This is a genomic window from Lutibacter sp., from assembly GCF_013041805.1.
In the GTDB taxonomy this organism is placed as follows: Bacteria; Bacteroidota; Bacteroidia; order Flavobacteriales; family Flavobacteriaceae; genus Lutibacter.
Genome location: NZ_JABDRI010000069.1, coordinates 1 through 57,671 on the forward strand (window position 1 = coordinate 1; position 57,671 = coordinate 57,671).

Annotated in this window: 56 protein-coding genes (1 of these 56 running past the window's edge); 36 read left to right on the forward strand and 20 right to left on the reverse strand. The window is 28.8% G+C overall.

Going from position 1 to position 57,671, the window contains the following annotated elements; translation table 11 throughout:
• A partial coding sequence (locus HKP59_RS08595) for an RNB domain-containing ribonuclease (RefSeq protein ID WP_291805732.1) occupies positions 1-1,357 on the reverse strand: 1,357 nt, incomplete at its 3' end.
• A gap of 111 nt (positions 1,358-1,468) precedes the next feature.
• Between HKP59_RS08595 and HKP59_RS08600 the strand changes: the two genes are divergently transcribed.
• From HKP59_RS08600 to HKP59_RS08670, 15 genes are all read left to right on the forward strand, one after another.
• Positions 1,469-2,383, forward strand: coding sequence for a diacylglycerol kinase family protein (locus HKP59_RS08600; protein ID WP_291805734.1), 915 nt, complete (start codon positions 1,469-1,471; stop codon positions 2,381-2,383).
• A gap of 401 nt (positions 2,384-2,784) precedes the next feature.
• Positions 2,785-2,943 (forward strand): hypothetical protein, encoded by a 159-nt coding sequence (locus HKP59_RS08605; RefSeq protein WP_291805736.1) that lies wholly within the window; start codon positions 2,785-2,787, stop codon positions 2,941-2,943.
• A gap of 553 nt (positions 2,944-3,496) precedes the next feature.
• Positions 3,497-3,934 (forward strand): ribose 5-phosphate isomerase B, encoded by a 438-nt coding sequence (gene rpiB, locus HKP59_RS08610; RefSeq protein WP_291805737.1) that lies wholly within the window; start codon positions 3,497-3,499, stop codon positions 3,932-3,934.
• A gap of 23 nt (positions 3,935-3,957) precedes the next feature.
• The gene (locus tag HKP59_RS08615) at positions 3,958-4,866 is read left to right on the forward strand and encodes a cation diffusion facilitator family transporter (RefSeq protein ID WP_291805739.1); all 909 of its coding nucleotides are present in this window, start codon (positions 3,958-3,960) and stop codon (positions 4,864-4,866) included.
• A gap of 2 nt (positions 4,867-4,868) precedes the next feature.
• Positions 4,869-5,312 (forward strand): GNAT family N-acetyltransferase, encoded by a 444-nt coding sequence (locus HKP59_RS08620; protein ID WP_291805742.1) that lies wholly within the window; start codon positions 4,869-4,871, stop codon positions 5,310-5,312.
• A gap of 3 nt (positions 5,313-5,315) precedes the next feature.
• The gene (locus HKP59_RS08625) at positions 5,316-5,897 is read left to right on the forward strand and encodes an NUDIX domain-containing protein (protein ID WP_291805743.1); all 582 of its coding nucleotides are present in this window, start codon (positions 5,316-5,318) and stop codon (positions 5,895-5,897) included.
• A 133-nt stretch (positions 5,898-6,030) separates the two neighbouring features.
• Positions 6,031-6,591, forward strand: coding sequence for a TetR/AcrR family transcriptional regulator (locus HKP59_RS08630; RefSeq protein ID WP_291805745.1), 561 nt, complete (start codon positions 6,031-6,033; stop codon positions 6,589-6,591).
• A gap of 67 nt (positions 6,592-6,658) precedes the next feature.
• Positions 6,659-7,093 carry a hypothetical protein gene (locus HKP59_RS08635; protein WP_291805747.1) on the forward strand — a complete coding sequence of 145 codons (435 nt, stop codon included), beginning with the start codon at positions 6,659-6,661 and terminating at the stop codon, positions 7,091-7,093.
• Positions 7,094-7,104: 11 nt separating this feature from the next.
• Positions 7,105-7,668, forward strand: coding sequence for a carboxymuconolactone decarboxylase family protein (locus HKP59_RS08640; RefSeq protein ID WP_291805750.1), 564 nt, complete (start codon positions 7,105-7,107; stop codon positions 7,666-7,668).
• Between the two features lie 8 nt (positions 7,669-7,676).
• Positions 7,677-8,531, forward strand: a complete 855-nt coding sequence (locus HKP59_RS08645) for a haloacid dehalogenase type II (protein ID WP_291805752.1) — start codon at positions 7,677-7,679, stop codon at positions 8,529-8,531.
• A 61-nt stretch (positions 8,532-8,592) separates the two neighbouring features.
• Positions 8,593-9,261 (forward strand): DsbA family oxidoreductase, encoded by a 669-nt coding sequence (locus tag HKP59_RS08650; RefSeq protein WP_291805757.1) that lies wholly within the window; start codon positions 8,593-8,595, stop codon positions 9,259-9,261.
• On the forward strand, positions 9,261-9,929 hold the full coding sequence (locus HKP59_RS08655; protein ID WP_291805760.1) for a haloacid dehalogenase type II: 669 nt from the start codon (positions 9,261-9,263) through the stop codon (positions 9,927-9,929). Before HKP59_RS08650 ends, HKP59_RS08655 begins: the two co-directional genes overlap by 1 nt.
• 6 nt (positions 9,930-9,935) lie before the next feature.
• Positions 9,936-10,703: a peroxiredoxin-like family protein gene (locus HKP59_RS08660; protein ID WP_363289067.1), complete on the forward strand. Its 768-nt coding sequence runs from the start codon at positions 9,936-9,938 to the stop codon at positions 10,701-10,703.
• A 158-nt stretch (positions 10,704-10,861) separates the two neighbouring features.
• Positions 10,862-11,728, forward strand: a complete 867-nt coding sequence (locus tag HKP59_RS08665; protein ID WP_291805763.1) for an NAD(P)-dependent oxidoreductase — start codon at positions 10,862-10,864, stop codon at positions 11,726-11,728.
• Positions 11,729-11,886: 158 nt separating this feature from the next.
• Entirely contained in the window at positions 11,887-12,603 is a 717-nt protein-coding gene (locus HKP59_RS08670; RefSeq protein WP_291805890.1) for a 3-ketoacyl-ACP reductase, read from the forward strand.
• 91 nt (positions 12,604-12,694) lie between these two features.
• Here the strand turns inward: HKP59_RS08670 and HKP59_RS08675 are convergent, their stop codons facing one another.
• Genes HKP59_RS08675 through HKP59_RS08685 form a run of 3 tightly spaced genes read right to left on the reverse strand, consistent with a single transcriptional unit; the run spans position 12,695 to position 13,960 of the window.
• Positions 12,695-13,090: an ACT domain-containing protein gene (locus HKP59_RS08675; protein ID WP_291805766.1), complete on the reverse strand. Its 396-nt coding sequence runs from the start codon at positions 13,088-13,090 to the stop codon at positions 12,695-12,697.
• A 2-nt stretch (positions 13,091-13,092) separates the two neighbouring features.
• On the reverse strand, positions 13,093-13,434 hold the full coding sequence (locus tag HKP59_RS08680; protein WP_291805768.1) for a cupin: 342 nt from the start codon (positions 13,432-13,434) through the stop codon (positions 13,093-13,095).
• Between the two features lie 10 nt (positions 13,435-13,444).
• Entirely contained in the window at positions 13,445-13,960 is a 516-nt protein-coding gene (locus tag HKP59_RS08685) for a DinB family protein (RefSeq protein ID WP_291805770.1), read from the reverse strand.
• Positions 13,961-14,057: 97 nt separating this feature from the next.
• Between HKP59_RS08685 and recA the strand changes: the two genes are divergently transcribed.
• From recA to HKP59_RS08710, 5 genes are all read left to right on the forward strand, one after another.
• Positions 14,058-15,065 carry a recombinase RecA gene (gene recA / locus HKP59_RS08690; protein ID WP_291805773.1) on the forward strand — a complete coding sequence of 336 codons (1,008 nt, stop codon included), beginning with the start codon at positions 14,058-14,060 and terminating at the stop codon, positions 15,063-15,065.
• Positions 15,066-15,443: 378 nt separating this feature from the next.
• Positions 15,444-15,845, forward strand: a complete 402-nt coding sequence (locus HKP59_RS08695; RefSeq protein WP_363289084.1) for a RimK/LysX family protein — start codon at positions 15,444-15,446, stop codon at positions 15,843-15,845.
• A gap of 3 nt (positions 15,846-15,848) precedes the next feature.
• On the forward strand, positions 15,849-16,724 hold the full coding sequence (gene rimK, locus HKP59_RS08700) for a 30S ribosomal protein S6--L-glutamate ligase (RefSeq protein ID WP_291805776.1): 876 nt from the start codon (positions 15,849-15,851) through the stop codon (positions 16,722-16,724).
• Positions 16,725-16,741: 17 nt separating this feature from the next.
• Positions 16,742-17,683 (forward strand): succinylglutamate desuccinylase/aspartoacylase family protein, encoded by a 942-nt coding sequence (locus HKP59_RS08705; RefSeq protein WP_291805778.1) that lies wholly within the window; start codon positions 16,742-16,744, stop codon positions 17,681-17,683.
• A gap of 5 nt (positions 17,684-17,688) precedes the next feature.
• Positions 17,689-18,648: an ABC transporter ATP-binding protein gene (locus HKP59_RS08710; RefSeq protein WP_291805781.1), complete on the forward strand. Its 960-nt coding sequence runs from the start codon at positions 17,689-17,691 to the stop codon at positions 18,646-18,648.
• Here HKP59_RS08710 and dut read toward each other — a convergent pair.
• Genes dut through HKP59_RS08725 form a run of 3 tightly spaced genes read right to left on the reverse strand, consistent with a single transcriptional unit; the run spans position 18,635 to position 21,378 of the window.
• Positions 18,635-19,066: a dUTP diphosphatase gene (gene dut, locus HKP59_RS08715; protein ID WP_291805783.1), complete on the reverse strand. Its 432-nt coding sequence runs from the start codon at positions 19,064-19,066 to the stop codon at positions 18,635-18,637. The genes HKP59_RS08710 and dut overlap by 14 nt on opposite strands.
• Positions 19,067-19,073: 7 nt before the next feature.
• The gene (locus HKP59_RS08720) at positions 19,074-19,919 is read right to left on the reverse strand and encodes an alpha/beta hydrolase-fold protein (protein ID WP_291805786.1); all 846 of its coding nucleotides are present in this window, start codon (positions 19,917-19,919) and stop codon (positions 19,074-19,076) included.
• A 4-nt stretch (positions 19,920-19,923) separates the two neighbouring features.
• Positions 19,924-21,378, reverse strand: coding sequence for a polysaccharide biosynthesis C-terminal domain-containing protein (locus HKP59_RS08725; protein WP_291805789.1), 1,455 nt, complete (start codon positions 21,376-21,378; stop codon positions 19,924-19,926).
• Positions 21,379-21,476: 98 nt separating this feature from the next.
• Here HKP59_RS08725 and HKP59_RS08730 point away from each other — a divergent pair, with 98 nt between their 5' ends.
• The 7 genes from HKP59_RS08730 (at position 21,477) to HKP59_RS08760 (ending at position 33,111) form a co-directional block, all read left to right on the forward strand.
• Positions 21,477-22,346, forward strand: a complete 870-nt coding sequence (locus HKP59_RS08730; protein ID WP_291805792.1) for a fructosamine kinase family protein — start codon at positions 21,477-21,479, stop codon at positions 22,344-22,346.
• Positions 22,347-22,395: 49 nt separating this feature from the next.
• Positions 22,396-23,391: an NAD(P)H-dependent glycerol-3-phosphate dehydrogenase gene (locus HKP59_RS08735; protein WP_291805795.1), complete on the forward strand. Its 996-nt coding sequence runs from the start codon at positions 22,396-22,398 to the stop codon at positions 23,389-23,391.
• Positions 23,392-23,492: 101 nt separating this feature from the next.
• Positions 23,493-23,684: a cold shock domain-containing protein gene (locus HKP59_RS08740; RefSeq protein WP_291805798.1), complete on the forward strand. Its 192-nt coding sequence runs from the start codon at positions 23,493-23,495 to the stop codon at positions 23,682-23,684.
• A 195-nt stretch (positions 23,685-23,879) separates the two neighbouring features.
• Positions 23,880-24,407, forward strand: a complete 528-nt coding sequence (hemG, locus tag HKP59_RS08745; protein WP_291805802.1) for a menaquinone-dependent protoporphyrinogen IX dehydrogenase — start codon at positions 23,880-23,882, stop codon at positions 24,405-24,407.
• A gap of 184 nt (positions 24,408-24,591) precedes the next feature.
• The gene (locus HKP59_RS08750) at positions 24,592-28,059 is read left to right on the forward strand and encodes a PAS domain S-box protein (RefSeq protein WP_291805805.1); all 3,468 of its coding nucleotides are present in this window, start codon (positions 24,592-24,594) and stop codon (positions 28,057-28,059) included.
• The gene (locus HKP59_RS08755) at positions 28,056-32,126 is read left to right on the forward strand and encodes a PAS domain S-box protein (RefSeq protein ID WP_291805807.1); all 4,071 of its coding nucleotides are present in this window, start codon (positions 28,056-28,058) and stop codon (positions 32,124-32,126) included. Before HKP59_RS08750 ends, HKP59_RS08755 begins: the two co-directional genes overlap by 4 nt.
• A 79-nt stretch (positions 32,127-32,205) precedes the next feature.
• On the forward strand, positions 32,206-33,111 hold the full coding sequence (locus HKP59_RS08760) for a hypothetical protein (protein ID WP_291805810.1): 906 nt from the start codon (positions 32,206-32,208) through the stop codon (positions 33,109-33,111).
• On the opposite strand, the gene HKP59_RS08765 is transcribed toward HKP59_RS08760, so the two are convergent.
• The 3 genes from HKP59_RS08765 to pheS all read right to left on the reverse strand — a co-directional run bounded on the left by HKP59_RS08765 (position 33,103) and on the right by pheS (position 35,673).
• Positions 33,103-34,167 (reverse strand): lactonase family protein, encoded by a 1,065-nt coding sequence (locus HKP59_RS08765; protein ID WP_291805812.1) that lies wholly within the window; start codon positions 34,165-34,167, stop codon positions 33,103-33,105. The genes HKP59_RS08760 and HKP59_RS08765 overlap by 9 nt on opposite strands.
• A 17-nt stretch (positions 34,168-34,184) precedes the next feature.
• Positions 34,185-34,586 carry a hypothetical protein gene (locus tag HKP59_RS08770; protein ID WP_291805814.1) on the reverse strand — a complete coding sequence of 134 codons (402 nt, stop codon included), beginning with the start codon at positions 34,584-34,586 and terminating at the stop codon, positions 34,185-34,187.
• A 67-nt stretch (positions 34,587-34,653) separates the two neighbouring features.
• Positions 34,654-35,673 carry a phenylalanine--tRNA ligase subunit alpha gene (pheS, locus tag HKP59_RS08775; protein ID WP_291805817.1) on the reverse strand — a complete coding sequence of 340 codons (1,020 nt, stop codon included), beginning with the start codon at positions 35,671-35,673 and terminating at the stop codon, positions 34,654-34,656.
• Between the two features lie 251 nt (positions 35,674-35,924).
• Between pheS and gdhA (HKP59_RS08780) the strand changes: the two genes are divergently transcribed.
• The 3 genes from gdhA (HKP59_RS08780) (at position 35,925) to gdhA (HKP59_RS08790) (ending at position 41,995) form a co-directional block, all read left to right on the forward strand.
• The gene (gene gdhA, locus HKP59_RS08780; protein WP_291805820.1) at positions 35,925-37,298 is read left to right on the forward strand and encodes an NADP-specific glutamate dehydrogenase; all 1,374 of its coding nucleotides are present in this window, start codon (positions 35,925-35,927) and stop codon (positions 37,296-37,298) included.
• A 121-nt stretch (positions 37,299-37,419) separates the two neighbouring features.
• Positions 37,420-40,452 (forward strand): PEP/pyruvate-binding domain-containing protein, encoded by a 3,033-nt coding sequence (locus tag HKP59_RS08785; RefSeq protein ID WP_291805823.1) that lies wholly within the window; start codon positions 37,420-37,422, stop codon positions 40,450-40,452.
• Between the two features lie 205 nt (positions 40,453-40,657).
• Positions 40,658-41,995, forward strand: a complete 1,338-nt coding sequence (gdhA, locus tag HKP59_RS08790) for an NADP-specific glutamate dehydrogenase (RefSeq protein WP_291805826.1) — start codon at positions 40,658-40,660, stop codon at positions 41,993-41,995.
• Between the two features lie 109 nt (positions 41,996-42,104).
• Here gdhA (HKP59_RS08790) and HKP59_RS08795 read toward each other — a convergent pair whose 3' ends face one another.
• Complete coding sequence (locus HKP59_RS08795; protein ID WP_291805830.1) at positions 42,105-43,409, reverse strand: M18 family aminopeptidase; 1,305 nt, start codon at positions 43,407-43,409, stop codon at positions 42,105-42,107.
• A gap of 76 nt (positions 43,410-43,485) precedes the next feature.
• Between HKP59_RS08795 and dinB the strand changes: the two genes are divergently transcribed.
• Positions 43,486-44,580 carry a DNA polymerase IV gene (dinB, locus tag HKP59_RS08800; protein WP_291805832.1) on the forward strand — a complete coding sequence of 365 codons (1,095 nt, stop codon included), beginning with the start codon at positions 43,486-43,488 and terminating at the stop codon, positions 44,578-44,580.
• Here the strand turns inward: dinB and HKP59_RS08805 are convergent.
• The 5 genes from HKP59_RS08805 to HKP59_RS08825 all read right to left on the reverse strand — a co-directional run bounded on the left by HKP59_RS08805 (position 44,577) and on the right by HKP59_RS08825 (position 50,430).
• Positions 44,577-45,710, reverse strand: a complete 1,134-nt coding sequence (locus HKP59_RS08805; protein WP_291805835.1) for a saccharopine dehydrogenase C-terminal domain-containing protein — start codon at positions 45,708-45,710, stop codon at positions 44,577-44,579. The genes dinB and HKP59_RS08805 overlap by 4 nt on opposite strands.
• Positions 45,711-45,773: 63 nt before the next feature.
• Positions 45,774-46,352 carry a cytochrome b/b6 domain-containing protein gene (locus tag HKP59_RS08810; RefSeq protein ID WP_291805838.1) on the reverse strand — a complete coding sequence of 193 codons (579 nt, stop codon included), beginning with the start codon at positions 46,350-46,352 and terminating at the stop codon, positions 45,774-45,776.
• A gap of 126 nt (positions 46,353-46,478) precedes the next feature.
• The gene (locus HKP59_RS08815; RefSeq protein ID WP_291805841.1) at positions 46,479-48,989 is read right to left on the reverse strand and encodes a carboxypeptidase-like regulatory domain-containing protein; all 2,511 of its coding nucleotides are present in this window, start codon (positions 48,987-48,989) and stop codon (positions 46,479-46,481) included.
• Positions 48,967-49,878, reverse strand: coding sequence for a FecR family protein (locus HKP59_RS08820; RefSeq protein ID WP_291805844.1), 912 nt, complete (start codon positions 49,876-49,878; stop codon positions 48,967-48,969). Before HKP59_RS08820 ends, HKP59_RS08815 begins: the two co-directional genes overlap by 23 nt.
• 39 nt (positions 49,879-49,917) lie before the next feature.
• Complete coding sequence (locus HKP59_RS08825) at positions 49,918-50,430, reverse strand: sigma-70 family RNA polymerase sigma factor (RefSeq protein WP_291805847.1); 513 nt, start codon at positions 50,428-50,430, stop codon at positions 49,918-49,920.
• A 199-nt stretch (positions 50,431-50,629) separates the two neighbouring features.
• Here HKP59_RS08825 and HKP59_RS08830 point away from each other — a divergent pair, with 199 nt between their 5' ends.
• From HKP59_RS08830 to HKP59_RS08845, 4 genes are all read left to right on the forward strand, one after another.
• The gene (locus tag HKP59_RS08830; protein WP_291805850.1) at positions 50,630-51,571 is read left to right on the forward strand and encodes a DUF4382 domain-containing protein; all 942 of its coding nucleotides are present in this window, start codon (positions 50,630-50,632) and stop codon (positions 51,569-51,571) included.
• 84 nt (positions 51,572-51,655) lie between these two features.
• Complete coding sequence (locus HKP59_RS08835; RefSeq protein WP_291805853.1) at positions 51,656-52,240, forward strand: porin family protein; 585 nt, start codon at positions 51,656-51,658, stop codon at positions 52,238-52,240.
• Between the two features lie 150 nt (positions 52,241-52,390).
• Complete coding sequence (locus HKP59_RS08840) at positions 52,391-53,071, forward strand: hypothetical protein (protein WP_291805855.1); 681 nt, start codon at positions 52,391-52,393, stop codon at positions 53,069-53,071.
• 80 nt (positions 53,072-53,151) lie between these two features.
• The gene (locus HKP59_RS08845) at positions 53,152-53,919 is read left to right on the forward strand and encodes a membrane metalloprotease (RefSeq protein WP_291805858.1); all 768 of its coding nucleotides are present in this window, start codon (positions 53,152-53,154) and stop codon (positions 53,917-53,919) included.
• A gap of 170 nt (positions 53,920-54,089) precedes the next feature.
• Here HKP59_RS08845 and HKP59_RS08850 read toward each other — a convergent pair whose 3' ends face one another.
• Positions 54,090-54,818, reverse strand: a complete 729-nt coding sequence (locus tag HKP59_RS08850) for a sulfite exporter TauE/SafE family protein (protein WP_363289079.1) — start codon at positions 54,816-54,818, stop codon at positions 54,090-54,092.
• A gap of 61 nt (positions 54,819-54,879) precedes the next feature.
• Positions 54,880-55,821, reverse strand: coding sequence for a TIGR01212 family radical SAM protein (locus HKP59_RS08855; RefSeq protein WP_291805861.1), 942 nt, complete (start codon positions 55,819-55,821; stop codon positions 54,880-54,882).
• 63 nt (positions 55,822-55,884) lie between these two features.
• Between HKP59_RS08855 and HKP59_RS08860 the strand changes: the two genes are divergently transcribed.
• Complete coding sequence (locus HKP59_RS08860) at positions 55,885-56,340, forward strand: 3-oxoacyl-ACP synthase (RefSeq protein ID WP_291805865.1); 456 nt, start codon at positions 55,885-55,887, stop codon at positions 56,338-56,340.
• Between the two features lie 10 nt (positions 56,341-56,350).
• Here the strand turns inward: HKP59_RS08860 and HKP59_RS08865 are convergent, their stop codons facing one another.
• Positions 56,351-57,130 carry an NAD(P)-binding domain-containing protein gene (locus HKP59_RS08865; protein WP_291805867.1) on the reverse strand — a complete coding sequence of 260 codons (780 nt, stop codon included), beginning with the start codon at positions 57,128-57,130 and terminating at the stop codon, positions 56,351-56,353.
• A gap of 21 nt (positions 57,131-57,151) precedes the next feature.
• Positions 57,152-57,671: the 3' portion of a prolyl oligopeptidase family serine peptidase gene (locus HKP59_RS08870; protein ID WP_291805870.1), read on the reverse strand. It continues 1,625 nt past the right edge of the window; the window shows 520 of its 2,145 coding nt (coding positions 1,626-2,145); its start codon lies beyond the right edge, outside the window; the stop codon is at positions 57,152-57,154.

Sequence of the window (57,671 nt, forward strand, 5' to 3'; positions counted from 1 at the left end):
GTTCTGACTTTTCATTTAAGTTAAACTTCACTTCTACCCTATCAAAAGTAATAGCACCTTGTTGTAAACGCTTTTTTCGAAGTTTTTTAGCAAGTACATCCATTTTTAAAATAGCTGAAACTATTTCAGGCTCAACTGTGTAAGCTTCACCAGTAATTGATATTTCAGAAGAAACAGTATTTTCTTTTGTTTCAATAATTTCTTGAGCTTCTTCATATGCAAATCGTTTATCAGAATACGTAATTGTTCTACCAAACCATTCCTTCGTAATTTGCGCTTTATCATTCATTTCAAAAACAGCTGAAAAAGTTAATTTTTCTTCATTTGGACGCAAAGAACACACTCCATTTGATAAAACTTCAGGAAGCATAGGTACAACTCTATCTACTAAATAAACCGATGTTGCTCTATTATAAGCTTCATCTTCTAAAATAGTATTTTCTTGTACATAATGCGATACATCTGCAATATGAATACCTATTTCATAATTTCCATTTTCTAAAACTTTAAATGACAATGCATCATCAAAATCCTTCGCATCTTTTGGATCAATAGTAAAAGTTAAATCTTTACGCATATCGCGTCTTTTAGCAATTTCGTTTGCTGTAATTTCTAATGGAATTTTACTAGCTTCAGCTTCTACATTTTCTGGAAATTTATAAGGTAAACCATATTCTAAAAGTATGGAATGGATTTCAGTATCGTGATCACCTGGCATTCCTAATACTTCTTTTATTTTTCCAAATGGATTTTTAGAATTAGCTGGCCAATCGGTAATTTCAACTAACACTTTTACACCATCTTCAGCACCTTGTAATTTTTTTTGTGGAATAAAAATATCAGCATACATTTTAGCATCATCTGGTACCACAAAACCAAAATTTCTATTTAATTGTAAAACCCCAACAAATTCAGTTTTAAAACGTTTAATCACTTCAACAACATCACCTTCTTGTTTTTTACTATTTCTACGATTGTATAAATAAATTTTAACCGTATCCTTATCAAGTGCTTTATTTAAATTCCGAGCAGGAATATAAATATCATGTTCTAAATCATCACAAATAAAATAACCATTACCATTTGTGGTTGCATCAATAGTTCCTATGTAATATTTATCCATTGGAAGAATTTTAAATTTTCCACGTTCTACTTCTTCAACTTTTTGTTGTGATTTTAAAGCTTCTAATTTTTGGATAATTTGATTTCGTGCGTTAGCATCTGTTAAATCTAATTTTGCAGCAATTTGTTTATAATTGAAATTTTGTGTGGGAGATTGATTTAATAGTTGTAAAATTTTTCTAGTTAAATCTTTAATAATATTTCCTTTTTTTTTATATATTTTTTTCTTTGACATTTAATTTTATTTAATTCTCGGCAAAATTACAAATAATTACACTTGTTCTTAGTTAAGGATACGTTATATAAATTACTATTTGTACTTTGTAGTTCTTTAAAATATTAATTTATGCATAAAAATTGGTTTGTGATTGTGAATCCAGCTTCTGGAAATGGTGCAGCTAAAAAAAAGTGGCCAAAAATTTATAATGAATTAATTCTGCAGAAATTTCAATTTGATTTTCAATTTACTAAATACGAAAAACATTCAATTCCAATCATTCAAAATGCTATAAAAGAAGGTTTTACAAAATTTATTTGTATTGGTGGAGATGGCACCTTACATAATATTGTGAATGGGATCTTAACTTCTAATTCTACAAATACCTCTAAAATAAAACTAGGTATCATTCCTATTGGAACCGGAAATGATTGGGTGAAAACATATAGTATTCCTAAAAATTATAAAAAAGCTATTGAAGTATTAAAAAATGAACATACCGTTCAACAAGATATTGGTAAACTAACCATTTTATCAACTCAAAAAATAATTTACTTTAATAATTTAGCAGGAATTGGATTTGATGGATATGTAGTTAATAACGTACATAAATATAAAAAATTAGGTGCGTTATCTTATTTAATTGGCGCATTAGTGAGTTTAATAAGTTTTAAAAAACCTGAATTAGAAATTATATTTAATCAGCAAAAAATAAAAGGAAAATTTTTAATGTTACTTATTGGTGTATGTAAATTTTCTGGTGGTGGAATGCAATTAACAGCAAACGTAAATACTACAGATGGACTTTTTGATATTTCATACATTCAAAAAATAAATGTATTTACTATTTTAATTAACGTATTTAGATTGTTTAATGGTAAGATAACCAATCATAAATTAGTTCACACAGAAAAAACTAATAGTTTAGAAATTAACGATTTAAGTAAAAATAAAAGCTATATTCAAGCTGATGGAGAACTAATTGGTACTGGTAGTTTTAGTGTTTCTTTAATACCAAAATCATTAAACTTTATAGTTGTATAAAAAATAAAAGTTAAAATTTTCTTAAAAAAATTGTAACAAATGTTAATATTGTTCGTCTTTAATAAAAGAACAACTTAACAATGAAACGGTTATATAAAATTATCTTCTTATTCTTTGTTATATTTTTTATAGGAATTTACTTCACTGTAAAAAGTATTAACAATTCATTTTCTTCAGAAGAAAGTATAGAAACTGTTACTGCTACTCCACCTTTATTAAAACTTTCAATTAAAATATAATAAGGTTATCATGACTTATATTTTAATATTAATTGAATACAGTTAGAATAAAATTAACATCAATAAAATTTATAGTGTTATAAGTTATATAAGTTAAAATTTTCTTAATGAAGTCTTATAAATGTTAATTTTGTATAATATTAATAAGAAAAAGTTGTACAAATGAAACGTTTATTTAAAATTACTTTTTTATTCTTAGGAATTTTTTTTATGGGAATTTATTTCACTGTAAAAAGTATTAATAATTCATTTTCTTCAGAAGAAAGTATAGAAACTGTTAGTATAAATCCCCCTCTTTTAGCTCTTTCTATCCAAATATAACTTAAATTTTATGTTTAGAATAAATTTTAAAGTTTATCAACAACTATATATATTATAAAAAGTTTTATTTAAAAATTAAAAAAAAAATGGTTGTTATGATAGTGTGTTCATATGTACAATAAATAACTACATATTAATTTTGATATATCACTTATGAATAGATATAAACAACTTGTTATTTTTTAACAGCTTAAAAATCAATAATAATGTAAAGGTTATAAACAATCTATTAAAGTTGTTAATGAACAGCTTTTTTGAATAAGTTTATTTTTTATAAATGTTTATAAACTATATAAAACTAGTTAACAACTTCTTTTAAAAAATCAATAAATAAATTTGGTGATTACATAGTGATTCTTGTATTAGGAAATATAGTTTACACTACAAAAATTAGTTTTCTTTTTTAAGTCTTTTTTTATTCACAATACTTAATTAAGTTAAACTTATTGTAAATCAACTTTTTAAAAATTACTATTAACAATTAGATTTTTTACTGTTAATAACTGTGAATTTGTACTTTTGTACTATTATATAATTAATTAAACTTCTATTTATGACAATTGCAATTGGTAACGATCATGCTGGAACAGCATATAAATTCGAGATCTGTAAATTATTAGAAAACAAAGGTATTAAAATTTTAAATTTTGGAACTGATACAAATGATAGTATGGATTATCCAGATGCTATTCATCCAGTTGCAAATGCTGTTGAAAATAAAGAAGCTAATTTCGGAATTATTATTTGTGGAAGTGGAAATGGCGCGCAAATAACAGCTAATAAACATCAAGGTATTAGAGCTGCATTATGTTGGAATAATGAATTAGTTGAACTAGCACGTTTACATAATAATGCAAATATTTTAAGTATTCCTGCTCGATTTGTTTCACTTCAGCAAGCCTTAGGTTTTGTAGAAATTTTCTTAAATACCGATTTTGAAGGTGGTCGACATCAAACTAGAGTCGAAAAAATACCAACTAACTGCTGTTAAAATACTAACTACCAATTTTAACTATGGGACATCATCATGGTCACGACCATCCAACATTATCAGGTAAAAATTTATTAATTTCAATAATTCTAAATTCTGTTATTACTTTAGCACAACTTATTGGTGGTTTAATTTCAGGAAGTTTAGCATTGATATCTGATGCTGTACATAATTTTTCAGATGTAGTTTCTTTAATTATAAGTTATTTAGCGAATCTTTTAGTACGAAAAAAGAAACAAACACCTCAACATACATTCGGCTATAAAAGAGCTGAAATTATAGCAGCGTTTATCAATGCATCTACTTTAGTTATTATAGCAATTGTTTTAGGTTACGAAGCAGTAAAACGTTTTACCAATCCACAAACTATTAATAGCGATTTGGTTATTTGGTTAGCAATTTTAGGTATAGCTGTAAATGGTTTTAGTGTTTTATTATTAAAAAAAGACGCTAAAAGTAATCTTAATATGAAAACAGCGTATTTACATTTATTAACTGATATGTTAACATCTGTAGCTGTTTTAGTTGGAGGATTATTAATGAAATATTATCAGATTTATTGGATTGATGCCTTGTTAACTTTACTAATTTCTTTTTATTTAATTTATATAAGTTGGAATATTTTAATTACTTCATTAAAAATTTTAATGCTATTTGCTCCTGAAGATATTAAAATAAACGATGTTGAAAATGAAATATTAAAAATTGAAGAAGTAAAAAATATCCATCACGTACATATTTGGCAATTAAATGATCACGATTCTCATTTTGAGGCACATATAGAATTTAAAAAAGATGTAAAATTATCTAGTTTTGACGTTGTATGTGAAAAAGTTGAAGAAATATTGGCTGAAAAATTTCATATTTTTCATTCTACCCTCCAACCAGAATATAAAAGAGACGACAGTAAAGAAATTATTAAACAAGATTAAAAATGTTAGAAGTTTTTACAAAATCATTTTCTGAATTAACAATTACAGAACTATATGAAATATTAAGACTTAGATCAGAAGTTTTTGTGGTAGAACAAGATTGTGTATATCAAGATATTGATATGAAAGATCAAAAAGCATTGCATGTAATTGGTTTTAAAAATAATAAAGTAGTTGCCTATACACGCATTTTTAAACCAGGCGATTATTTTAAGTATGCAAGTATTGGACGAGTGGTAGTTGATATAAATGAGCGTAAATTTGGTTATGGACATGTTATAATGAACCATTCAATAATTGCTATTGAAAAAATCTTTAATGAATCTATTATAAAAATATCTGCTCAAACATATTTAAAAAAGTTTTATGAATCTCATGGATTTAGTAAAGTAGGAGAGGAGTATTTAGAAGATGGAATTCCACATATAGGAATGATAAAAAAATAATAGATGTCGAACCCAAAAGTTAATATAAAGAGTATTGTAAATTTATCTAATAACCATTATATATTAGATAAAATAAATTTTGACTATCAAACAAAAAACGGAGAATGGCAAAATCAAAATAGAGAAAGCTACAATAGAGGAGATGGAGCAGCTATTTTATTATATAATTCAGTTAAAAAAACAGTCATTCTTACCAAGCAATTTAGAATGCCAAGTTACTTAAATGGAAATACAAATGGTATGATGATAGAGGTTTGTGCAGGTTTATTAGATGCTGATGATCCTTTAACTTGTATTAAAAAAGAAGCTGAAGAAGAAACAGGATACAAAATAAATAAACCAGTTAAATTATTCGAAATTTATTCAACTCCCGGTGCAGTTACTGAAAAAATACATTATTTTATTGCTGAAGTTGATCATAATATGAAGGTTAGTGATGGTGGTGGTTTAGAAGATGAAACCGAAGAAATAGAAGTTTTAGAAATTCCTTTTGAAAAAACATTAAAAATGATTTCAACAGGTGAAATTTGTGATGCAAAAACCATTATTTTACTGCAATATGCTCAAATTCATAAATTAGTTTAAATAATTAGTATAAGCTACAACTCCTAATTTTAAAGGGAATTCAATAATTTATATTACTGCTACATCTAAAAATAGTAGAAATATTTTTTTATTTCTAAACGATTGCTTAGTTTTGCGTTGTATTACAGAAATAATGGCACGTAAAAAGCAATATAACGAAGAAGACGTAATTGAAAAAGCAATGTATTTGTTTTGGAGAAATGGTTATGAAAATACTTCTGTTAGAATGTTGGAGAAAGAAATGGGTATCAACCAATTTTCTATTTATGCTAGTTTTGGAAGTAAACACGGTGTTTTTGTTGAAAGCCTGAAAGAATATAGAAAAAGAAATGCATCAATTTTCAATAAATTAAGAGCATCTAAAAATGGCTTAGCTGATATCAAACAGTTTTTTTATGATTCTATACAGAAAACCAATGATTTAGATTACAAAGGTTGTTTAGTAACAAATACGTACAATGAATTTGTAGATAGTGAAGATGAAGAAATTAAAAATCAAATGATTGATTTTATGGTGGCTTTGAAGCAAATTTTTATCGAAAAGTTAAAAATGGATACAACCAAAGATGAAGAAACAGTTTTAAAGCAAGCAAACTATTTGTTATTAGCAAAACACGGATTAGCGGCAGCAGCAAGAGTAAATAATGAACAAGAGATGAATGATTATATTGAAATGACATTTAATAATATATAGCATTTTTTTTGAATTAAAACTAAGCGATAGCTTAGAAATAATTATACAAACAACAAGAATTTAAATTATGAAAAAATTAGTATTTATTACAAACTTATTAATGGGAATTGTGTTATCACGATTTGCTATTTCAAAATTAGCAGGATGGGAAATATCAGTAAATGCTTTTATAGAAATGGCTAAACCTATAGGTATTGATCCTACCTTTTTTAGAGTGTTCACTGGAATAATTATTTCAGCAGTAGTTATAGGTTATTTATCAACGGCTATTTTTAGTTTATTCAGTAATAAAGAGAGCTTTAATGCTAAAATATCGTATAAAAATTGGGCTACTTTTAGTAATCTATTTGGTTTACTAACTATGATAGGTGCGCTTATAGCTGAGTTTTCACTTAGAGTACAACCAAAATGGTTATTGGTTTATATAGCTTTAGGAGTGATACTATTTTCGGTAATAAACATCTTTATTTTAAACATACAAAAACAAATATTAAATAATTAAAAATAAAAATTATGTCAAAATTTAAAATACACAATTTAGAAACAGCACCAGAAACAAGTAAAGCATTATTAGAACAATCTTTGAAATCTAACGGAATGATACCTGGACTACATGGTGTTTTAGCTGAATCTCCAGAGTTATTTGAAGCATACCAAATACTTCATAAATTATTCGCACAATCGTCATTTAATGCTGAGGAGTTAACAGTAGTTTGGCAATCTATTAATGTAGAGCACGAGTGCCATTATTGTGTACCTGCACATACAGGAATCGCGCATATGATGAAAGTTGATGCAGCCTTAACGGAAGCATTGAGAAACGGTCAGACATTGACAACTGGAAAATTACAGGTTTTACAAGACACTACGTTGGAAATTGTAAGAGAACGCGGTCATCTTTCAGAGGCGCAAAAAGAAAAATTCTTTGCAGTTGGTTATGGAAACCGTCAGTTATTAGAAATTATTCTAGGTCTATCTCAAAAAGTAATTAGTAATTATACAAATCATTTGGCAGAAACTCCTGTAGATAAAGCTTTTGAAAAGTTTTATTGGGAAAAAAACGCAATAAAAGCTTAAATATATTTATGAGGATTTCAACAAAAAATATGAGCGCTGGGGATAAAGTAATTATCAATAGAAAAGAACTAATTATAAGTATGTTTTTTACTTTTTTAACCACCATTTCATCTGGTTTAAATGCTCAGGAAATTATTCATGATACTGATAAAATGCAGTTGTTACCAAAACCAAAAGTTATTATTTTTGATATAAATGAAACATTGTTAGATATGATTCCTTTAAAAACATCAGTTGGTAAAGCGCTGAATGGAAGAGAAGATTTATTGCCTTTGTGGTTTTCAACAATGTTACATTATTCATTGGTTGAAACTTTAACAGAAAACTATCATAGTTTTGCGGAAATAGGAACTGCAGCTTTAATGATGGTTGCCGAAACACAAGGCATTGAAATTAGCTATGATGATGCAAAGGCATCTATTGTAACTCCTTTAAGATCACTTCCTACGCATGGCGATGTAGTAGGAAGTTTAAAAAAGCTAAGTAAAGGAGGTTTTGGAATTGTAAGTCTAACTAATTCTTCTCCAATAGGAGTTGCAACTCAGTTTAAAAATGCAGATTTAACTGAATATTTTGACAATAGTTATACGGTGGAAGCAATTCAAAAATATAAACCACATTTAGATACTTACAAAATGGTTTTAAAAGATTTAGGTTTCAAGTCAGATGAAGTTTTAATGGTAGCCGCACACGCTTGGGATTTGGCTGGAGCTCAAAAAGCAGGATTACAAACTGCATTTATTAAACGTCCAGGCAAAGTACTGTATCCAAATGTTGAAAAACCAGATTATATAGTAAAAAATTTGAATGAATTGGTAAAGTTATTTGAGCAGAATGGTTATTTTAATACGTATATTAAATGATTAAAAAATAGTAATTATTGGTTAACAAAAATCGCTTTAAATTCTTATATATTGTATTCAAATGAAAGAAAAAATTAAAATTGATATAGTTTCAGATGTTGTTTGTCCGTGGTGTATTATTGGGTACAAACGATTGGAAAAAGCGATTGCTGAAATGGGAATTCAAGATAACATTGAACTGGATTGGCAACCGTTTGAATTGAATCCAGCAATGCCTAAAGAAGGTCAAAATGTGATAGAACATATTACTGAAAAGTATGGTTCTAGCCTTGAAGACCAAAAAATTTCTAAACAACAAATGATAGAAAATGGAGCCGAACTTGGATTTACTTTTGACTATTTTGATGCTATGAGAATGGTTAATACAAGAGATGCGCACATATTATTAGATTTTGCAAAAGAACAAAGGAAACAAACCGAGTTGAATTTGAAATATGTAGCTGCTTTTTTTAGTAATCGAAAAGATATTTCAGATAGAACTATTTTATTGGAAGAACTTGAAAAAATTGGTTTAGATAAAAATGAAGCAATTCTAAGGTTAGAAAGTGAGAATGTTCGTAATAAAGTTATTGAAGAAGAAAATACTTGGAAAAATATAGGTGTTAATTCTGTTCCAACATTTCTTTTTAATAGAAAAAGTGCACTTTCAGGAGCGCAACCAGTGAACGTTTTTAAACAAGTATTAACGCAGGTATTAAACGAACAACAACAACAGCAACAACAACAATAATGAAATACACCTTAGCTTTTGACGTTTACGGAACATTAATCAATACTTCAGGAGTCTTCAATTCATTAGAAAAAATGATTGGAAAGCAGGCTAAACCTTTTATGGATACTTGGCGTAACAAACAATTAGAATATTCCTTTAGAAGAGGTTTAATGAATAAGTTTGTTGATTTTTCAGTGTGTACAAAAGATGCGTTAAAGTTTAGTTGTAAATTATTTAAAGTGAATTTATCTAATGCTCAAAAAGAAGCATTGATGGACGAATACAAAGTGTTGCCTGCTTTTGCTGATGTAAAAAAAGGACTTCAAACGTTGAAAAATGAAGGTCATAATATTTATGCATTTTCAAACGGAAGTGTAAATGCGGTTTCTAACTTGTTAGTAAATGCTGAACTTATGCATTTGTTTGATGGTGTTGTATGTGTTGAAGATGTTCAGGTTTTTAAACCAAGTCCGTTAGTGTATGAACATTTCAATAAAAAAACAGCCTCTCTAAAAGAAACTTCTTGGTTAATTTCAAGCAATTCTTTTGATGTTATTGGAGCTGCTTCTTACGGTATGAAAACAGCTTGGCTTCAACGTTCTTCAGAAGCAATTTTTGATCCTTGGGATATTGAACCAACAACTATTATAAATGCAATTAATGAACTATCTATTAAACTAAAATAATTTAAAATGTTAAAAAAAAATTTATCAATCCTAATTATGGTTGCAACAATTGCAATTAGCTGTGAAACTAAAGAAAAGAAACAAAAAAGTTCAACAAAAGAAACTGAAATGGAAACAACTAAAGAATTAGGTGAATTAGATGCTTTGTTAGAAGTAAGAAGAAAAGCATCTGATGCAAAATCGAGCGATGAAAAAAAGAAAATTTATGCTGAGGGAATTGAAGATGTAAAAAACTCAGGAATTTTAGATAAAGCATTAAATGTAGGAGATAAAGCCCCAAATTTTACGCTTAATAATGCTTTAAACAAACCTGTTTCATTGTATGATGAATTAAAAAATGGTCCAGTTGTTCTTACTTGGTACAGAGGTGGATGGTGCCCATATTGCAATATTACGTTACATAATTTACAAGATAGGCTTCCAGATTTTCAAAAAGAAGGAGCTACTTTAATGGCGTTAACTCCTGAAGTACCAGATAAATCTTTAAGCACTTCTGAAAAACACGAATTAGAATTTACAGTATTAAGCGATGTAAATAATGTTGTTGGAAAAGAGTACGGAGTTGTTTTTGAACTTTTATCAGGTGTGGCTACTATCTATGAAAAAGGTTTCGGATTATCAGAATTTAATGGAAATAGCGATAATGAATTACCGCTAGCTGCAACCTATATTATTGATAAAAGCGGAATAATTAAATATGCATTTTTAGATGCTGATTATAGAAAAAGAGCTGAACCAGATGAACTGCTCAAAGTTTTAAAAAATTTAAAATAAATATCTTTAGGTTGTTAAAATGAGAAACTACATTGTTCAACTTAAAATTAAGCTAACAAATACAACTATCATTTTACAGAAGAATTTGCAACTATTTTCATCAATAATGCTAACTTTGAAATAAGAAATAAGTAAAAAAAAGAGATTCAAAAAAATACATGAAAGTAGCATTTATAGGATTAGGAATTATGGGCGGTAATATGGCAGCTCATTTAGCAAAAAACAATGTAGATTTAACAGTTTATAATAGAACACCAAAGCATTTTGAAACTTTTGGCAACTCAAATGTTACCATTGCAAATTCAGTTAAAAATGCGGTAAAAGATGCTGATGTAGTCTTCAGTATGTTGTCTACTCCTCAGGTTGTTGAAGCTGTTTTTTTTGGATCAAATGGAGCCTTAAGTTTTATGAAAGAAAACGCTATTTGGGCTGATTGTACTACTGTAAATCCGTCATTTAGTTCGCAAGCTTTTGAAGAGGCTAAAAAACATGATGTTAAATTTTTAGATGCACCTGTTTCGGGTTCAAAAATACCTGCTGAAAATGGGGAATTGATTTTTTTAATAGGCGGTGAAGCGGAAACACTAAATGAAATTCAACCATATTTAAATTTCATGGGAAGCAAAGTGCTGCACATTGGTGAGATTGGCAAAGGAGCTTCATTTAAAATGTTGGTGAATATGATGTTGGCGCAATCTATGGTTGTTTTTTCTGAAGCAATTTTATTTGGTGAAAAAATGGGGATTTCAAAGGATTTTCTATTGAATACCGTTCCTAATTTAATTGTTTCACCACCTTTTACAAAAGCGAAAGCTGAAGCAGTTAGAAATGACAATTATGAGGTACAATTTCCTTTAGAATGGATGCATAAAGATTTACATTTAGCAGCTTTAACTGCTTTTGAAATGAATCAACCATTATATATGGCAAATCTTGCTAAAGAATTGTATGCAGGTGCCAATAAAAATGGAATGGGAAGAGCAGATATGTCTGCTATATATAAGTATTTAGAAGCGAAAAAATAAAATGCTTATAGCTGTAATTTAACAAGTATTTGATCAATAATAGTTTTAAAAAGGGCATTCAAAATTAAATAATTTGTATCATTTGAACTTGTTCAACTTTTTTGTCATTTTCATTCAATTAATTTACGTTGTTTAAAATAAAAAATAAAAAAATCAGTATTATGGAATTAAAAAATAAAAAAGCCATCATTACAGGTGGAAGTCGAGGACTTGGAAAAGCTACGGCAATTGCATTTGCTAAACTTGGAATTGATGTTGCGATTACAGGAAGAAATGAAGAAAAATTACAAGAAACAGTTTCAGAACTAAAAACTTTTGGTGTACATGCTTTTTATGAAATATTTGATGTTGGTAATTATGCTGAAGTACAGGTTGGAATTAAAAATATAATTTCAAATTTAGGAACTGTAGATATATTAGTAAATAATGCAGGTATTGCAGCCTTCGGTCCATTTAATGAAATGGAAGTAAGCGTTTGGGAAAAAATTATTCAAACCAATGTTATGGGAATGTATTACGTAACTAAAGAAGTATTGCCTTATTTAATTGATAAAAATGAAGGAGACATTATTAATGTAGCTTCAACAGCAGGTTTAAATGGGAACGCAAATATTTCAGCATATTCAGCATCAAAGTTTGCGGTTATTGGTTTGTCTGAATCATTAATGAAAGAAGTACGTAAAAATAATATTAGAATAAACACATTAACACCTAGTACTATAGCATCTGATATGACGTTGGAATTAGGAATTACTGATGGAAATCCTGAAAAAGTGCTACAACCTGAAGATTTTGCACAATTAATTGTTGCTGGTTTACAACTACCAAGACGTGCAATGATGGCAAATGCTTCGTTGTGGTCTACAAATCCATAGTATTTTTAAAAGAGTAAGTTTAGTCGTACTTTTTGTTAACCTTAACCTTTATTTATTTTGAATAAAAGTTAAGGTTGACTTTTTTTAGAAGTTATACATTAGAAAGATTTTTCAATAGGTTTATTGCCTTGTTGGCATCATTTTTATTTACAAAAATATGATCGTGATAATAACCAGCAATTACATTACAACTAATAGTATGTTTTGCTAATTCATTAGAAAATAAAGCGGTTAAACCAATAGCATCTAATGATGAGTGAATGGTTAACGTTATCCAAGATGCAATATATTCATAGTTTAATTTTAAAATATCAGCTTTGGTACGTTCAATAATAATAGTTGTACCTTCCGCTTCTTTAAATTCGCAAATAGTGTCATTTCGATCTATTTTGTTTAAGTCTTTTACTGTACAAAAAACATAATCTCCTGAATTTAATTTAGGAGTCATATTTTTTATTAATTCATTAAGATTTGTTTCTCCTGCCATAATTAACTTTCTGAAACTTTTACAACACGATCAACAGTATCTAATTTCGATAAAGTTAAACGTACAATACTATTTTCTGTGGCAGCTAAATCGTGTGGTATGCTTGCTTCTAAAGAAACTAAATCTCCTTTAACTATTTTGTGAACTGTACCTTCAACACCAAAATCTATAGCACCTTCAAAAATTTCAACAGTTATTGGAAAAGAAGTTTTATGCTCTTTCATAACCTGATTTTTTTTCATTGCTATTCTAATTTCTTTGGTAGTTTCTGTTTCAAATAATACGGTAATTAAAGGCTTAGAATCGTTGTAAACTATATTTTCTGTAAGTGATGATTTTTTCATATTAGGAGGTTTACCAACCAGTGTATTTAGGAGGTTTAACATTAACTAGGTTTAAATATACAATTAATTGCCCTCTATGATGTGAAACATGGTCTTGTAATAAGTTTAAAATTTGTAATTTACTTTTTGGACCTGCAAAAAAATCAACCTCAGTAGATAAATCTTCCATTTGTACATTTTTAATTATTTCGTACACATTATTAAAGGCAATTTCTAATTCTTTAATTAAAGCTTCTTTAGTTGTTGGATTTACTTTTTTAGATTTTAAAAAATCACCACTCGTAAAGTAAGTTTCACTTAACCAAACCATATTTTCTCTTATATGAAGTAGCTGTTCTTGAAAATTCATTTGTTGTTCAGTAGGTTTATAGTTGTAAGTATCTTCAGGCATTTTAGACGCTATTTCAAGTAAATAATTTTTTGAATTCTCCCATTTCAATAAAAAAGAAGATTTTACGTCATTTTGGGCATTTAAATTATTTAAAATCAACATACTAATTAAAATTAATTTTACATTTTTTTTCATTGTAAAAACTGTTAATATTATTTATAAAGAGTCTAAATATACTCAATACTTTTTTATATTTTAGCAATAAACTATTTTAACTCATTTAATAAAAATTATGGCAGACGATAAAGAAAAAGTAGCAAAATTAAAAGCTTTACAACTTACGTTAGATAAGTTAGATAAAGCCTACGGAAAAGGAACAGTTATGAAAATGGGTGATGTTGCTATTGATGATATTGATGCAATTTCAACAGGATCATTAGGATTAGATTTAGCATTAGGTGTTGGAGGTTATCCACGCGGTAGAGTTATTGAAATATATGGACCAGAGTCATCTGGTAAAACAACCTTAACTTTACACGCAATTGCTGAAGCTCAAAAAGCAGGTGGTATTGCAGCATTTATTGATGCAGAACATGCATTTGATCGTTTTTATGCTCAAAATTTAGGAATTGATATTGATAATTTAATAATTTCTCAACCAGATCACGGAGAGCAAGCTTTAGAAATAGCTGATAATTTAATTAGTTCAGGAGCTATTGATATTGTAGTAATTGATTCAGTTGCTGCACTTACTCCAAAAAGTGAAATTGAAGGCGAAATGGGTGACTCTAAAATGGGATTACACGCACGTTTAATGTCTCAAGCACTTCGTAAATTAACAGGTACTATTCACAAAACAAATTGTACAGTAATATTTATCAATCAATTACGTGAAAAAATAGGCGTAATGTTTGGAAATCCCGAAACTACAACAGGTGGAAATGCTCTTAAATTTTACGCATCAGTTCGTTTAGATATTAGAAGAAGAACACAATTAAAAGATGGTGATAAAGTTATTGGAAACAGTACAAAAGTTAAAGTTGTAAAAAATAAAGTTGCACCGCCTTTTACAATTGCTGAATTTGATATAATGTATGGTCAAGGAATTTCTAAAACAGGTGAAATTTTAGATTTAGGAGTAGAATTTGGAATCGTAAAGAAAAGTGGTTCATGGTTTAGTTATGGAGAAACAAAACTAGGTCAAGGTCGTGATGCAGTAAAAGCATTAATTAAAGACAACCCTGAATTAGCTGATGAATTAGAAACTAAAATTAAAGAAGTTATTAATTCGGAAGAATAAAATAATACACATATTGCGGTACATTAAGCAAAGCAACTGAATTATTAAAATTAAATACAAAAGCAAATGAAATGGAGGATATTATCAATAATTTAAAGCGTATATTTTAATAATATTTTACAATTATCACACAAAGCCTTCATTACTAATGGAGGCTCTGTTAGTTTATAGATAAATAGCTATTTTATGACCAAATAGTAAAAATCAAAAACGAACTTAAAGCATTTTAAATTCAAAGTGAAACCATAATATTAAAATTTAATATTAATTAAGAATAGTGTATCTTTGCAAAAAAAGTAAATTAGTTTCATCTAAATTTAATTTTTACTTCTTCATTTAAAATAGCACATTATAAAAACGCTAATTGGCAGAACAGATATTGTTGATTTCCCGAATTTAGATTTACTAGGGATTCATATTAAGGTAGATACTGGCGCTTTTACTTCGAGTATCCATTGCCATAATATTGAAATAGAAGATAATAACTTAAAATGTCAATTTTTAGATCCGGATCACGATAAATATCATGAAAAGTATTTTACTTTTACCGATTTTGTTCAAAAAAAAGTAAAAAGTTCGAATGGTATCGTTGAAAATAGATTTTTGATTAAAACTGAAATTTTAATTTTTGATCAAATTTATGATATTGAATTAACCCTTACAGAACGTGGTTCTATGAAATTTCCTGTTTTATTAGGTAGAAAGTTTCTCTCAAAAAAATTTATAGTAGATACTTCTAGAAAAGATTTATCATTTAAAAATAAAATTATTAAAATATAACATATGAAAATTGTCGTTTTATCAAGAAATCCCAATTTATACTCTACAAAAAGACTTGTGGAAGCTGGAAAAAAAAGAAATCATGAAATTCTTGTTGTAGATCATACAAAATGCGATATAATTATTGAAAGAAAAAAACCCGCCATTAGATACAAACATGAATTATTGTTGGATGTAGACGCGGTAATACCAAGAATAGGTGCTTCTGTTACCTTTTTTGGAACAGCAGTGGTTCGTCAGTTTGAAATGATGAAAGTTTTTACAGCAGTCGAATCTCAATCTTTAATGCGATCAAGAGATAAATTAAGAAGTTTACAAGTACTATCAAGAGCCGGTTTAGGATTACCAAAAACGGTATTTACCAATTATTCTAAAAATGTTGAGGATGTAATTAGTAGTGTTGGTGGAGCTCCTTTAGTTATAAAATTGCTTGAGGGTACTCAAGGTTTAGGAGTAGTTTTAGCCGAAACTCATACGGCAGCAACATCTGTTTTGGAAGCATTTAACGGATTGCAAGCCAGAGTAATTGCACAAGAATATATAAAAGAAGCTAAAGGTGCTGATATTAGAGTATTTATAGTTGATGGGGAAGTAGTTGGTGCAATGAAAAGACAAGGTAAAGAAGGTGAATTTAGATCAAACTTGCATCGTGGAGGTTCTGCTGAAATAGTTGAATTATCTATTGACGAGAAAAATGCAGCATTAAAAGCAGCACGTGTTATGGGATTAGGAGTTGCAGGTGTAGATTTATTACAATCTGCTCGAGGGCCATTAATTTTAGAAGTAAATTCTTCTCCGGGATTAGAAGGTATTGAAGCTGCTACTGGAGTTGATGTAGCTAGTAAAATAATTCATTATATTGAAAGAGAAGTAGATTAATATAATAATTTTTAGAATTGAAAATTTTAAATCACACAATTGGACTTGGAGAATCTATTCAAGTTAAAATGAATTTTGCGAGATTAAACACTCGTGATACTATTGAAGTACCAATTATTGTTCAGCGTGGCAAAAAAGAAGGACCTTGTTTATTGTTAATTGGAGGTGTGCATGGAGATGAAACCAATGGTGTTGAAATTGTTCGACAAATTGTAGCTAAAGGCCTAAATAAACCAGACGTTGGAACAATTATTTGTATTCCTTTATTAAATGTTTTCGGATTTATAAATCAAACTAGAGAATTTCCCGATGGTAGAGATTTAAATAGGGTTTTCCCAGGATCAGATAAAGGGTCATTAGCCAGTAGATTTGCATTTCATATTATGAAAGAAGTTATTCCTCATGTAGATTATTGTATTGATTATCATACAGGTGGGGCTCAACGTTTTAACTATTCTCAAATTAGAATTGATGAAGGTGATGAGGAGACATTTAAGCTCGCTGAAATTTTTAACGCTCCATATATTGTTTATAGTAAAAGTGCAGAAAGAACTTTTAGAAAATCAATGGTTAAATTAGGAGTTAAAGTTTTATTATTTGAAGGTGGGAAATCACTGAATTTAGATAAAACAGTCACAAAAGTAGGAATACAAGGCGCTATAAATGTGATTCATGAATTAGGACTTAGAGATTTATCTTCAAAAATCTTGAAAGAAGATCAAAAACCAGTACTAATTAAAAGCTCAAAATGGATTAGAGCAAGGCATTCGGGAATGTATCGATCTGATGTAAGGGTTGGTCAAAAAGTTTTAAAAGGAGTAAAATTAGGAAGTATTTCAGATCCTTTTGGAAATTTCGAAAAAGGGTTCAAAAATAATCAAGAAGGATATATATTAAATTCTAACCATGCTCCAGTTGTAAATCAAGGAGACGCCCTTTTTCATATTGGTTTTGAATAATAGCTGTGCTAAAAGTCGAAAAAATATCATTTGGTTATACTTCGAAAGAAGTTCTTAAAAACATTAGTTTTACTATTGAAAAAGGCTCTTATATTGCTATTGTAGGTGAAAGTGGGTGTGGAAAAAGTACCTTATTAGAAATAATTTACGGCTTACTCCATATTGATCAAGGAGCGGTATTTTGGAACAAACAAAAGTTATTAGGACCCAAATTTCATCTAATTCCTGGTGAGGATTTTATGAAATACCTTCCGCAAGACTTCGATTTAATGCCTTATATATCTGTTGAAGAAAATATAGGAAAACATATTTCAAGTTTAGATCCAAAAAAACTACAACGTATTAAACAATTATTAAAAGTTGTTGATATGTCTTCATTTTTAAAAACAAAAGTAAAAAACTTAAGTGGTGGTCAAAAGCAACGAGTAGCTATTGCAAAGGTATTAGCAAAAGAACCAGAAGTGTTACTATTGGACGAACCTTTTAGTCATATTGATAATTTTAGAAAAAATAAATTAAGAAGGAGCCTTTTTAAGCATTTAAGATCTAAAAATATTACCTGTATAGTTGCAACTCATGATACTACTGATGCACTTTCTTTTGCGGACGAAATTATAGTATTGAAAAACGGTAGAATTAAAGCAAAGGGAACTCCAGAAGCAATTTACAACAATCCGAAATCGGATTATGTAGGTTCATTTTTTAATGAAATTAATAAAATTCCTGTACACGAAATTGTTTTAAATAGTACTTCAAAAAAAACTATTTTATGCTATCCTAATGAATTAAAATTTTCACAAAAATCAGCGATTCAAGCCACTGTTATTTCATCTTATTATAAAGGAAACCACTACTTGATTGAAGCTAAATTAATAAACACAATTGTATTTTTTGAACATACAACCTCAATAAAAGAGGACTCAAAAATATGCTTAGAATTAAGCAAAAATATTACACTCCCGTAGAACCAAATCCACCAGCACCTCGCTCAGTTTTACTTAACGTTTCAACACTATCCCATTCAGCACGTTCATGTTTAGCAATTACCAATTGAGCGATGCGCTCACCATCATTTATTACAAAATCATCGTTAGATAAATTGACTAAAATAACGCCAATTTCACCTCTATAATCAGCATCAATAGTTCCAGGAGAATTGAGTACGGTAATTCCTTTTTTCGCTGCGAGCCCGCTACGCGGACGTACTTGTGCTTCTGCGCCTACCGGCAATGCAATAAATAAACCAGTTTTAACAATGGCACGGTCCAAAGGTTTTAAGGTAATTGGTTCTGATATATTTGCACGTAAATCCATTCCAGCAGATGCAATAGTTTCGTAATTAGGCAATTCGTGTTTTGATTTGTTGATAATTTGAACTTTCATTTTAAATTTATTTTATGTTGTATAACCACGTTACAATTTCCAAAAATTCACTCTTCCAAAATGCTTCATTATGATTTCCATTCGGGTTGATTTTAGTTTTCAAATACTTCTGTTTAAAACCAGTTTCAAGCAATAATTTTTCTGTTTTCTGAGTGTCTAACACCATATTTTCCCCTTCTTTTCCACCTACTAACAAAAATAACTTTACTTGTTTTGTTTGTGCGTTTTGTTTGGTAAAATTTTCTACTTCAGATGAAAACCAAAACGAAGTAGATAACGCTCCAATCTTTCCAAAAACAGTTGGGTATTTAAGTCCGCCGTAATAAGAAATTAAACCACCTAAAGAACTTCCAATTAAACCCGTATATTTTGCTTGTTTTTTCGTTCTATAAGTAGCGTCAATGTATGGTTTTAAAGTTTGAACTATAAAATCAATATAAATGGCTCCTTTTCCACCTCCATATTTTTCATGTTTCCAAGGTGTATATTCATTAATTCTTTCTTCTCCACCATTTTCAATACCTACAACAATAAAACCTTTTCCGGTTGTTTTATATAAATTATTTAGAGTTTCATCAACTTCCCATTCCCCTATATAAGAAGTAGCATTGTCAAATAAATTTTGACCATCATGCATATATATTACTGAATATTTTTTAGAATTATTATCGTAATTTGGAGGTAGATACACCCAAATTTTATGGCTAATTGAATTCAAAGCTGGAATTATAAATTCCTTTTTTAAAATAGAAACATTTTTTGCTGAGGTTGAAATTTTTTCAGTAGTATTTTGACCGTAATTAAAATAAGTGGCTAACCAACAAACCGTAAAAAAAAGTATAATTTTTCTCATATAATTATCGTTTAATCAAGATTAGTAATTCCTTTTTTTCATTCCAAAAAATTAATATTCCAAAGGTTAAAACCAATCCAATAGAGATTAAATAATTCTCTCTAAAATAGGTAAATGAAATAAATGAAATTACAATTGAAGCTACTAAATAACTTCCAGATTTTTTTAAATTATATGGAACCGGATAGTATTTTTTACCAATAAAATAAGAAAGCACCATCATACTCCCATACGCTAATAAAGTTGCCCAAGCTGATGCTATAAATCCAATTTCAGGAATTAAGAGAACATTCATTAAAATAGTAATTACAGCACCAATAATTGAAAATAACATAGCATACCGTGTCTTATCTGTTAATTTATACCAAATAGCTAAGTTGTGATAAATCCCTAAAAATAAGTTTGCCAACAGTACAATCGGCACAATAATAATAGCTTCCCAATATTGCTGGTTGATAAAAAGTTGTTTTAAAACATCAATAAAAACAACAATTCCAACAAAAACTAAAGAGCCAATGATAATGAAATAATTCAAAATTTTAGCATACGTTTCTTTCGCATTTTTTTTATTAGCATGATTAAAAAAGAATGGTTCAGCACCTAAACGAAACGCCATAATGTATAAATTCATAAAAATCGCCAACTTATAACAAGCAGCATAAATTCCCATCGCATTTTTATCGATCAATTTCCCAATTAGTATTTTGTCTAAATTTTCATTAATTACGTATGCAATTCCAGCCACGGCGATAGGCCAGGAATAAGTAAGCATTTTTTTGAATAAGGCAGTATTAAAACTCCACTTAAACTTCAACAAATAGGGCAGAAGTAAAATAAGCGAAATGGCGCTTCCAACAATATTTGCAATAAATATAAAGTTAACTATTGCGGTGCGATTAAACATAGTATCTAAAAAAACTGGAATCTCTTTTCCACTGGTTTTAAATTCAGGTATAAACTTTAAGAATAGCAAGTTAATACTTACTATAATTGCAACATTTATTAATTTAATGGAAGCATACTTTATTGGTCGATTTGAAGCACGTAAATAAGCAAACGGTATAACGGCCAATGTATCAAGTGCCAAAATACCAATCAATAATTTAAGTTGAAGAGGATTTCCTCCAAAGTCAAAAATTCGAGTAAAAAAATCGGAAAAAGTAAATGCGATAATCACAAAAACTATTGCTGAGGCAAATACACTTATAAAAGACGTTGAAACCAGTGCATCCTTTTTTTCTTCAGTTTTATAAAATCTAAAAAAAGCAGTTTCAAAACCGAAAGTTAGTAATACAGAAAAAAGTGCTGCCCAAATATAAAAATTGGTATTTTCAGCATAATTATTAGTGGGTAAAGCATCGGTATGCACTTTAACGAGCAAAAAATTAATAACACGGGGTAACACGGCGGCAATTCCGTAAATTATGGTATCTTTAAAAAAACGTTTAAGTGGGTTCAAATTAGGTTTTTAATGTAAAAATATAAAAGTACAAAAGTATCACTTCATTTCAATAAAATAATTTTTAAGTTTCAAGCAGATAGTATATTTTTAATAAAATGAATTTTCTATTTCAACAACACATACAAAATGAACTTAATGCTAAGTTATCAAAAAGTTTAACTTTTGATTGGTATCCGATTAACGGAGGTTCTATAAATACAACGTATAAAATTACTTCTGAAAATTATTGCTATTTTATAAAAGTAAATACCATTACTGTATTTAAAAATGGTTTTGATGAAGAGGTTTTAGGCTTACAATTTTTAAAAGCAAACGGTGCAATAACCCCAAAAGTAATTTTACAAGGAAAGTTTGATTCACATATCTATTTAATACTGAGCTATATTGATTCAGCTGTTCATAAACCTCAATTTTGGGAAAGTTTTGCGTTACAGTTAGCTAATTTACATCAGCATAAAGGAACTCAATTTGGATTAGAGTATGATAATTTTATGGGGCAATTAGCTCAAAAAAACACCTATTGCACTAATTTTAGTACATTTTTTACTGAAAATAGGTTGCAACCTCAAGTTCAATTAGCTTTTGAAAAAGGATTACTTCAACCAAAAGATTTACAATCATTTGAACGTTTATACAAGCAATTACCAAACATTTTTCCAGTTGAAGAACCAAGCGCAATTCATGGAGATTTGTGGAGTGGAAATTTTATTGCTACGGTAAACAACAAAGCAGTGTTTATAGATCCAGCAGTGTATTATGGGCATAGAGAAGTTGATGTATCTATGAGCTTATTATTTGGAGGTTTTTCAGAGTTGTTTTATCAAATCTATCAACAGGTGTATCCTTTAGAAAAAGGGTTTTCTAAACGAAAAGATATATACAATTTATATCCACTACTTATTCATTTAAATTTATTTGGAAAATCTTATTTAAAAAGTATTCAAACGATAGTTTCTCAGTTTTAAGTCTGCAATTCATTTAGTTTCTTTATTTTTGAAATACTAAAACTAGTGTATGAATAAAAAACCTAAAATTGCCGTTTTTGGTGGTGGAAGTTGGGCAACAGCCATTGTAAAAATGTTGTGTGAAAATTTGGAACAAGTTGGTTGGTATATGCGAAATCAAAGTTCTATAGACTATATTAAAGAAAACGAACATAATCCAAATTATTTAAGTTCAGCAGAATTTGATGTGAATCAATTGTATTTATCTAGTGATATTAATGAAATGGTTACATATGCAGATATTTTAATCTTTGCAATTCCTTCTGCATTTCTAAAATCAGAATTGGATAAAATTACAGAAGATTATTCTTCAAAATTAATTTTTTCTGCTATTAAAGGAATTGTTCCTGAATCAGGATTAATTGTGGGGGAACATTTTCATAAAAATTACAATATTCCTTTCCAAAATATTGGTGTAATTACGGGTCCCTGTCACGCCGAAGAAGTTGCTATGGAACGATTATCTTATTTAACAATTGCTTGTCAAAATGCAGCAAACGCAAAACTAGTAGGGAAACAACTTTCAAGTAGTTATATAAAAACTAAAATTTCAGATGATATTATAGGCACAGAATACGCTGCCATGTTGAAAAATATTTATGCAATTGCCGCAGGAATAGCACACGGATTGGGGTACGGTGATAATTTCCAGTCAGTACTCATGTCTAATTCTATTCGTGAAATGAAACGCTTTATTAAAAAAGTGCATAAAATGAAACGCAACATCAACAATTCGGCCTACTTAGGAGATTTACTAGTTACGGGATATTCAGTATTTAGTAGAAACCGAATGTTTGGAAATATGATAGGTAAAGGATACACGGTAAAAAGTGCTATGATGGAAATGAGTATGATTGCAGAAGGGTATTACGCATCAAAAAGTGCTTATTTAATAAAGGAGAAAAACAACGCAAAAACACCAATAATTGACGCTGTGTATGCCATATTGTACGAGCAAAAAAATCCGAAGACTATTTTTAATAAATTGACAGAACTACTGGATTAACAATTGTTTACGTTCATTAATCTGAAAATATTTTTTTTAAGTTTTAAATTTTTAAATTGAAATAAACTTATATTTGTACTTTAATATATTAATAAACACTAATGAAAAAAGGTACAGTAAAATTTTTTAACGAATCAAAAGGATTCGGATTTATTACAGAAGAAGGTTCAAACACAGACTATTTTGTGCACATTTCAGGCTTAATTGACGAAGTAAGAGAAGGTGACGTAGTTGAATTTGAATTAAAAGAAGGTAAAAAAGGAATGAACGCAGTAAATGTTAAGGTAATTTAATAATACGCCATTTTTTTTAAAAAAAAAACAGAAACCAGTCTAATTTTGACTGGTTTTTTTGTGCGTAAAAAATTAGAATGTTAAGCTTGTTTTAGTTGATAAATATCATAAAACCGAGCCCACTACTTTTGTAACTTTGATAGCATAAACAGCGCAGTTGTTGTTTAATTAAAAAGGTAATTATAAACTACCATTATGAAAGATAGAATTGCATTAATCTACTCAACAGTTGACGGACAAACTTTAAAAATTAGTACATTACTTCAAAAGGAATTACTCAATTATGGACATTATGTTGAACTATCTTCAATTGAAGAATTTAATACCGAATTAACTAATTTTGATAAAATAATTATTGGTTCAAGTATTAGATATGGCGTTCATCACAAAAAAATAATTGAGTTTATCAACGCCAATAAAACAACACTAGATACCCTAAAAACTGCTTTTTTTTCTGTAAATCTTGTAGCTCGTAAGCCAGAAAAACAAACCGCAACAACAAATCCTTATGTGGTTAAATTTTTTAAAAGTATAACCTGGAGACCTACCATTGTTGAAGTATTTGCAGGTAAGTTAGACTATAAAAAATATCCTTTCTTTGATCGAATTATGATTCAATTTATTATGTGGATGACTAAAGGACCAACCAATAAAAATGTTGAAATTGAATATACAAACTGGGACAAAGTAAAAGAATTTGGTAAAACACTTCACAAATTGTAGATTTAATACTTGATAATTATCAGCATTCTAATCAATTAAAATTTTTAACTTTATAGATTACACAAAAACAATTGCTTTATTTTAGGCTTTTAAGAGGTGTAGTTTTTGTATTCATATTTTATATGAAATTTTAAAGACAATCTTTTGTAACTAAAAAAAGTACAAAGTTTTAATATTAGATGCTATGACTACTATGAAACCAACGTATCAAGAATTAGAAAAAGAATTAAAAACATTAAAGAGACATAAGGAATCTCATTCCTTTGAAGAACTTGTCCTCTTATATGAAAATATAAAAGATGGATTTGTTATTTTAAATAAAAATTGGGAGTATACTTTTTTAAATAAAAGCGCCGAAGAAATGTTTGGTGTTCAACAAAAAGATGTTTTAGGAAAAAAAATGGAGTCTGTATTTCCTGATGTTATTGATAAACCGTTTTATAAATATTTCAGTAAAGTTTTTGAAACAAAAACACCAATTACATTTGAAGATTATTTTGAACCTTTAAATAAATGGTTTGAAAACAAAACAATACCGTTTAAAGAAGGTTTGGCAATTTTTTTTCATGACATTACAGCTCAAAAAATTTCAGAAGCAAATTTAATTACAACCGTTAATATTTTAGAAAGAAGTTCCTCGGTTGCTTTTCTGTGGAAAGCTGAAGAATATTGGCCCGTGGATTATGTATCAAAAAATGTAGAACTACTTTTTGAGTATACTGCTGAAGACTTTTTATCCAATAAAATTACTTATAAAGAATTAATTCATCCAGATCATATAAATGAAGTAACACAAGAGCTTGAGAAATATAGTTTAAATAAAGCAACTTCATTTATTCATAAACCCTACAAAATTATAACTAAATCGGGAAAAATAAAGTGGGTTAAAGATGAAACCCGAATTGTAAGAAATAAGAGTGGAGATATAACACACTACGAAGGTATTTTGGTTGATATTTCGAAAAACGTTCATATAGAACAAGAGTTGTTGAAATTAGATGTAGCCATACAAAACAGCTTACATGAAGTGTATATTTTTGATGCTCAAAATTTACAATATACATACGCAAATAGCGCCGCTCTAAAAAGTTTAGGATATACTTTAAATGAGTTATTAAAAATGTCACCTGTAGATGTTGCTCCAGATTTCACCAAAGAAAAGGCCCGTGCAAAGTTAGCTCCATTAAAAAATGGAAAAGTTGAAAGTATACATTTTGAAACACATAGAGAACGTAAAAACAAAACTATCTATCCTGTTGAAGTTCATCTTAGTAAATTTGTTTTAAATGGTAAAGAACAATTTTTAGCAATTATTAATGATATTACGGAGCGAAAACAAATTGAAAATAGCTTAATTGAAAGCGAAAATAAATTTAAGGCATACACCAACCAGTCCACTGAAGGTTTAAGCGTAGCAGATTTGAAAGGAAATTACACCTTTGTAAATCCAGCATTTTGTAAATTAGTTGGATATTCTGAGAAAGAATTGCTTCAAATGACTGTTTTTGATGTAACTGCTGATAAAAAGGATACTAATACCTTTAAGAGATCCATTTCAACAAATGAAGAAGAGTCTGTAATTGTTGAACTCATTCATAAAAATGGAACTACATTTATAGCTGAGATTATTGGCAAAAATATAATTATTAATGGTAAAAAAAGAGTTCTTGGAATTGTTAGAGATATTACAAAACGAATCGCCCAAGAACAACAATTAGTAGAGAGTAAATTTTTATTAAGTGAGGCACAAAAAATAGCAAAAATAGGTTCATACGCGTTAGATATTGAAACAGGTTTTTGGACTAGTTCATCAGTGTTAAATGCACTTTTTGGTATTGATAAAGAGTATAAAAAAGATATTGGAGGTTGGTTGGCAATTGTTCATCCTAAAGATCGATTACAATTACAAGAGTATTTATTTAAAAATATTGTTGAAGATCATCAGTTTTTTGATAGAGAATATAGAATTAAACGATTAAACGATGGCGAAGAACGTTACGTTCATGGACTAGGAAAATTAGAATTTAGGAATGGAAAACTAATTAGAATGATTGGTACGATTCAAGACATTACCGATCAGAAAAAATCAGCACTAGCGTTGGCTAGAATTAGAAACGAAGTTAAAGCGAGTGAAAAGAAATTTAGACAACTTTATGAGAAATCTGGAGATGCCATTATGATTGGAAAAAATGGTAAATTTATTGATGTGAATGATGCTGCAGTTAACATGTTTGGATACAAATCTAAAAAACAATTTTTAGCAGTACACCCTAAAAAATTATCACCAAAATTTCAACCAAATGGTCTTCTCTCTTATGAAAATTCTAAAGAGTTAATAACTATTGCACAAGAAAAAGGTACACATAGATTTGAGTGGACTTTTCTTAGAAAAAATGGAAAAAAATTCCCTGCTGAAATTTTACTAACTTCAATTTCAAATAAACCAAATAATAAAGTTGTTCACGGTGTTTTAAGAGACATTACAGAACGTAAAATAATAGAAACTCAATTAATAGAATCTAAAAAGAAAGCAGAAGAAAGCAATAGACTAAAAACGGAGTTTATTAATAATATGTCTCATGAAATTAGAACACCAATGAATGGTATATTAGGTTTTTCAGAGTTTTTAGCCGATTCAAATATATCAGACGAAAAAAGATTAAATTTTGTAAAAATTATTCAAAATAGTGGGCATCAATTGTTAAAAATTATTGATGATATTTTAGAAATTTCAAAACTAGAGACCAAACAAATAAAGATTTTTGAAGAACCATTTAATTTAAATGATTTACTGTTTGAATTATTTTCAATTTTTGACGGTAAAGCTAAAGAAAATAATACACCGTTATATCTTGAAAAAGGCTTGTCAAATAATAAAAGCATTATAAAATCAGATAAATCTAAATTGTATAAAATTGTAAGTAATTTATTAGAAAATGCATTAAAATTTACAAATGTTGGGCATATTGAATTTGGCTATAAATTAAGACAAGAAAATAAACAAGATCTACTTGAAATATATGTAAAAGATACAGGAAGAGGAATAAAAAAAGAAGATCAACAAGTAATTTTTGAACGTTTTGTTCAATCTGAAAAAGACTCTGCTAATAAAATAGAAGGATTAGGACTTGGTTTATCTATTGCAAAGGAAAATACCGAGTTATTAGGTGGAACTATTACCTTAGAGTCTGCGAAAGGAAAAGGCACCACATTTTTTGTAAGGATACCGTATAACCCGGTAGTTGATATTGAGGATACTGTGGAGCAGTTAGCAGACAAATTAAACATTTTAATTGTTGAAGATGAAGAGGTAAATTATTTATACTTGACTACTTTAATTGAAGTTGTTTTAAAAATAAATTGCACAATTTCACATGCGAAGAATGGTGTAGAGGCGATACATTTTTGTGAAAACAATCCAAAAATTGATTTAATTTTAATGGATTTAAAAATGCCCGTAATGGATGGTTTTATTGCTACTAAGAAAATAAAAGAGGTTAATTCAACAATTCCAATTTTAGCACAAACAGCTTATTCAACTAAAATAGAAAAAGAAAAAGCAATGCAAGCCGGATGTGATGATTTTATATCAAAACCAATTACCAAAGAAGTGCTTTTGGACAAATTAAAAACCTTGATACCAAATTTATGAAAAATACTGAACTATTAATCAAAGAAACCTTAGCCTTTATTGAAAAAAATAGCAAGAAAGATAATAGTGGTAAATTTCTTAAAAAAACAGCCTCCTATATAGCTGAATTATTTGATATCAGTCATGTATTAATTAATAAATACTCACAAAAAAAACCTACAATAATAGAATCAGTTGTTTTTCATGGAAAAGACGGCTTTTTACCTAATATATCCTACAAAATAAAAAATACACCTTGTGAACACGTGGTAAATAACAAAATAGCTGTATTTCCAAATAATTTACAAATAGTATTTCCTAAAGACAAGAGCCTAAAAAAAATGAATGCTCAAAGTTATATTGGTGTTCCTTTATGGAGCTCTTCTGGTACACCAATAGGCTTAATTTCTATAATAGATGATAAACCAATTATTAATACAACACCTATTGAAATTATACTTCAAATTATTGCAATTAAAATAGCTCAAGAACTTGAAAAAGAGATTTCAAAAAATAAGATTGAACGTAAAAGTAAGGAATTGAAGCGCATTGAAGCTTTAAACAAAGTAAACGAAGAAAAATTTTCTAAAGCCTTTTACAATCATACAGTAGCAATGGAAATTGCAGATGTTGAAACAGGAAAACGAATTGATGCAAATGAAAGTTATCTTCAACTTTTTGAAGTTTCAAAAGAAGAATTTTTAAAAGGAACAATTTATAATAATGCTCAAATTTTAAATAAAGAAAATATAGAGCCAAATAACATAAAGTTAATAAAAGAAGGTTATTTTAAAAATGCACTATTTAATATACTCTCAAAAAATGGAACAATTAAAAACTTATTGGTAAGTGGAACAAAATTAAATATTAAGCCTCATAATTTAGCTATTTTATCATTTTTAGATATAACCCAACAAAAAAAATCTGAAGAAAATTTAGAAAACTTGGCTAATTTAACTTTTGAAGGAATTTTAATATATAAAAAAGGAATTGTAATTGAAACCAACCATTCATTTTTAAAAATGTTTGGTTACAAAAAGGAAGAATTACTAGAAAAAAATATACTTGAGCTAATTTTTGACAAAAAATACCATGAGATTATTCGCAAGAAAATTATTGACAAACATGTTCAACCTTATGAATTAGAAGGGATTAAAAAAGATGGAACCGTATTTCCAATAGAAATTGAAGCTAGAAATATTGAGTCTGAAAATAATAAAGTTAGAGTAGTAGCTTTTAGAGATTTAACAGAACGAAATAAATATATTGAGGATGCAAAAAAATTAACAACAGCTATAGAGCAAAGTTCAAATACCATTGTAATTACAGATATTCATGGAACTATTGAATATGTAAATCCTAAATTTACAGACCTTACAGGATATAGCTATGAAGAAGCAATAGGTAAAAATCCTAGCGTTTTAAAATCAGACTATCATACGAAAGAATTTTACTCAGAAATTTGGGAAACTATTTCTAGTGGAGAAAGTTGGAGTGGTGAATTTCAAAATAAAACAAAAAATGGAACAATCTTTTGGGAACAATCTACAATTACCCCTATAAAAAATAATGCAGGAAAAATTACTAACTATCTTGCAGTTAAGGAAGATATCACAGCAAAAAAAAATTCACAACAAAATTTAGATGTAGCATTTAATTTTTTAAAAGAAAATGAAGATTATTTATCAACAATTTTAAAATCAATGAATGAAGGTTTTTGGGCTGTAGATGAAAATAATATTACTACAGAAGTTAACCCAGAAATGTGTAAAATATTAGGGTGTAAGGAAGATGATATTGTTGGGGTTTCAGTGTATAATTTTTTAGATGTTGAAAACACGAAAATTCTGAAAGAGCAGGATGCAAAAAAAGATAAGAATTTAACATCACAATACGAGATTGCATTTAAGAATAGTGAAGGTATAAACATACCTTGTTTGTTAAATACAACACCAATTTTTAACAGTAAGGGTGAAATCAAAGGTTCTTTCGCAATGATTTCAGATATATCCTCTCTAAAACATGCATATGAAGTTACCGAAAATCAAAACCAAGAATTACTAAAGTTAAGTAAAGAACTAGCTGATAATAATAATCTACTTCTACATAGTAACAAACGTTTTAAAAATTTATTTGAACATAGTCCAGCTTCAATTTGGGAGCAAGATTACTCTGAAGTTATAAAATTGTTGAATCAAAAGAAAACACAAGTAGCAGATATAGAATTATATATTAATAAAAATCCAAGTTTCTTAAAAGAGTGTATTTCTAAAATTAATATTTTGAGCGTAAATCAAGTAACCAAAGAATTATTTGGTGTAAAAAGTGTACAAGAACTTAAAAAACACTTATTAAATAATAATTCAAAAATAGCTTTAAAGGGGCTTGAATACGAAATAGTTTCCATAGCTAAAGGTGAAAAAGAATTTGAATATATTACTGAATTAAATAAAAAAAATGGAGAAGTTATTAATGCAATTGTAAATTCAGCCATAATTGATGAAGAAGGAAAAGCTATTGCTTCTGTAGTAGATATTAGTGCATTAAAAAAAGCCGAAATAGAATTAAAAGCCAGCGAACAAAAGTTTAGAGAATTATTTGAAAAATCGGGAGATGCAATTTTAATAATTAATAATGACATTTTTGTTGATTGTAATAGTGCAGCTGTTTCATTATTAGATTATCAGTCTAAAGAAGATTTTTTACATCAACATCCTGCGACATTATCACCAAAACTTCAACCAGACGGGGAAGAGTCATTCCAAAAAGCAGAAAAAATGATTTCTCTTGCTTTAAAAAATGGGACACACCGTTTTGAATGGGTACATTTAAAAAATAATGGAGATGAAATACCTGTTGAAGTGCTATTAACTGCCGTTTCAAATACTAACAATAATAAAGTAATTCACAGTGTTTGGAGAGATATTACAAAAAGAAAAAAAGTATTAAAAGATCTTACTGTTGCAAAAGAACAAGCTGAAGAAAGTGATCGCTTAAAAACAGAGTTTTTGAATAATATGTCTCATGAAATTAGAACACCTATGAATGGTATTTTAGGGTTTTCACAAATGCTAGATAATCCAGAATTAGATACGCAGAAAAGATCTAATTTTGTAAATATTATTCAAAACAGTGGAAAACAATTACTTCATGTAATTGATGATATTTTAGAGATTTCAAGTTTAGGAACGAACCAAGTAAAAGTGATAGAAGAAGAAGTTTGTTTGAATGATTTACTATTAGATTTGTTTTCAATTTTTGATATAAAAGCGAAAGAAAATAAAACACCACTATACCTTAAAAAAGAACTTTCAGATGATGATAGTATTATTTTAACTGATAATACTAAACTCAACAAAATAATTAGTAATCTACTAGAAAATGCTTTAAAATTTACTAATAACGGGTATATTGAATTTGGATATTCCATACTAAATACTACAAAAACACCTCAATTAGAACTCTATGTAAAAGACACTGGAATTGGAATAAAACCCGAAAAACAACAATTAATTTTTGAACGTTTTCAACAAGCCGAAAAAGATTTGATTCATAATGTAGGTGGTTTAGGCTTAGGGTTATCAATTGCAAAAGAAAATACAGAGTTGTTGGGTGGAAAAATTTCTGTACAATCAGATATTATGAAAGGTGCAACGTTCTTTATTACCATTCCTTTTAAACCTCTACATAAAATAAGTAATACCCAAACTAAAAGTTACAAATACACTATTTTAATTGCAGAAGATGAAGAGATAAATTATATGTTTATTGAAACAATTTTAAGGGATACAATGAAATTAAATTGTGATATTATACACGCAAAGAATGGACAAGAAGCAATTGATATTTGTAAAAATAATACAGCTATTGATATGGTTTTGATGGACTTAAAAATGCCTAAATTAAATGGATTTATAGCGACTAAGCAAATTCGAAAATTTAATACGAATGTACCAATAATTGCTCAAACGGCTTATTCATCTGAGAGTGATAGAGAAGAAGCACTTGAAATGGGTTGCAACGATTTTATTTCAAAACCAATTAAAAAAGACGAGTTCGTAAGCATGATTGATGATTTTTTAAAATAAAAATGTATATTTATTGAAGCCTCTAATAAATATCAGGCATAATTTTTGATGTTATTGACAAAAAATTTGAACTTATTTTATGCCAAAATTCCATTCAAAACAATTAGTTACTGTAATTGTTATTATAGTTTTATTTATAATTAATACTCAAGCTCAAGAAAAGTTTTCTATTAGCAAAAATGATAGTTTATCATTATACGAAACATATATTTCAATAAATTCTAAGGATAATATTTTTCCAAGTAGCTACAAGAATGGCTTGTTATATTCGTCGGCTAATGAATCAAATTTTTATCGTCTTTTGTATTCAGATTTAAAGTCTAAGCCTATAAAAATAAAACTACCTAGGAAATATCAATCGGGAGCAGTAGCAACCTTTCAAGATGAAATATATGTGACTGCAACTACTAAATATGTTGATTCTTTTGGCGTCTTTAATTTAGCTATTTATAAAGGAGTAATTGAGGATTTTAAGGTTAAAAATTTGAAGGTAGTACCAATTTGCAGTACTGATTACTCATATGAAGATCCTGCTATTTCAAAAGATGGGAACACAATGGTAGTTGTAACAAATGAAAATGGACAATACCACCTATTAGAACTGAAACGAAATGATAATAATGAGTGGGAAAAAGGCGATATTATTTACATTACGCATCCTATTTTTAAAATTATTAACCCAACAATGTATAATGAAAATACTATTTATTTTTCATCAAATATGCATATGGGAGAACTTAAAAGCTTAACCTATAAAAAAGTTGATGGAGAGATTAAGGTGGTTAAAAAAGATTATAAAAGTGGACCTTTTAATATTTATAAAACAGTAAGAAAAAATGGTATGTGGCAATTACCCATAAAAGTAAATGAATTAAATTCAGAATTTGATGAGCTAGGCGTTATTTTTGAAACTGAAAAAACAGGTTTTCTTACCACTTATAGATTTAGTAATACAGATAATATTTACTATTTTGAATTAAAATAATAAACAAACGGGTGTTGGAGTTTGTAAACTGTATTCATAGATTAACTTACCAGAATCACTAGCTATTTTAAAAACACTAATATTTTTACTGTATTGATTGGCAACTAATAAAAATTGTCCGTTTGGAGATATTGTAAAATTACGCGGCCAATTACCCATTACAGGGCTATTTTGAATTTTTTCGAGTGTTCCATTTGTAGCATCTCTTTTAAAAACTACAATACTATTTTCACCTCTATTTGAACCATATAAATAGGTTTCATTTTCAGATAAATGAATATCAGCACCAGAACTTGACCCTATAAAATCATCAGCTAAAGTACTCGCATTTTGAATTTCGGTATAGTTTTTACCTGCACGTTTTAAAACAGTTACAGTTGAAGAATATTCATTAATGATATAAATAAATTTTTTGTTTCTAGAAATTTCAAAATGACGAGGGCCCGATGTTGGTTTCATAGAATAATTTTCTTTTAAGAAGTAGGAATCATTCTTTTTAACATATTCTGATAAAAAATCTCTACCCAAATCGGCAACAAATAATTCATTATCTATAAATTGTGTTGAATGTGCGTGTGATTTTTGATTTGGTGTATTGTGATCTATAATTTGAAATGCAGGTTTTATGATGCCATTTTTTTCAATTTTGTGGATGGAAATAGTGCCACCTGTGTAGTTTGAAATTGCAACATTTTCACCATTTAATTCAATATGGCAAGGATGAGCACCATTGGAGCTTACCGTATTTATAAACTGTAAGTTACCGTTTTCAGCCACTGAAAAAGCACTTACAAAACCACTATTTGTGTTATTGAAATTAGCAACTTCACCAACAGCATATATAAACTTTCTATTTTTAGAATAAGCTATATATGATGGGTTTTCAGTTTTTATAGCAAGTGTTTTGTGTGATAATTTACCAGTTTCTTGGTTAAAATTATAAAAATAAATTCCTTCACTATCTTCACCGGTATAGGTACCAACATAAAGTGGAATATTTTGAGCATTTAGCATTACACCGCAGAATATAAAAGTAAAAGCAAAGAGAAATTTCATAAAAAATTAAGGAATGTTTATTTTACTAAGATACCGCGTTTATTTAATAAAGGAATGGTTCGCAAAGCACTTTCTTTTATACTTCCTTTTTCAAATAAGTATTTTTTATCGTATAGTTGGTTTCCTTCAAAAAAAGTAACATTAAAAAAGTTCGAAATATGAATAACTTCACCTTGTAACAATTCAATTTTAGCATAAGATTTCGCCGGAAGTTTATCAATTTTTTTACGCATTAATGAAGTTTCAGCCATGGTGTCTTCGTCATAACCTTTAGAAACAATTAATACCATTTCTATAGCAACTTCTTTATTATTAATAATGTAAGCGTTCCAATCGTCACATTGAAATTCTTTATTAAATTCTTTTACAACAGCAACAAAAACGTTTGTAACTTCAGGAATTAAGAGGTCTTTTTTCATTTAAAATTGAATAGAAAAAGGTATGCTAAATTTTCTTAAGTATTTTTTTAAAATAAGTTTACTAAAATTATAAAACTGATTTAAACTGTTCTAAAAATCGAACGTCGTTTTCATAAAACATTCGTATATCTGGTATTTGATATAATAACATTGCAATACGTTCTATACCCATTCCAAATGCATAGCCAGAATAAACTTCAGGATCTATGTTAGCGTTTTTAAGTACATTAGGATCTACCATTCCACAACCCATAATTTCTAACCATCCAGTTCCTTTGGTTATCTTATAATCTGTTTCAGTTTCTAATCCCCAATAAATATCTACTTCTGCGCTTGGTTCTGTAAATGGAAAATAAGATGGACGTAAACGGATTTTAGATTTCCCAAACATTTCTTTTGTAAAATAAAGTAAGGTTTGTTTTAAATCGGCGAAGGAAACATCTGTATCAATATACAATCCTTCAACTTGATGGAAAATACAATGTGCACGGGCGGAAATATCTTCGTTTCTAAACACGCGTCCAGGTGATATAGTTCTAATTGGCGGTTTGTGACTTTCCATATAGCGTACTTGAACTGATGAGGTATGTGTACGCAATAATAAATCAGGATTTTTTTCGATAAAAAAAGTATCTTGCATATCACGTGCTGGGTGATATTCAGGCAAGTTTAATGCGGTAAAGTTATGCCAATCATCTTCAATTTCAGGACCCTCTGAAACGGTAAAGCCAATACGTGAAAACACATCAATAATTTGATTTCTAACCAAAGATATTGGATGACGCGAACCTAATTCAATAGGCTCAGAAGGACGCGTTAAATCACCATAAAAACCTTTTTGCTCCATTGAATTTTCAAGAGTATCTTTTAATAAGGTAACTTTATCTTGCGCTGCATTTTTCAAGGTATTTAATGCTTGTCCAAATTCCTTTCTTTCTGCAGGAGCTACATTTTTAAATTCATTAAATAAATCGGTTAATAATCCTTTTTTACCCAAGAATTTAATTCTAAAAGTTTCAATTTCATCTTTAGTAGTAGCGTTAAAAGCTTGTACTTCACCAATCAGTTCTTTTACTTTATGTAACATTTTATGTATCAAATTAAGCCGCAAATTTAAACAAATTTATTTTGAAACAAAGATTGTAAAACCGATAGATTATTTTTTTGGTTTTTAAACCATATAAACTAAGTATAACTAGAATACAGGAAAAAGTTAAGCGAAAACGTTGTAAACAAGGAAAGTATGTAAATAATAAATTAAAATTTTATGATTTTTTAAAGAATAAAATTATAATTTTAATCTAAATTCATTATTTACAAGTAATTTATATAAAATTTATGGAATTAGAAGCTAAGGAATCTGAGATTACAAAATCAGAATTCGTAAAGTTTATGGATCTAGTTAAAAATAGAAATCCACATGAGCCTGAGTTTATTCAAGCTGTAGAAGAGGTAGCTGAAACGGTTATTCCTTTTATTCTTAAAAACAAAATTTACAACGGTAAGCAAATTTTAACTAGAATGGTAGAGCCTGAAAGAATACTAATGTTCAGAGTTCCTTGGATAAATGATGCAGGAAAAATAATAGTTAATAGAGGGTATAGAATTGAGATGAGTTCAGCAATTGGGCCATATAAAGGAGGTTTACGTTTTCATCCAACGGTTAATTTAAGTATTCTTAAGTTTTTAGCTTTTGAACAAGTATTTAAAAATGCACTAACTACCTTACCTATGGGTGGAGGTAAAGGAGGTTCAGATTTTAACCCAAAAGGCAAATCTGATGTAGAAATTATGCGTTTTTGTCAAAGTTTTATGGGAGAATTGTTTCGCCATATAGGGCATAATACGGATGTGCCTGCGGGAGATATTGGAGTTGGAGGTAGAGAAATTGGTTACTTATTTGGAATGTATAAAAAATTAAGAAATGAGTTTACAGGAGTTTTAACTGGTAAAGGACTGTCATGGGGTGGTTCTTTAATTCGCCCTGAAGCTACAGGTTATGGCACAGTATACTTTGCACAAGGCATGCTAGAAACTAAAGGAGATACTATTAAAGGAAAAACAGTTTTAATTTCTGGCTCAGGTAATGTAGCTCAATATGCTTGTGAAAAAGCAACTCAACTAGGAGCTAAAGTTGTTACTTTGTCAGATTCATCTGGATACATATATGATGAAGAAGGCATAGATGCTGATAAATTAGCATTTGTAATGGATCTTAAAAATAACAAACGGGATAGAATAAAAGAATATATTCATAAATATCCGAAGGCTAAGTATTTCGAAGGAGAACGACCTTGGGGAGTTGTGTGTGATATAGCAATGCCCTGCGCAACACAAAATGAAATAGATCAAGAAGAAGCTAGTTTATTATTGAGTAATGGATGTTTTGTAATAAGTGAAGGAGCCAATATGCCTTCTACACCTGAAGCAGTTCATGCATTTCAAGCGGCTAAAATTTTATATGCACCGGGAAAAGCATCAAATGCAGGTGGAGTAGCAACTTCAGGTTTAGAAATGTCCCAAAATTCTTTACGAATTAATTGGGCTCGTGAAGAAGTTGATCAAAGACTTAAAAAAATTATGTCAGATATTCATGATTCGTGTATTAAATATGGAAAAAGAGATGATGGATATATTGATTATGTACGAGGTGCAAATATTGCAGGGTTTGTAAAAGTAGCTGATGCTATGTTAGCTCAAGGTGTTGTTTAGAATTTTAAGTTATTTTTTTTAAAAAGGGATGCCATATGGTACCCCTTTTAAATTTAAGAATTAATCTTTCTAAAATTATAGTTAAAATTCTATCTTGCATATATAAATAAAACTATTTTTAATGATAAAAAATCCCTTACCTGATTTAAAAGCATACGAGTTTGAAGATGTTGCATTTAATAAGTTAATGCAAAATAGAGTTAATAAAATTTTAATAGTCTGTTCTAACTATGATTTTTATATGTTAGAAGAAGATGGTAGAATTGATGAACGAATTTTTAATGAATATACCGCTTTAAATTTAAGATACCCACCTAATTTTGTACATGCTAATTCAGCACGCAGAGCTATAAAAGTTTTAACGCTAGATAAAATTGATTTAGTAATTACTTGGCTTGATATTGGAAATTATAAAGCATTTGAAGCATCTAAATTAATTAAAGAAGCTTTTCCTAATGTTCCAATTGCTGCATTAAGTCATTATTCTTCAGAATTAAGAAAAAAAATAACAAGATCTAATACAGGGGTTATAGATTTTGTATTTCACTGGAATGGCAATGTTGATATTTTTTTAGCAATTATCAAACTAACCGAAGACAGAATGAATGCGGAAAACGACATTAATAAAATTGGTGTGAAAGCCATTTTATTAGTGGAGGATTCACTACGGTTTTATTCAAGATATTTACCAATAATTTATAAAATTATTGTGAAACAAGCACACTCATTTATGTCTGAAGGATTAAATGAACACCGTGGAATGATGTTAATGAGGGGTCGTCCAAAAATTCTGTTAGCCACAAATTATGAAGAGGGAATGTTACTTTTTGAAAAATACCAGCACAACCTTTTAGGGGTTATTTCAGATGTTAGTTACTATAAAGGAGGTCAAAGAGATAAAAATGCAGGGTTTGAATTTTTGAAATATGTACGAAGTTTAGAGCGGTATTTTCCATTTTTAATTCAATCATCAGATCAAATTAATGAAAAAAAGGCCATTGAGTTAAAAGGAAAATTTCTATACAAACATTCTGAAACTTTGGGTCAAGAACTTAAAAGGTATATTACAAAATATTTTTCCTTTGGCACTTTTGAATTTTGGGATCCAGTTCAAATGAAGGTCTTGGCTAAAGTTAAAGATTTAAATAATTTTCAAAAAGCCCTAACTTTTGTAACACCAGAATCTATTACATATCATGCAAAAAGAAGCGAATACTCAAAATGGTTAAAATCTAGAGCTTTATTTCCTTTGGCTAATCTATTTAGTAAAGTAGAGTATGAAGACTTTGATGACGCTGAGCATATTAGAGAATTTCTATTAAAAGCCATAAAAGCATATCGGGTTTTTAGATCGAGAGGTGTTATTGCAAAGTTTGATAAAAATAAATACGATGAGTATTTAGGTTTTTCAAGAATTGGAGAAGGAGCTTTAGGTGGCAAAGGTCGCGGTTTAGCATTTATAGATTCATTTTTAAAACGGCATAAATTATTTCATAAATATAAAGATGTAAATATATCAATACCTAGAACGGTTGTTATTAGCACTGAAGTATTTGATGAATTTATGGAAAATCATAATTTAATTGAATTTGTAGCTAATTGTAATAACGATCAAGATATATTAAATAAATTTATTTCAAATTCATTGCCTCAATGGGTTTTAGATGATATACAAGCATTTTTAGATATTACTCCTTCACCAATTGCCGTAAGATCTTCAAGCGTTTTAGAAGATAGTCATTATCAACCCTTTGCAGGAGTTTTCTCTACATATATGATACCTAATACTAATAAAAGTGAAATGTTAGTTATGGCATCAAACGCCATTAAATCGGTTATGGCATCGGCATTTTTTCAAGGTAGTAAAGCTTATTTAAAAGCAACTTCTCATTCTATAGAAGAAGATAAAATGGCAGTTATTTTACAAGAAGTCACAGGCAAGCAATATAATGATGTTTATTACCCAAATATATCAGGAGTTGCCCGCTCCATAAACTTTTATCCAATAGGGAATGAATTACCTCATGAAGGAATAGCAAATATAGCTATTGGTTTAGGTGAAATTATTGTTGGCGGTGGTCGTACGTTGCGTTTTTCACCTTCTCACCCTAAAAAAGTGCTTCAACTGTCATCTCCAGATTCTACTCAAAGAGAAACTCAACAATATTTGTTTGGTTTAGACATGGACCCAGAAAGTTATAAAGTTTCTACCAACGAGTCTGTTAACAAGAAGAAAATTAGCATTAGGCGTGCCGAAAAACATGGTTCGTTAAAGTTTGTGGCTTCAACGTATGATTTACAGAATAACATTATTAAACCTGGAACTTTGCACGATGGAATTCGCTTAATTACTTTTGATAATATTTTAAAATACAACACATTTCCACTTCCTGAAATTTTAAAGGACTTATTACGAATTGGACAGCGTGAAATGAGGAATCCAATAGAAATTGAATTTGCGGTTAAATTAGACGTTCCACCTGGACAACCGAAAGAGTTTAGTTTTTTACAAATCAGACCAATTGTAGAAAGTTTTGAAGCTACTAGTGAATTACCTAAAGAAATAGATAATAAAGACGCTATTATATACTCTGAATCGGCTTTAGGAAATGGAATGTATGAGAACATTTACGATTTTGTATATGTAAAACCAGAAACTTTTAATAGTGCAAATACTAGAGAAATTGCAGCAGCAGTTCAGGAAATAAATAAAAAATTTATTGAACAAGATAAGCAATATGTTTTAGTAGGTCCAGGAAGATGGGGTTCAAGTGATCCGTGGTTAGGAATACCAGTAATATGGCCGCAAATATCTGCTGCAAAAATAATTGTTGAATCTGGGTTAAATGATTATAGAATAGATCCAAGTCAAGGAACGCATTTTTTTCAGAATTTAACTTCATTTAAAGTGGGTTATTTAACAATTAATCCCTTTATAGATGATGGTTTTTTTGACATTGATTATTTAAACAAACAAAAGACTCACTGTGAAAGTAAATATATTAGACACGTTAGTTTTAAAGAGCCCCTAACAATAATAATTGAAGGAAAAACGAATAAAGCAGCAATTTTTAAAGAAGGCTACAAATTAAAGACACCTGTAGAATTATTAGAAGATTCTATGGAAGATTTGCCTCCACAAGGTTTCATGTAAAACAGTTCAACATCAAGTTATTAGTTATTGATTTAATAATTTATGAATTAATTTTCACCTGTTTAATTCAGTTTTAACAATTTATAAGGAATATTAGTAATAATAAGTGAAAATATTACATTTATTTTAATTAAAAATGAATTTAATATCAGTATTTTTGTAGTAGATTTTAACACGTTTTAAAACACGAATAAATTATAGTATTATGAATGTAAAAGATATATTAAATAATCTTGAAGCCAAACATCCAGGTGAACAAGAATATTTGCAAGCAGTGCATGAAGTGCTTGAGTCTATTGAAGGTATTTATAATGAAAACCCACAATATGAATCAGCAAAAATAATTGAGAGGTTAGTTGAGCCTGATCGAATTTTAACCTTTAGAGTTTCATGGGTAGATGATGCTGGAGATGTCCATGTGAATTTAGGGTATAGAGTGCAATTTAACAATGCAATTGGCCCTTATAAAGGAGGTCTGCGTTTTCACCCAAGTGTAAATTTAAGTATTCTTAAATTTTTAGGTTTTGAACAAACATTTAAAAATGCACTTACTACCTTACCAATGGGAGGTGGAAAAGGAGGATCAGATTTTAACCCAAAAGGAAAATCAGATGCTGAAATTATGCGTTTTTGTCAGGCATTTATGTTAGAATTATGGCGTGTTATCGGTCCAAGTACCGATGTACCTGCTGGAGATATAGGAACTGGTGGTAGAGAAATAGGATTTTTATACGGTATGTATAAAAAACTGCAGTTTGAAAACACAGGTGTTTTAACTGGAAAAGGATTAAATTGGGGAGGAAGCTTAATTAGACCTGAAGCTACTGGTTTTGGAGCAACATATTTTGCGAAAGAGATGTTAGACACTAAGAACGATACTTTTAAAGGAAAAACCGTTTCCGTTTCTGGCTTTGGTAATGTTGCTTGGGGTGTTGCTTTAAAAGTTACAGAACTTGGAGGAAAAGTAATTACAATTTCCGGTCCTGATGGTTATATTTTAGACGAAAAAGGATTAGATGAAGAAAAAATTGATTATTTATTAGCTCTTAGAGCTTCTAATAATGATATTGTTTCGCCATACATTGAAGAATTTCCAGAAGCTAAATTTATTCCAGGAAAAAAACCTTGGGAAGTTCCATGTGATATAGCAATGCCTAGTGCTATTCAAAATGAATTAAATGGTGATGATGCTGCCACATTAATTTCGAATGGTGTAAAATATGTTGTTGAAGTTTCTAATATGGGATGCACTCCTGAAGCTATTGAAGCATTTCACGAGAAACAAATACCTTTTGCACCAGGAAAAGCGGCTAATGCGGGTGGTGTTGGAGTTTCTGGATTAGAAATGTCTCAAAATGCAATGAAATTAAACTGGACACAAGATGAAGTCGATGCTAAATTACATCAAATAATGTCATCAATTCATGTTGCTTGTATGAAATACGGAACACAAGAAGATGGATTTATAGATTATGTAAAAGGAGCAAACATTGCCGGATTTATTAAAGTAGCTGATGCTATGTTAGATCAAGGTATTGTTTAAGTTACAAAACTTAATATTTTTAAAAGGGTTGCTAATTTAGCAACCCTTTTTATTTCTATATATGCAGTGATTTATCTTACACTAATTTGAATTGTAGTGTAATTATCGATTAGTTTATTCTATAAAAACTACTTAAAGCATTTGTTATATAAGTATGGTCATCAACTCCACTAGTTTCTCTAATGGAATGCATGGCCCACATTGGACTACCAATATCAACCGAACGAATTTCTAATTGCCCTGCAGAAACATTTCCCAAAGTACCACCACCTAACATATCAGATCGATTTACAAACTTTTGATAAGGTATTGTTGCTTCCTTGCAAATCATTTCAAAAACAGCACTTGAATCACTATCAGTTGTATACTTTTGGTTTCCTTCAATTTTAATTACGGGACCATTATTAATTATAGGTCTATTAATAGGGTCATGTTTATCTGGATGGTTTGGATGTAATGCATGGGCCATATCTGCACTTATCATAAAAGAATTATAAATTGATCGTTGAAAATCTTCTTCATTTTTATCTAGAACTATCGCAATACGTTTTAAAATATTTTTTAGAATTGGAGAACCGGCACCTTGTTTCGATCGGCTTCCAACTTCTTCATTATCAAATATGGCTAATACATTGGTTGATTTACAAACAGGAGCATCTACTATTGCAGTTAGTCCTGCGTGTACCATAGCTAAGTCATCTAATTTCCCTGATGAAATAAACTCTTTATTCAATCCTATAATACTACCTTTTGTAAAATCATATAAATTTAAATCTACCTCTAAAATATCTTCTACCGGTACGTTTATTTCCTTAGAAATAGTGCGAGCTAATAATAAATTTGTATTCAATTCTTTATTTATTATCGATGTTACAGGCAACATATCTACTTGCTTATTAAGAAAAACGCCTTCATTTACTGTACGGTTAAAATGAATAGGTAAATTAGGAATTACCAAGATAGGTTCTTTAATATTCACTAAATGCGTTAATGGATTTAGTAGATTTTTTCCTCTTACACTTACTCTTCCAGCCAATGATAAAGGTCTATCTAACCAAGTACTTAAAATTGGACCGCCATAGGTTTCTGTATTAAATTTTAAATAGTTGTCAGCAACTGAAATTTCAGGAGAAGGTTTAATTTTAAATGAAGGAGAATCAGAGTGAGCAGCCACAATTTTATAGCCAGACTCTTCAATTTTACCAGTACCAATTATAAATGCAAAAAGTGATGTGTTGTTTTGACTAACAAAGTACTTTCCACCTTTTTTAATCGTCCATTTTTTAGTAAGTTCAAGCTCTAAAAAACCATTTTTTATTAGTTCTTTTTTTGAATTATCAATTACATGATATGGGCTTGGACTGTCATAAATAAAATCGATTAAATTTTGGGCGTGTTTCTGTATTTTGTTCATTATATAAAATTCTAATTAATACACGAATATACTAAGAATTGGGATTAAAATAGAACGGAAAGTTTTGTAGTTTTATATGGTGGAAATAAATACACAACATCGCAAAATAATTCATATAGATATGGATGCATTTTATGCCTCTGTTGAGCAACTAGACAACCCTGATTTAAGAGGTAAGCCAGTAGCTGTTGGAGGAGGCGGAGAGCGAGGAGTTGTTTCAGCGGCTAGTTATGAAGCTCGTAAATTTAAGGTGCGTTCTGCAATGAGTGGTGTATTAGCAAAAAAAAATTGTCCTCACTTAGTATTTGTAAAACCAAGATTTGAGAGGTATAAGGAAATTTCTCAAAAAATTCGTGCTATTTTTTATGAATATACAGATTTGGTTGAACCGCTTTCACTTGATGAAGCCTATTTAGATGTTACTCAAAACAAAAAAGGAAATCCTTCAGCTAGTTTAATTGCTAAAGAGATAAGACAACGTATTTTTGATGAATTACACTTACGTGCTTCGGCAGGAATTTCTAACAGTAAATTTGTTGCTAAAATTGCCTCAGATATCAACAAACCAAATGGACAAAAAACAATTCCACCGGAAGAAGTTTTATCTTTTTTAGAAGAATTACCTATTGAGAAATTCTTTGGAATTGGGAAAGTAACCGCGGCAAAAATGTATAGTTTGGGGATTTTTAAAGGATTAGATTTAAAAGAAAAAACTGAAGAATTTTTAATACAACATTTCAAAAAATCAGGAAGTCATTATTACAAAATTGTTCGTGGAATTCAGCGGAATGAAGTGAAACCAAATCGTCTTAGAAAATCGGTTGCAGCAGAACATACATTTGCAAAAAACTTAACTTCCGAAATTTTTATGCTTGAAAAACTGAAGAAAATTTCAGAAGAATTGGAACATCGCCTACACAAATCTAAAGTTTCAGGTAAAACCGTTACTTTAAAAATAAAATACAGCGATTTTAAAACACAAACTCGTAGTAAAACGTTGCCTTATTTTGTAAAAGACAAAACAATTTTATATGAAACTGTAAAAGAATTGCTTTTTCAAGAAAAAGTAATGAACTCTGTACGTTTGCTAGGAATAGCTGTTACAAACTTAAATATTCACTCCAAAGAAATTGAAAAAGCAATTGATATTCAACTAAAATTTGAGTTTTAAGATTCTTCCAATGTATAAATCACATTTCGTTCTTTTAGATAATTTAGAATATAGTTAAAACAACGTTCGTGTTTTCCTACTAATTCTGGTGGGAAAACTCCCTTTTCACTAAACAAACCATCTAAAAACATATTTGCAGCTGCAGTTGCTGTATAACCCGTTGTTCTTGCCATTGATGAGGTTTGAGTTTTAGGACAGTATTCATCATGTAAATTGTAAACAATAGTTTTGTTTTCGCCTTTTTCGTTGGTTCCTTTTAAGGTAATTCGCATCACGGTAAGCTCTTCTTCCGTATCACCTAATTTCCATTCGTTAAATAAAACTTTCGAAGAAAACTCTAATGGCGAAATCTCAGTACCATTAATATTGATTTTTTCTTCATTAAAAAAACCACTTTCTTTCAACACTTTTATATATTCAATATGATCTGGATAACGAAGTGTTTTTTCCTTCATATTTTTGATATGAGGCATAGTAAAAATGATAGAACGCAGCCCGTCAGAATTAAAAGACTCCAATGTTCCAACATTTTCAAACTCAACAAATTCACAATCTGATAGTGCTTCTTTAACAACAATGTGACCGTTTTCTACATAGCGAGCCGGACGCGTATATTCTTCAATAACATCAATAGGTGAAAAAGGTGCTTTATAACTAAAAGGCCATTTTTTTATTTTTGGTAAACCACCAACTAAGCATTCGAAGTCTGTTAATTTCAATTTTTCATTATAGTACCCTAAAATAATATTTCCCATTCCAGGAGCAACACCACAATCTACAATGGCAGTTATATTTTTTTCTTTAGCAAGAGCATCTAATTCTAAAGAGTTTTCAGGAAAAAAAGAAATATCTACCACATTTTTTTCAGCTTCAATAATAGTTTTCATAGTTTCAAAACCTAAAAAACCAGGTACTGCACATATTACTAAATCAAAAGGTTTAATAGTTTTTTGAAGTATTGTTTTATGGGTTACATCTAAAATTTCAGGAATTAGTTTATCACATTTTTTAACCGCTTTTTCTAAAGCTTTTTCACTAAAATCTGTGATGGTTACTTGATGTTTTTTTGCCATATCAATAGCCATTGTGCTACCAACCATACCGGCACCTAATACAATTATATTGCTCATATTGTTTTTTGTAATTTAAAAATAAAAAAATGAAGTTTTTGAGGTACTGTGCTTACGAATATGTTAATCATTGTCCTTTGTACCATTTATTATCCTTGAAATAATTCCTTTTTGATCTGTAAATTCTGCTATTAACACACCTGCCAAATGGATGGCTATAAACGCTATCAGATAATAAATACCAAGTACATGGATTTCTTCCATGAGCTTTTTAAATTCTTTTGGTCCTAATTCTATAATAAGTCCAGTAGCAAGTGAAGTAATTACACAGAAATAAAAAATGATATATGCCCATTTCTGAAATTTCATTTTAGTTGATAGGTTTTTGTCAAAAGGATTTTGAATTTTCATATGTCCGAATGCAGGAAGTATAAAACGAATACTAAATAATCCAACCAATACATAACCAATGTAAATATGCCAATTCCACATAGGTTGTCTTATTTTTTTTGCTAATGCAATGAGTTGTTCCTGTGATAAAACCTGATTAGAATCTTTTAGGTAATCCTGTATAATAGCTGCCACATTATACTTATTCATCCACGTTAATCGTAAAAAAATTGTAAGTAGTAGTATCAAAAATGAAACAGCTATTGTCCAATGAATTATTCGGAATACTTTAGAATACTTTGTTTTTTTCATGATGTATATTTTAAGATGAAGCATAATGCTATATGTTAAAATTACAATTTATTTTCAATAAAATATTTTTTTATTCATTGTTTACATATCAAATCCTTGATTAAGTTTTAGAATCTAAAACTCATTTTAAAACGCAAATCTTAAAGAAATGTTTGGAGTAAATTCTAAAGATTTAATATTTATTTTTGTTGCTTTTGAATTATCGTTCTGATCCACAACATAATAAGAATCTAAAATTTGTTCTTTATTAAACACATTTAGTATACCAAATTTTACAGTAGAATTAATGGTTTGTGTTTTTAAAAAGAGGTAATTTATGGAGAAATCAACTCTACTATATGCTTTTAATCTTTCTTTATTTAAGGAAGCGTAATTAACGATGGTGAAATTTCCATCTTTTTTTGTTTCCTGCCCTGTATTTATGGTTGTAAAAGGTCTACCAGATTTTATAATACCACTAATAGAAGTGTTTAAACGCTTGTTAAAATGAAAATTAAAACCAATGGTTGAAGAATGCCTGATATCGTTGTTGCTTGGAAAATAGTTTTCATTTATTTGTTTAAATAATAAATCACTGTTACTTAAAGTATAGGATAACCAAAAATCTGCTTTTTTACTTCTTTGGTTCAATAAAACCTCTATACCGGTAGATTTTTGTTCCCCGTCCAATCTTTTATTTTGAATTTGATTTTGAAAACCTTGCCCAGATATTAAAATTCCATTGATGTTTTTATAAAAGAAATTTAAATCAATTAGCAATTTACTTTTTTTGAAAGTGCTTCCTAATGAAAATTGGGAGCTTTTAATTAAAGGTATATTTTCATCAGCCATAACCCATCTTCGGGTTTCAACACCTAAAAAATCATCCAAATAGTCAATTACTTGAGATGTATATTGCGATTTTGCTTCAAATTGAGTATTTATACTTAGGTTTTTATCAAAAGAATAGTTTACATTAATTCGTGGTTCAATAGTAGTTTGGTCAATTTTATCAAAATAATTAAACCGAACTCCGGTACGTACAAACCAACGATTATCTTTATAATTGGACTCTAAAAATGCTGAATGGTTTAGCATAACACTTCTTTGTATTCTGTTATACAATGGGTTATCTACATTAGTTCTACTTAAAACGCCTGTTTCATTTAATTGATATCCACTTTCTAAACTAAAATAATTGTTAAAGGTGTAATTTAAAGTTGTTTTTATTGAATTTTCAAGCACTTCATTTTCTTGAATTACCAATTGTTGTTGGTTATTTTGATAGTTGTTGGAAAGCAATGAATATTTGGTATAATATCCAGAAATTTTAGCAATTAGTTTACTGTTAATTTTTGAATTATAAGTAAGTCCAATGGCGTCCGAATTTTGTTTTATTTTATCTGCCAGATTACTTCCATCAACTTCATAATAATTAAGATCATTATTAATTTTAATATAATTTACTTTAAGATTGTTGTTGCTATTTAGGTTGTATAATAAACTAACATTTACGTCATAAAAGCTGAAATCGGAATTTGAAGTACTTGTTCCAACAGCACTATTTTGAAATGTTTTGTTAAAGTAGGAGTCATAAGTTGGAGTATTAAACCAATTGTTATTGGAGTTCCTAAAAGAGGTTTTTAGATTTAGTTTATCATTTACAGGCACTGTTATAAAACCATCATAAGATATAAAATTAGCACCAAACCCTCCTTTCAATATTTGAGTTAAAGCATTGTCTGTTTCTAACAACATGGTACTTGAAACACCATCATTATATTTAGCACTAGTTCCGTTTTTTATAATTGAAATATTTTTTGTTAAGTAAGGATTTACAGCAGAAATAAGTCCAAAAAAATGTGTTGGGTTGTACATTTTTATATTATCCCAAAAAATAACATTTTGATCGCTTACACCATTTCTCACATTTATATTGGAAATTGATTCATTGGGGCTTTCAACACCTGGAAGTATTTGAGAAGTTTGAAGTAAATCAGGTTCAACTTGACCAGATAAAATGTCAAAATTTTTAGTATCTAATTGAACCGTTCCATCTTTTAGTTTAGATAAACTGTTGGCTATATAGTTTTTAATAAAAACTTCGTTCAGTTCAATTTCTTCTTCAACCATAGTCAATTTTATACAGTCAGAGACTGGAGAAATTAACTCATTTACATTTTTTAGGATTGATTTATTCCCTAAATATTGAAATTTAATATTGTCTGAAATTTTTAAATTTTTTAAATAAAATATACCATTTTCATCAGAAGTTGAACCATATAATTTACCTGAAACTATTATTGAAGCCTTATTTATTGGGATGTTATTTTTATCAACGATGGTTCCGCATATTTCTATATTCTCTTGTTTTGGGGCAATTGAAATAAATCGCCCATCAATTTTTGTAGCAATTAAAAATGTTTGGGAATTTATATACGTAATTATTTCATTTAATGTTGAAATGTCCGAAATTTTTTCCTGAAGTTGAATATTTTCAATGTTTGAAATTACATAAGAAAATTTAACATCAAACTTATTTTCAACCAAGTTTAATTCTTCTAGAAAAGAAAAACTATTTTGTGAGTTTACTTTTAAGGAAGAGAACAGAATAATAAAAAGCGGCAGCCAAAATTTATTTCGATAAAATAATTTCATTATCATTTATTCGATAGTTAATATTCAAAGGTAATGTAATGGATTTAATTGCTGAATCTATATTGTTATTACTAAAGCCTCCGGTGAAAAGAACATTGGTATTTATTGCTTTTGAAATAATTTTCACTTTAAACTGCCTTTCAAATTCAGCCAAAACTTCGGTATATGACTCTTCTATAAAAGAGCTTTCATTATTTAACCATAAAGGCCCTGAACTTTCAGTTTTTTGTAGCTTTATTAAAGTGTTATTTGTTGTTAGTTGTGCGCTTTCTCCTTTTGCTAAAATAACTTTACTGTTGTTATGAGAAACGGCTACACTACCTTCATAGCAAAAAACTCTGAAAGAATTTTCCCTTGATTTCACATTAAATTTTGTACCTAAAACCTCTATAGTTCCTTGTTCAGTTTTAACATTAAAAGTACTACCTTTTTTTACGCTAAAATAAGCTTCACCATTCAATTTTAGTTGTCTTTTTGTTTTGAAAGAAGTTTTGCTGTAGGTTATTTGAGAAACTGCATTTAAGGTAACCGTTGATTCATCGGGTAAAACAAAACTCTTGTTTTCAGCAAAACCGGCTTTAAGGGTTTCTTGGTTAAAGTTGAATAGAAAATAAGTTATTCCAATCAATAGTGTAATTGATGCGGCAACTTTGAAAGCCAAGTTTCTGTTGAATGAAATTACTTTTGTTTTTTTCTTGGTGCGATTTGCAATTCGAGCTTTAAAATCTTGTAGTGCCACCGTTTCGTTTACTGAAGTTAAATTAATATTTTCAGCTTCTTCAACAATATTTTTATATAATTGATAGTCATCAGTTTTGTGAAATGCAACCAATTCTTCATCGGTCATTTCATCATTTAACCATTTTGATATGTTTTTTAAGTTTTTCATTCTATGTATATGACAACTAACTATTAATTAACCCTACCTTTAATTAAATTCTTCAATCTGTGATCTTAAAGCCAATAAGGCTTTACTCATTCTTTTTTCAACAGCTTTTACTGAGATCCCTAATAATTCAGCGATTTCTTTATATTTTTTACCTTCAACTCTATTTAATAAAAATACTTCACGACTAGCATCGGTTAAGTTAGCAATGGCTTTTTCAAGCTTATATTTAAACTCTTTTTGTCTTAAAGTGTCTTCAGGTGATTCTGTATCAATATATAAGTTTGTGGAATTATTTTCATAATTTTTAACCACCTTTTCATGCTTTTTAATGTTAAGAAATAAATTGCTGGCAATAGAAAATAAATAAGATTTTGCCTTGAGAAGGTCAAATTTATTGCAATTCTCCCATATTTTTATAAAGGCCTCTTGTACAATATCAAGCGCTTCATCTTTATTCTTGTTCTTTATAAGAATAAACCTAAAAACATGATTAACCTCTTGTTTATAAAACATGTCAAACTGTTTTTCATCACATAAATCGGTAAAATTCATAGGTATTCTTTTCTTTTAAGGATGCTACAAAAATAGAAATAAAATATGAATGAATAATTTTCATAAAAATAGAAGGAATTTATGTTTTTGTAAAAAAAAGTAAAATTTTAGGTAGGGTACTTTAAAAGAGAGTTGTCTTAGTAGTGTAAATCGGAAATATTTCGAATAAAAAATAAATAATAATTTAAAACTTACAATTATGAAAACAAGAAATTTATTTACAGCAACAATTTTAGTATTAGCAATCACCTTTTTAGCTTCTTGCTCTAATGACGATGATGCAACGTATGGCGATGAAAAAAGCCAAACCAATTTTTATATGACAGATGCACCAACAGATAATTCAAATGTTAAAGGTGTAATAGTAACAGTAGCAGATATAAAAGTTAATGGTGTTTCTTTAGAAGGTTTTACAAAAACAACTATAGATTTAATGCAATATCAAAATGGCATGACTAAGTTGTTAGGAAATTTAGAGTTAAATACGGGTACTTATTCAAACATTAGTATTTTATTAGATAATGAAACGGATGAGAGTGGTAATGCACCAGGTAGTTATGTTTTATTTACTGACGGTAGCTCGCAAGCAGTTGCTACTACAACAAATCAAATTAATATTAATGATTCTTTTGAAATTTTAGCCTCAACTACAAATGATATCGTTTTTGATTTTGATATTAGAAAATCTTTAGTTTTTGACACAAACGGAACTTTTAAATTTGTTTCAACCAGCGAACTTTCTAATAGTATAAGAGTTATAAACAAAGAAAAATCAAGTGATATTTCAGGAAATGCTAGTGATCCTGAAAATACTTCTGATAAAATTATAGTTTATGCTTATGAAAAAGGAAAGTATAATGCGAATACAGAAGAATCAGAACAAGGAAGTGGTGTTACATTTTCACACGCAGTAACGAGTTCTGTTGTTAGTAATATATCAGGAAGTTATGAATTAAATTTTTTAGAAGAAGGAGAATATGAATTACACTTTGTTTCATATACAGATAATGATAATAATGGAGAGTTTGAGTTTAATGGAGAGTTAATGGCTGAATCTATTACTGGTGCCGATTTAAATAATATTTCAATTAATTCGTCATTAAATTTAAACATTGCAGTTACATTAAAAACAAAATCATAATAAAAAAATTATAGAAATTAAATATCAATAATACACTGGTTGCATTAAAATTCTGATGCAGCCAGTTAAATAAAACTTTAAAAAATGAGAACATTAGTAATAATTTTAACCTTTGTAGTATCATTCAATATAAATGCACAAAGCACAAACAAAGTAGATAAAGATTCCTCATTTGGTATAAAAGGAGGCTATAATTTAGCTTCGGTTAGAAATGCTGATGGAGATGAAACAGATCAAAGGCAAGGATTTCATGTTGGTTTTTTTGGAGAATCATACCTAACAAATTTTTTAGCTATCCAAACAGAATTAACATACTCACAACAGGGTTATAAAATTGAAAACAGCAATTATAGGTTAGAGCAAAAAATTGATTATATTAACTTACCTTTAATGTTAAAACTATATCCTACGCAAGTCTTTTATTTGGAAGCCGGACCGCAAATTGGGTATGCAATTTCACATAAACAAGAAATTGAAACATTTGCGATAAACAACACAAATACCTACGAGCCTAATTCATTTGATTGGGGCGTAAATTTTGGAGTTGGTTTTAAATCAGAAACAGGCCTTATTTTAAGTGCAAGATATCACTATGGTTTGGGAAAAATCTATGAAGAAACTAGTGATTATAACAACGTATTACAAGTATCATTAGGATTTGAATTTTAATAATTGCATTTTAATGGCCATAAATTTATGAATTTTCCCTTCAATGTTATGATTCGAAAAAATCACATTTTCAAATTTATTTGAAGGGAATTTTAATAAATGAATCAATTAATAATTAAATTTGTTTTTTTACAACTCAATACATAACCAATGAAATTTTTTGTTAAAAAAATAGTTGCCATAGTTTTTTTATTATTCCTAACAATAGGTTGTTTAGAAGAAATAGATATTGATGAAGGTGAAAATCCGAATACAAACAACAGTAATTCGGAAACAACAAATCACTATAAAAGAATTGGAATGCATGATGGCTCTTTTGATGATATTATAGATAACAACTCTTGTAATTCGGTAGTATTACCAGTTTCTTTATTGGCCAATAATACACCTTTGACCCTTTCAAGCTCCTCAGATTATCAGTTGGTTATTGATATTTTTAATTTAACACCAATAAATACAGATACAATTGTTTTTAATTTTCCTATAACAATTATGAATCAAGATTATAGTCAAATTTCCATTACGAATGCATCTCAACTCGATGATTTATCTACGATATGTGATGTGGCAATTAATACTAATTTAAGCGCAATAAATTGTGTAGACATAATATACCCAATTAACATATCGTTATTTAATACTAATACAAATCAAACAACTATTATTTCAATTGATAAAGATCAAGATTTGTTCAACTTTATGGCTAATTTGTCGATAAATGAAGCTTATAGCGTTCAGTACCCTATAAAGACAACAATAACTGGCAATGTTAATTTAACAGTTAGCAGTGACAGTGAATTGAAATCAATAATAAATGATTGCATAAATTAATTCATTATTATATGTAGGGTTATAAAGCCTTTCTATTAAAAAATAAATTATTTTATAACTATAAAAATAACATACAGTAAATGAAAAATATTTTAAAAAGTATTGTTTTAATTGCATTCTTATTTTTGAGCTGCAGTAAAAATGATAATGTAGAGAATGTTTTAATTAATGACAATTATCCATATATAAAGCAAGTTGGTTATTCAGCAAACGATATTTTATCTGATAAAATATTTAAGAATATTTACTTTGAAGTGATGTATGTTGATGGTTTTAAACCAACGGACAATACGTTGAATAATCTTAAAAGTTTTATTGAATCTAGAACCTATAAAACAGCTATTGTAGTTGAAACAAGATTGATTGACATTTCCTTAAAGTCAATCTATTCAATGGATGATGTAAGAAATATAGAAGACGCTAATAAAACAATGTTTACCGATGAAAATCTATTGGTAATTTCTGCCCTTTTTTTAAATGGAAATTCATCGAGTAATACAGATACTGGAGTAGTGTTAGGAACGGCCTACAGAAACACCTCGTTTGTTATGTTTGAAGAAACCATACATTCTTTTTCTGACAGTCCTTTTGAGCCAAGTCGTGAAGTTTTGGAATCTACAGTAATGCTCCATGAATTTTGTCACTTATTAGGGTTGGTAAATATAGGCACTAATATGGTTGAAGATCATCAGGATACCGAACACGGAGCACATTGTACTGACCAAAACTGCTTAATGTATTATCAAGTTGAAAACGGAAAAAGTATTAAAGACATGATTGTTGGTGGTGCAATGCCACAATTAGATTTATTTTGTTTAGAAGATTTAAAAGCCAATGGAGGAAGATAAACAGGCTTAAATCTTAATAAAATAGATATTCTGTAGTTAAAATTTTTAATATAAATACAGTTAGCTTGTTTTTTAGGAAATAATTATAAAATTTGACTTGCCAAGAGTTTTTATCAGTAAGTTTTTGTGTATAAAAATAACATGTCTTAAACTTACAAAACATTTATTAACTAAAACAGTATTATTTTAGAAAGTGTTATAATACCTGTTATAAAAATTAGCAAAAGCACTATTGATTTAAATTTTTCTTCAGAAATGGCATTTAGTATTTTCTTTCCTAAATAAGTTCCAATAATACTTACTACGAATAAAATAGGAATTAAATATAAATCGTGTTTATGAACATAACCATTTGTAAAATAAACAATACTTCTGCTAAAATCAATTCCTAAATCTATAATAGCTGAGGTAGCTATAAATGTTTCCATTTTTAAACTAAATGCAGCTAAAGTAATTCCTCTTATTGCTCCTCCTGTTCCTATTATTCCTGCAATTAAACCAGAAAAAACACCTCCAAAAATAGAATTTTTCACAGTAGGTTTAATTACAATATTTTTAAATAAGAATAATGTTAAACTTGTTCCTATTAAAAATAAAGCTAGCAAAATTTCCAAAATATTAGATTTCATAAATTTACTATAATAAGCTCCAATGATTACAAAAATAATTGCCGGAATACCAATTGAAATAATTAGTTTTTTGTCAAATCCTTTTCTGAAAAAGGCAATTTTAGTAATATTACTTGACACATGAAAAATGGCTGTAATTCCTAAAACTGAATGAAAATCTAAAAAGAAACTTGCAATAGGAATAAAAAATAATGAAGAGCCAAACCCTCCAACAGTACCAAGAATTTCAGCAAGGAGTGCTAGAAAGATAAATAATAATAAATAATCCAAAATATTTTTTTAAAATTATTTTAATGGGATTATTAAAAAGCTGATTAAAGTTACAACTTTTTTAGTTATTTGAAGACTTATAATATTTCCCTTGCCAGCTATTTTTATCACTTAGTTTTTTATCTATTTTAGCAACAACTTCAAAGTTTTTCAAATGATTCCATTTTGGAGCTATAAGTAAATTTTGCGGTGTTTCACTTATAAAACGTTCAATAATAATATCGGGTCTTAAAAATCCAATAAAATCAGTTATAAAATCAATATATTTTTCGGAAGTAAATAGGTTAAAATTCTCAGGGTTTCTTTTGTATTGAACTTCCATTACCGAGTTTTTTACAATTTGCAAATGGTGTAGTTTTAAGGTGTTTATGGGCAATTTTGAAATTTTAGAAGCGTGATGCAACAATTCGCTTTTTGATTCACCAGGCAGTCCAATTATTAAATGTGCTCCTAAATGAAATCCTTTGTTTGTACAATTTTCAAAAGCCATTGCTGTTTCTTCAAAAGTATGACAACGGTTTACATTTTCTAAAGTTCTATTTAAAGTGCTTTCAACACCAAATTCTAATGAAATGAAGTATTTTTTAGATAAAAAAGATAAATAATCAATAATTTCTTGTGAAATACAATCAGGTCTGGTGCCAATTACTAAGCCAATCACTCCTTCAACATTTAAGGCCTCTTCATATAGTTGTTTGAGCGATTCCAAATTAGTGTAGGTATTTGTATACGCTTGAAAATAAGCTAGGTATTGTTGTGTTTTATATTTTTTACCAAAAAAGGAAATGCCTTGTTCTAATTGCTCTTTAATGCTTTTTGTAGGTTCGCAATAATCTGGATTAAACGTATTGTTATTGCAATAAGTACAACCTCCATATCCTTTTGAACCATCTCTGTTAGGACATGAAAAACCAATATCTAAAGATATTTTTTGAACTCTTTCACCAAAAGTGGATTTGATGAATGAAGAATAATCTAAGTAACGTTTTCCTACAAATTGCATCTAAAAAATTGTTTTACAAAATTATCAAAAGAAGTTGAATTGCGTTACATTTACTTAGTAATTATGAAGAATATCTTGGAAATTAAAAAGAAATTATACGAAGCCTGTTTGTTGTTTGTTGAAGAAAAAAGCCACACAGTTGTATCAATTATTGAATCTAATAAAAAAGCATTGTTTTCTGAAACAAAAAGTTCGGCAGGAGATAAACATGAAACTGGCAGAGCTATGTTGCAATTAGAAATGGAAAAAGCAAGTCAGCAATTAGCGTCTATTGTTGAAATGAAAGAAACTCTAGCGAAAATTCCAACTAAAAAAACTTCAGAGATTATATGTTTAGGAAGCTTAATTCAAACAACAAAAGCGAATTACTATTTAACTATAAGTGTAGGTAAAATTACTATTGAAAATAAAGATTATTTTGCTGTTTCAATTGATTCACCAATAGGGAAACAATTGTTGGGTAAAAAAAATGGGGATTTCATTGCTTTTAACGAAGCAGAGATTTTGAGCGTGTTTTAATATATATGGTTTAAGAACACAGTTGCATAATTAGTAAATTGGCATATTTGAATTTGTAGTTGAGTAGATTTTTTAATTTTTGATTACTTACAATTTTAATGGTTCTATTTTCATTTTCTTTAAAAACAGGAAGTTCTAAATTACAATCCGAAAAAGCTTTGGTATAAAAATCTCTCCTTGTTGGATGGCTATCTGCACAGGCATTGAATACTTCATTCCAAATATTTTGTAATAGAATTTGTTCAATGATGTTAATACAATCATCTCGATGAATCATATTCACATATCCCTCGGGATTGGGTATGGGCCTTCCGTTTTTAAAAAAGAAGGCTGGCTTTCTTTGGTATCCAAACAAACCAGCAAATCGTATTATGGTAGTTTCAGAATTTGGATTCTTATGAAACAACTGTTCAATATTTGCTAAATCGCATTCCTTTAAAGGATTGTTTTCTGTAATGATGTCTTCTGAATTATGATATACAGAAGTTGAGCTAATAAAAATGATTTTTTTAATAGTAGATTTTTCTATAAATGAAATTAATTGTTTAAAACCTTCAATGTTTTTTGAAGGAATTGCAACAATTAATATTTCAGCACTTAAAAAAGATGAAATTTGATCACTAAGATTTTCTAATGATAAAATAAAAGCATTTATACCACCTGAAACAAAGGTAGAAATTTTTGATTCGGAAGTAGTAGAACCATTAACTGAATATCCTTTTTTGATTAAAGAATAAGCTAATGGCTCTCCTAGCCAACCACATCCAAAAAGACTAATTTTCTTATTCATTCTTGGACTGTTTAATCTATATTAACCTTTAATTTTTGTTTTACTTGGCAATTCTTTATACCCCATATTATAGAAAGTAAAACCAAAAATATCAGCATATTGTTCTATTGTTTTTGAAACAGGTGTTCCAGCTCCGTGACCAGCATTTGTTTCAATTCTAATTACGGTTGGATTATTTCCTTGCTGTTTAGATTGTAATTCTGCAGCAAACTTAAATGAATGTGCAGGTACAACTCTATCATCATGGTCACCAGTAGTTACTAAAGTTGCAGGATATTCAACACCTTCTTTAATGGTATGAACAGGTGAATACCCTTTCAAATATTCAAACATTTCTTTTGAATCTTCGGCAGTTCCATAATCATAAGCCCAACCAGCTCCAGCGGTAAATGTGTGATATCTAAGCATATCCATAACGCCAACGGCAGGTAAGGCAACTTTCATTAATTCTGGTCGCTGAGTCATAGTTGCTCCAACTAATAAGCCGCCATTAGAACCACCTCTAATTGCTAAATAGTCTGAAGAAGTATAATTATTTTCA

What these genes read in the sequence shown, in the direction of transcription:
- HKP59_RS08600 (WP_291805734.1), top strand. Translation starts at nt 1,469, where the DNA reads ATGCATAAAAATTGGTTTGTGATTGTGAATCCAGCTTCTGGAAATGGT.
- HKP59_RS08605 (WP_291805736.1), top strand. Translation starts at nt 2,785, where the DNA reads ATGAAACGTTTATTTAAAATTACTTTTTTATTCTTAGGAATTTTTTTT.
- rpiB (WP_291805737.1), top strand. Translation starts at nt 3,497, where the DNA reads ATGACAATTGCAATTGGTAACGATCATGCTGGAACAGCATATAAATTC.
- HKP59_RS08615 (WP_291805739.1), top strand. Translation starts at nt 3,958, where the DNA reads ATGGGACATCATCATGGTCACGACCATCCAACATTATCAGGTAAAAAT.
- HKP59_RS08620 (WP_291805742.1), top strand. Translation starts at nt 4,869, where the DNA reads ATGTTAGAAGTTTTTACAAAATCATTTTCTGAATTAACAATTACAGAA.
- HKP59_RS08625 (WP_291805743.1), top strand. Translation starts at nt 5,316, where the DNA reads ATGTCGAACCCAAAAGTTAATATAAAGAGTATTGTAAATTTATCTAAT.
- HKP59_RS08630 (WP_291805745.1), top strand. Translation starts at nt 6,031, where the DNA reads ATGGCACGTAAAAAGCAATATAACGAAGAAGACGTAATTGAAAAAGCA.
- HKP59_RS08635 (WP_291805747.1), top strand. Translation starts at nt 6,659, where the DNA reads ATGAAAAAATTAGTATTTATTACAAACTTATTAATGGGAATTGTGTTA.
- HKP59_RS08640 (WP_291805750.1), top strand. Translation starts at nt 7,105, where the DNA reads ATGTCAAAATTTAAAATACACAATTTAGAAACAGCACCAGAAACAAGT.
- HKP59_RS08645 (WP_291805752.1), top strand. Translation starts at nt 7,677, where the DNA reads ATGAGGATTTCAACAAAAAATATGAGCGCTGGGGATAAAGTAATTATC.
- HKP59_RS08650 (WP_291805757.1), top strand. Translation starts at nt 8,593, where the DNA reads ATGAAAGAAAAAATTAAAATTGATATAGTTTCAGATGTTGTTTGTCCG.
- HKP59_RS08655 (WP_291805760.1), top strand. Translation starts at nt 9,261, where the DNA reads ATGAAATACACCTTAGCTTTTGACGTTTACGGAACATTAATCAATACT.
- HKP59_RS08660 (WP_363289067.1), top strand. Translation starts at nt 9,936, where the DNA reads ATGTTAAAAAAAAATTTATCAATCCTAATTATGGTTGCAACAATTGCA.
- HKP59_RS08665 (WP_291805763.1), top strand. Translation starts at nt 10,862, where the DNA reads ATGAAAGTAGCATTTATAGGATTAGGAATTATGGGCGGTAATATGGCA.
- HKP59_RS08675 (WP_291805766.1), bottom strand. Translation starts at nt 13,090, where the DNA reads ATGGCAGGAGAAACAAATCTTAATGAATTAATAAAAAATATGACTCCT.
- HKP59_RS08680 (WP_291805768.1), bottom strand. Translation starts at nt 13,434, where the DNA reads ATGAAAAAATCATCACTTACAGAAAATATAGTTTACAACGATTCTAAG.
- HKP59_RS08685 (WP_291805770.1), bottom strand. Translation starts at nt 13,960, where the DNA reads ATGAAAAAAAATGTAAAATTAATTTTAATTAGTATGTTGATTTTAAAT.
- recA (WP_291805773.1), top strand. Translation starts at nt 14,058, where the DNA reads ATGGCAGACGATAAAGAAAAAGTAGCAAAATTAAAAGCTTTACAACTT.
- rimK (WP_291805776.1), top strand. Translation starts at nt 15,849, where the DNA reads ATGAAAATTGTCGTTTTATCAAGAAATCCCAATTTATACTCTACAAAA.
- dut (WP_291805783.1), bottom strand. Translation starts at nt 19,066, where the DNA reads ATGAAAGTTCAAATTATCAACAAATCAAAACACGAATTGCCTAATTAC.
- HKP59_RS08720 (WP_291805786.1), bottom strand. Translation starts at nt 19,919, where the DNA reads ATGAGAAAAATTATACTTTTTTTTACGGTTTGTTGGTTAGCCACTTAT.
- HKP59_RS08730 (WP_291805792.1), top strand. Translation starts at nt 21,477, where the DNA reads ATGAATTTTCTATTTCAACAACACATACAAAATGAACTTAATGCTAAG.
- HKP59_RS08735 (WP_291805795.1), top strand. Translation starts at nt 22,396, where the DNA reads ATGAATAAAAAACCTAAAATTGCCGTTTTTGGTGGTGGAAGTTGGGCA.
- HKP59_RS08740 (WP_291805798.1), top strand. Translation starts at nt 23,493, where the DNA reads ATGAAAAAAGGTACAGTAAAATTTTTTAACGAATCAAAAGGATTCGGA.
- hemG (WP_291805802.1), top strand. Translation starts at nt 23,880, where the DNA reads ATGAAAGATAGAATTGCATTAATCTACTCAACAGTTGACGGACAAACT.
- HKP59_RS08750 (WP_291805805.1), top strand. Translation starts at nt 24,592, where the DNA reads ATGACTACTATGAAACCAACGTATCAAGAATTAGAAAAAGAATTAAAA.
- HKP59_RS08755 (WP_291805807.1), top strand. Translation starts at nt 28,056, where the DNA reads ATGAAAAATACTGAACTATTAATCAAAGAAACCTTAGCCTTTATTGAA.
- HKP59_RS08760 (WP_291805810.1), top strand. Translation starts at nt 32,206, where the DNA reads ATGCCAAAATTCCATTCAAAACAATTAGTTACTGTAATTGTTATTATA.
- HKP59_RS08765 (WP_291805812.1), bottom strand. Translation starts at nt 34,167, where the DNA reads ATGAAATTTCTCTTTGCTTTTACTTTTATATTCTGCGGTGTAATGCTA.
- HKP59_RS08770 (WP_291805814.1), bottom strand. Translation starts at nt 34,586, where the DNA reads ATGAAAAAAGACCTCTTAATTCCTGAAGTTACAAACGTTTTTGTTGCT.
- pheS (WP_291805817.1), bottom strand. Translation starts at nt 35,673, where the DNA reads ATGTTACATAAAGTAAAAGAACTGATTGGTGAAGTACAAGCTTTTAAC.
- gdhA (WP_291805820.1), top strand. Translation starts at nt 35,925, where the DNA reads ATGGAATTAGAAGCTAAGGAATCTGAGATTACAAAATCAGAATTCGTA.
- HKP59_RS08785 (WP_291805823.1), top strand. Translation starts at nt 37,420, where the DNA reads ATGATAAAAAATCCCTTACCTGATTTAAAAGCATACGAGTTTGAAGAT.
- gdhA (WP_291805826.1), top strand. Translation starts at nt 40,658, where the DNA reads ATGAATGTAAAAGATATATTAAATAATCTTGAAGCCAAACATCCAGGT.
- HKP59_RS08795 (WP_291805830.1), bottom strand. Translation starts at nt 43,409, where the DNA reads ATGAACAAAATACAGAAACACGCCCAAAATTTAATCGATTTTATTTAT.
- dinB (WP_291805832.1), top strand. Translation starts at nt 43,486, where the DNA reads ATGGTGGAAATAAATACACAACATCGCAAAATAATTCATATAGATATG.
- HKP59_RS08805 (WP_291805835.1), bottom strand. Translation starts at nt 45,710, where the DNA reads ATGAGCAATATAATTGTATTAGGTGCCGGTATGGTTGGTAGCACAATG.
- HKP59_RS08810 (WP_291805838.1), bottom strand. Translation starts at nt 46,352, where the DNA reads ATGAAAAAAACAAAGTATTCTAAAGTATTCCGAATAATTCATTGGACA.
- HKP59_RS08815 (WP_291805841.1), bottom strand. Translation starts at nt 48,989, where the DNA reads ATGAAATTATTTTATCGAAATAAATTTTGGCTGCCGCTTTTTATTATT.
- HKP59_RS08820 (WP_291805844.1), bottom strand. Translation starts at nt 49,878, where the DNA reads ATGAAAAACTTAAAAAACATATCAAAATGGTTAAATGATGAAATGACC.
- HKP59_RS08825 (WP_291805847.1), bottom strand. Translation starts at nt 50,430, where the DNA reads ATGAATTTTACCGATTTATGTGATGAAAAACAGTTTGACATGTTTTAT.
- HKP59_RS08830 (WP_291805850.1), top strand. Translation starts at nt 50,630, where the DNA reads ATGAAAACAAGAAATTTATTTACAGCAACAATTTTAGTATTAGCAATC.
- HKP59_RS08835 (WP_291805853.1), top strand. Translation starts at nt 51,656, where the DNA reads ATGAGAACATTAGTAATAATTTTAACCTTTGTAGTATCATTCAATATA.
- HKP59_RS08840 (WP_291805855.1), top strand. Translation starts at nt 52,391, where the DNA reads ATGAAATTTTTTGTTAAAAAAATAGTTGCCATAGTTTTTTTATTATTC.
- HKP59_RS08845 (WP_291805858.1), top strand. Translation starts at nt 53,152, where the DNA reads ATGAAAAATATTTTAAAAAGTATTGTTTTAATTGCATTCTTATTTTTG.
- HKP59_RS08855 (WP_291805861.1), bottom strand. Translation starts at nt 55,821, where the DNA reads ATGCAATTTGTAGGAAAACGTTACTTAGATTATTCTTCATTCATCAAA.
- HKP59_RS08860 (WP_291805865.1), top strand. Translation starts at nt 55,885, where the DNA reads ATGAAGAATATCTTGGAAATTAAAAAGAAATTATACGAAGCCTGTTTG.
- HKP59_RS08865 (WP_291805867.1), bottom strand. Translation starts at nt 57,130, where the DNA reads ATGAATAAGAAAATTAGTCTTTTTGGATGTGGTTGGCTAGGAGAGCCA.